56 protein-coding genes, 1 tRNA gene and 1 pseudogene (2 of these 58 cut by a window edge) are annotated in these 55,624 nt (G+C 66.6%); 23 read left to right on the forward strand and 35 right to left on the reverse strand.

Features of this window, described 5'->3' with window-relative positions:
- Together ccoO and ccoN are read right to left on the reverse strand one after the other, a co-directional pair.
- On the reverse strand, window positions 1–69 hold the beginning of the coding sequence (gene ccoO / locus E3C22_RS17290; protein WP_134759094.1) for a cytochrome-c oxidase, cbb3-type subunit II. Its footprint begins 735 nt before the window's first position; only the first 69 of its 804 coding nucleotides appear in the window; its start codon is at window positions 67–69; its stop codon lies off the left edge, out of view.
- 10 nt (window positions 70–79) lie between these two features.
- Window positions 80–1,741 (reverse strand): cytochrome-c oxidase, cbb3-type subunit I, encoded by a 1,662-nt coding sequence (gene ccoN / locus E3C22_RS17295; protein ID WP_134759096.1) that lies wholly within the window; start codon window positions 1,739–1,741, stop codon window positions 80–82.
- 226 nt (window positions 1,742–1,967) lie between these two features.
- Between ccoN and E3C22_RS17300 the strand changes: the two genes are divergently transcribed.
- From E3C22_RS17300 to E3C22_RS17310, 3 genes are all read left to right on the forward strand, one after another.
- A complete protein-coding gene (locus E3C22_RS17300) occupies window positions 1,968–2,627 on the forward strand; it encodes a hemerythrin domain-containing protein (RefSeq protein ID WP_134759098.1) in 660 nt (219 codons plus the stop codon).
- 4 nt (window positions 2,628–2,631) lie between these two features.
- Window positions 2,632–4,008: an oxygen-independent coproporphyrinogen III oxidase gene (hemN, locus tag E3C22_RS17305; protein WP_134759099.1), complete on the forward strand. Its 1,377-nt coding sequence runs from the start codon at window positions 2,632–2,634 to the stop codon at window positions 4,006–4,008.
- Window positions 4,009–4,212: 204 nt separating this feature from the next.
- Window positions 4,213–6,081 (forward strand): DEAD/DEAH box helicase, encoded by a 1,869-nt coding sequence (locus tag E3C22_RS17310; RefSeq protein WP_134759101.1) that lies wholly within the window; start codon window positions 4,213–4,215, stop codon window positions 6,079–6,081.
- A gap of 3 nt (window positions 6,082–6,084) precedes the next feature.
- On the opposite strand, the gene E3C22_RS17315 is transcribed toward E3C22_RS17310, so the two are convergent.
- The 9 genes and pseudogenes from E3C22_RS17315 to E3C22_RS17350 all read right to left on the reverse strand — a co-directional run bounded on the left by E3C22_RS17315 (window position 6,085) and on the right by E3C22_RS17350 (window position 13,822).
- Complete coding sequence (locus E3C22_RS17315; protein WP_134759103.1) at window positions 6,085–7,341, reverse strand: arsenic transporter; 1,257 nt, start codon at window positions 7,339–7,341, stop codon at window positions 6,085–6,087.
- Window positions 7,342–7,348: 7 nt separating this feature from the next.
- A complete protein-coding gene (locus tag E3C22_RS17320; RefSeq protein ID WP_134759106.1) occupies window positions 7,349–7,936 on the reverse strand; it encodes a protein-S-isoprenylcysteine O-methyltransferase in 588 nt (195 codons plus the stop codon).
- Window positions 7,933–9,183 carry a hypothetical protein gene (locus E3C22_RS17325; RefSeq protein ID WP_134759107.1) on the reverse strand — a complete coding sequence of 417 codons (1,251 nt, stop codon included), beginning with the start codon at window positions 9,181–9,183 and terminating at the stop codon, window positions 7,933–7,935. Before E3C22_RS17325 ends, E3C22_RS17320 begins: the two co-directional genes overlap by 4 nt.
- A 134-nt stretch (window positions 9,184–9,317) precedes the next feature.
- On the reverse strand, window positions 9,318–10,325 hold the full coding sequence (locus E3C22_RS17330; RefSeq protein WP_134759109.1) for an LLM class flavin-dependent oxidoreductase: 1,008 nt from the start codon (window positions 10,323–10,325) through the stop codon (window positions 9,318–9,320).
- A 147-nt stretch (window positions 10,326–10,472) separates the two neighbouring features.
- Complete coding sequence (locus E3C22_RS17335) at window positions 10,473–11,513, reverse strand: magnesium transporter CorA family protein (protein WP_134759111.1); 1,041 nt, start codon at window positions 11,511–11,513, stop codon at window positions 10,473–10,475.
- Window positions 11,510–11,698: pseudogene (locus E3C22_RS24970) on the reverse strand (type II toxin-antitoxin system death-on-curing family toxin); the annotation flags it as partial. The gene E3C22_RS17335 and the pseudogene E3C22_RS24970, both read right to left, overlap by 4 nt.
- 3 nt (window positions 11,699–11,701) lie before the next feature.
- Window positions 11,702–11,896: a Fic family protein gene (locus tag E3C22_RS24975; protein ID WP_425364944.1), complete on the reverse strand. Its 195-nt coding sequence runs from the start codon at window positions 11,894–11,896 to the stop codon at window positions 11,702–11,704.
- A complete protein-coding gene (locus E3C22_RS17345; RefSeq protein ID WP_134759113.1) occupies window positions 11,893–12,114 on the reverse strand; it encodes an AbrB/MazE/SpoVT family DNA-binding domain-containing protein in 222 nt (73 codons plus the stop codon). The genes E3C22_RS24975 and E3C22_RS17345 overlap by 4 nt, the downstream gene beginning before the upstream one ends.
- Before the next feature lie 13 nt (window positions 12,115–12,127).
- Window positions 12,128–13,822, reverse strand: coding sequence for a sensor histidine kinase (locus E3C22_RS17350; protein WP_167591574.1), 1,695 nt, complete (start codon window positions 13,820–13,822; stop codon window positions 12,128–12,130).
- 385 nt (window positions 13,823–14,207) lie between these two features.
- Here E3C22_RS17350 and E3C22_RS17355 point away from each other — a divergent pair, with 385 nt between their 5' ends.
- From E3C22_RS17355 to E3C22_RS17380, 6 genes are all read left to right on the forward strand, one after another.
- Window positions 14,208–15,953 carry a helicase HerA-like domain-containing protein gene (locus E3C22_RS17355; protein WP_134759117.1) on the forward strand — a complete coding sequence of 582 codons (1,746 nt, stop codon included), beginning with the start codon at window positions 14,208–14,210 and terminating at the stop codon, window positions 15,951–15,953.
- 203 nt (window positions 15,954–16,156) lie between these two features.
- Window positions 16,157–16,501, forward strand: a complete 345-nt coding sequence (locus E3C22_RS17360; protein WP_134759119.1) for a cupredoxin domain-containing protein — start codon at window positions 16,157–16,159, stop codon at window positions 16,499–16,501.
- Window positions 16,502–16,505: 4 nt separating this feature from the next.
- Entirely contained in the window at window positions 16,506–17,336 is an 831-nt protein-coding gene (locus tag E3C22_RS17365) for an FTR1 family iron permease (RefSeq protein WP_134759121.1), read from the forward strand.
- Between the two features lie 201 nt (window positions 17,337–17,537).
- A tRNA-Trp gene (locus E3C22_RS17370) sits at window positions 17,538–17,613 on the forward strand.
- Window positions 17,614–17,694: 81 nt separating this feature from the next.
- Window positions 17,695–18,402: a MerR family transcriptional regulator gene (locus E3C22_RS17375; protein WP_134759123.1), complete on the forward strand. Its 708-nt coding sequence runs from the start codon at window positions 17,695–17,697 to the stop codon at window positions 18,400–18,402.
- A gap of 2 nt (window positions 18,403–18,404) precedes the next feature.
- Window positions 18,405–18,797, forward strand: coding sequence for a PIN-like domain-containing protein (locus tag E3C22_RS17380; RefSeq protein ID WP_342635608.1), 393 nt, complete (start codon window positions 18,405–18,407; stop codon window positions 18,795–18,797).
- A gap of 18 nt (window positions 18,798–18,815) precedes the next feature.
- Here E3C22_RS17380 and E3C22_RS17385 read toward each other — a convergent pair whose 3' ends face one another.
- From E3C22_RS17385 to E3C22_RS17425, 9 genes are all read right to left on the reverse strand, one after another.
- Window positions 18,816–19,244, reverse strand: coding sequence for an ACT domain-containing protein (locus E3C22_RS17385; RefSeq protein WP_342635609.1), 429 nt, complete (start codon window positions 19,242–19,244; stop codon window positions 18,816–18,818).
- Entirely contained in the window at window positions 19,241–20,047 is an 807-nt protein-coding gene (locus tag E3C22_RS17390) for a hypothetical protein (protein ID WP_134759127.1), read from the reverse strand. The genes E3C22_RS17385 and E3C22_RS17390 overlap by 4 nt, the downstream gene beginning before the upstream one ends.
- Before the next feature lie 40 nt (window positions 20,048–20,087).
- Complete coding sequence (locus E3C22_RS17395; protein ID WP_134759129.1) at window positions 20,088–20,933, reverse strand: ABC transporter permease; 846 nt, start codon at window positions 20,931–20,933, stop codon at window positions 20,088–20,090.
- Window positions 20,933–21,730 (reverse strand): ABC transporter ATP-binding protein, encoded by a 798-nt coding sequence (locus E3C22_RS17400; RefSeq protein WP_134759131.1) that lies wholly within the window; start codon window positions 21,728–21,730, stop codon window positions 20,933–20,935. The genes E3C22_RS17395 and E3C22_RS17400 overlap by 1 nt, the downstream gene beginning before the upstream one ends.
- A gap of 112 nt (window positions 21,731–21,842) precedes the next feature.
- Window positions 21,843–22,475: a cupredoxin domain-containing protein gene (locus E3C22_RS17405; RefSeq protein ID WP_134759132.1), complete on the reverse strand. Its 633-nt coding sequence runs from the start codon at window positions 22,473–22,475 to the stop codon at window positions 21,843–21,845.
- A gap of 42 nt (window positions 22,476–22,517) precedes the next feature.
- Entirely contained in the window at window positions 22,518–23,498 is a 981-nt protein-coding gene (locus tag E3C22_RS17410; protein ID WP_134759134.1) for a PQQ-dependent catabolism-associated beta-propeller protein, read from the reverse strand.
- 320 nt (window positions 23,499–23,818) lie between these two features.
- Complete coding sequence (locus E3C22_RS17415; RefSeq protein WP_134759136.1) at window positions 23,819–24,454, reverse strand: response regulator transcription factor; 636 nt, start codon at window positions 24,452–24,454, stop codon at window positions 23,819–23,821.
- Window positions 24,451–25,866 (reverse strand): sensor histidine kinase, encoded by a 1,416-nt coding sequence (locus E3C22_RS17420; RefSeq protein WP_134759139.1) that lies wholly within the window; start codon window positions 25,864–25,866, stop codon window positions 24,451–24,453. Before E3C22_RS17420 ends, E3C22_RS17415 begins: the two co-directional genes overlap by 4 nt.
- Window positions 25,867–26,116: 250 nt before the next feature.
- The gene (locus E3C22_RS17425) at window positions 26,117–27,373 is read right to left on the reverse strand and encodes an ABC transporter substrate-binding protein (RefSeq protein WP_134759141.1); all 1,257 of its coding nucleotides are present in this window, start codon (window positions 27,371–27,373) and stop codon (window positions 26,117–26,119) included.
- A gap of 26 nt (window positions 27,374–27,399) precedes the next feature.
- On the opposite strand from E3C22_RS17425, the gene E3C22_RS17430 reads away from it, so the two are divergent.
- From E3C22_RS17430 to E3C22_RS17450, 5 genes are all read left to right on the forward strand, one after another.
- A complete protein-coding gene (locus E3C22_RS17430) occupies window positions 27,400–28,032 on the forward strand; it encodes a DUF3280 domain-containing protein (protein WP_245514687.1) in 633 nt (210 codons plus the stop codon).
- Window positions 28,029–29,102: a (5-formylfuran-3-yl)methyl phosphate synthase gene (locus E3C22_RS17435; RefSeq protein WP_134759143.1), complete on the forward strand. Its 1,074-nt coding sequence runs from the start codon at window positions 28,029–28,031 to the stop codon at window positions 29,100–29,102. The genes E3C22_RS17430 and E3C22_RS17435 overlap by 4 nt, the downstream gene beginning before the upstream one ends.
- A 331-nt stretch (window positions 29,103–29,433) precedes the next feature.
- A complete protein-coding gene (locus tag E3C22_RS17440; protein WP_134759145.1) occupies window positions 29,434–30,084 on the forward strand; it encodes an amino acid kinase family protein in 651 nt (216 codons plus the stop codon).
- 73 nt (window positions 30,085–30,157) lie between these two features.
- A complete protein-coding gene (locus E3C22_RS17445; RefSeq protein WP_134759147.1) occupies window positions 30,158–31,585 on the forward strand; it encodes a DUF6513 domain-containing protein in 1,428 nt (475 codons plus the stop codon).
- Between the two features lie 4 nt (window positions 31,586–31,589).
- Complete coding sequence (locus E3C22_RS17450) at window positions 31,590–32,165, forward strand: DUF447 domain-containing protein (protein WP_134759149.1); 576 nt, start codon at window positions 31,590–31,592, stop codon at window positions 32,163–32,165.
- 85 nt (window positions 32,166–32,250) lie between these two features.
- On the opposite strand, the gene E3C22_RS17455 is transcribed toward E3C22_RS17450, so the two are convergent.
- On the reverse strand, window positions 32,251–32,904 hold the full coding sequence (locus E3C22_RS17455) for a hydrolase (RefSeq protein ID WP_134759151.1): 654 nt from the start codon (window positions 32,902–32,904) through the stop codon (window positions 32,251–32,253).
- A gap of 150 nt (window positions 32,905–33,054) precedes the next feature.
- On the opposite strand from E3C22_RS17455, the gene E3C22_RS17460 reads away from it, so the two are divergent.
- The 4 genes from E3C22_RS17460 (at window position 33,055) to E3C22_RS17475 (ending at window position 37,963) form a co-directional block, all read left to right on the forward strand.
- Window positions 33,055–33,984: a LysR family transcriptional regulator gene (locus tag E3C22_RS17460; protein ID WP_134759153.1), complete on the forward strand. Its 930-nt coding sequence runs from the start codon at window positions 33,055–33,057 to the stop codon at window positions 33,982–33,984.
- Between the two features lie 238 nt (window positions 33,985–34,222).
- The gene (locus tag E3C22_RS17465) at window positions 34,223–34,762 is read left to right on the forward strand and encodes a 2Fe-2S iron-sulfur cluster-binding protein (RefSeq protein ID WP_167591575.1); all 540 of its coding nucleotides are present in this window, start codon (window positions 34,223–34,225) and stop codon (window positions 34,760–34,762) included.
- Entirely contained in the window at window positions 34,759–35,730 is a 972-nt protein-coding gene (locus tag E3C22_RS17470; RefSeq protein ID WP_134759157.1) for an FAD binding domain-containing protein, read from the forward strand. Before E3C22_RS17465 ends, E3C22_RS17470 begins: the two co-directional genes overlap by 4 nt.
- A gap of 4 nt (window positions 35,731–35,734) precedes the next feature.
- Window positions 35,735–37,963, forward strand: a complete 2,229-nt coding sequence (locus E3C22_RS17475) for a xanthine dehydrogenase family protein molybdopterin-binding subunit (RefSeq protein WP_134759159.1) — start codon at window positions 35,735–35,737, stop codon at window positions 37,961–37,963.
- Window positions 37,964–38,292: 329 nt separating this feature from the next.
- Here the strand turns inward: E3C22_RS17475 and E3C22_RS17480 are convergent, their stop codons facing one another.
- Both E3C22_RS17480 and odc2 read right to left on the reverse strand, forming a co-directional pair.
- A complete protein-coding gene (locus E3C22_RS17480) occupies window positions 38,293–38,880 on the reverse strand; it encodes a GNAT family N-acetyltransferase (RefSeq protein ID WP_245514688.1) in 588 nt (195 codons plus the stop codon).
- Window positions 38,881–39,062: 182 nt separating this feature from the next.
- Window positions 39,063–40,196 (reverse strand): ornithine/lysine decarboxylase, encoded by a 1,134-nt coding sequence (odc2, locus tag E3C22_RS17485; RefSeq protein WP_134759163.1) that lies wholly within the window; start codon window positions 40,194–40,196, stop codon window positions 39,063–39,065.
- A gap of 527 nt (window positions 40,197–40,723) precedes the next feature.
- On the opposite strand from odc2, the gene E3C22_RS17490 reads away from it, so the two are divergent.
- The 5 genes from E3C22_RS17490 to E3C22_RS17510 all read left to right on the forward strand — a co-directional run bounded on the left by E3C22_RS17490 (window position 40,724) and on the right by E3C22_RS17510 (window position 45,051).
- Window positions 40,724–41,689, forward strand: a complete 966-nt coding sequence (locus E3C22_RS17490; RefSeq protein ID WP_134759165.1) for a LysR family transcriptional regulator — start codon at window positions 40,724–40,726, stop codon at window positions 41,687–41,689.
- 223 nt (window positions 41,690–41,912) lie between these two features.
- Complete coding sequence (locus E3C22_RS17495) at window positions 41,913–42,320, forward strand: DM13 domain-containing protein (protein ID WP_167591576.1); 408 nt, start codon at window positions 41,913–41,915, stop codon at window positions 42,318–42,320.
- Window positions 42,321–42,483: 163 nt separating this feature from the next.
- Window positions 42,484–42,999 (forward strand): L,D-transpeptidase, encoded by a 516-nt coding sequence (locus E3C22_RS17500; protein ID WP_134759169.1) that lies wholly within the window; start codon window positions 42,484–42,486, stop codon window positions 42,997–42,999.
- A gap of 196 nt (window positions 43,000–43,195) precedes the next feature.
- A complete protein-coding gene (locus tag E3C22_RS17505) occupies window positions 43,196–43,870 on the forward strand; it encodes a DUF1007 family protein (RefSeq protein ID WP_245514689.1) in 675 nt (224 codons plus the stop codon).
- Between the two features lie 104 nt (window positions 43,871–43,974).
- Complete coding sequence (locus tag E3C22_RS17510; RefSeq protein WP_167591577.1) at window positions 43,975–45,051, forward strand: nickel/cobalt transporter; 1,077 nt, start codon at window positions 43,975–43,977, stop codon at window positions 45,049–45,051.
- A gap of 47 nt (window positions 45,052–45,098) precedes the next feature.
- Here E3C22_RS17510 and E3C22_RS17515 read toward each other — a convergent pair whose 3' ends face one another.
- From E3C22_RS17515 to purC, 12 genes are all read right to left on the reverse strand, one after another.
- Entirely contained in the window at window positions 45,099–46,379 is a 1,281-nt protein-coding gene (locus E3C22_RS17515) for a multidrug effflux MFS transporter (RefSeq protein WP_245514690.1), read from the reverse strand.
- Window positions 46,380–46,688: 309 nt separating this feature from the next.
- Window positions 46,689–47,036 (reverse strand): Grx4 family monothiol glutaredoxin, encoded by a 348-nt coding sequence (gene grxD, locus E3C22_RS17520; RefSeq protein ID WP_134759176.1) that lies wholly within the window; start codon window positions 47,034–47,036, stop codon window positions 46,689–46,691.
- A 223-nt stretch (window positions 47,037–47,259) separates the two neighbouring features.
- Entirely contained in the window at window positions 47,260–49,353 is a 2,094-nt protein-coding gene (locus E3C22_RS17525; protein WP_134759178.1) for an acyltransferase family protein, read from the reverse strand.
- A 60-nt stretch (window positions 49,354–49,413) separates the two neighbouring features.
- On the reverse strand, window positions 49,414–49,647 hold the full coding sequence (locus E3C22_RS17530; protein WP_134759180.1) for a BolA/IbaG family iron-sulfur metabolism protein: 234 nt from the start codon (window positions 49,645–49,647) through the stop codon (window positions 49,414–49,416).
- A gap of 108 nt (window positions 49,648–49,755) precedes the next feature.
- A complete protein-coding gene (purL, locus tag E3C22_RS17535; RefSeq protein WP_134759182.1) occupies window positions 49,756–51,981 on the reverse strand; it encodes a phosphoribosylformylglycinamidine synthase subunit PurL in 2,226 nt (741 codons plus the stop codon).
- 100 nt (window positions 51,982–52,081) lie between these two features.
- A complete protein-coding gene (locus E3C22_RS17540; protein ID WP_134759184.1) occupies window positions 52,082–52,582 on the reverse strand; it encodes a hypothetical protein in 501 nt (166 codons plus the stop codon).
- Between the two features lie 5 nt (window positions 52,583–52,587).
- Entirely contained in the window at window positions 52,588–52,989 is a 402-nt protein-coding gene (locus E3C22_RS17545) for a hypothetical protein (protein WP_134759186.1), read from the reverse strand.
- Window positions 52,990–52,999: 10 nt separating this feature from the next.
- Window positions 53,000–53,680, reverse strand: coding sequence for a phosphoribosylformylglycinamidine synthase subunit PurQ (gene purQ, locus E3C22_RS17550; RefSeq protein WP_134759188.1), 681 nt, complete (start codon window positions 53,678–53,680; stop codon window positions 53,000–53,002).
- The gene (locus tag E3C22_RS17555; RefSeq protein WP_134759190.1) at window positions 53,677–54,321 is read right to left on the reverse strand and encodes a hypothetical protein; all 645 of its coding nucleotides are present in this window, start codon (window positions 54,319–54,321) and stop codon (window positions 53,677–53,679) included. The genes purQ and E3C22_RS17555 overlap by 4 nt, the downstream gene beginning before the upstream one ends.
- Complete coding sequence (locus tag E3C22_RS17560; protein ID WP_134759192.1) at window positions 54,318–54,572, reverse strand: hypothetical protein; 255 nt, start codon at window positions 54,570–54,572, stop codon at window positions 54,318–54,320. The genes E3C22_RS17555 and E3C22_RS17560 overlap by 4 nt, the downstream gene beginning before the upstream one ends.
- 14 nt (window positions 54,573–54,586) lie before the next feature.
- Window positions 54,587–54,835, reverse strand: a complete 249-nt coding sequence (gene purS / locus E3C22_RS17565; RefSeq protein ID WP_134759194.1) for a phosphoribosylformylglycinamidine synthase subunit PurS — start codon at window positions 54,833–54,835, stop codon at window positions 54,587–54,589.
- Between the two features lie 97 nt (window positions 54,836–54,932).
- A protein-coding gene (gene purC, locus E3C22_RS17570) for a phosphoribosylaminoimidazolesuccinocarboxamide synthase (RefSeq protein WP_134760837.1) crosses the window boundary here: on the reverse strand, window positions 54,933–55,624 show its 3' portion. It continues 73 nt past the right edge of the window; only the last 692 of its 765 coding nucleotides appear in the window; the start codon falls outside the window, past its right edge — the gene reads right to left on this strand; the stop codon is at window positions 54,933–54,935.

Here is a 55,624-nt window from a genome sequence, read left to right on the forward strand (position 1 = left end):
GACGGGGTCGGCCTTCAATTCGGGCCGCGCGCCGTCGAGGGCGGGATTGGAGTTGCTGGATTGGGTCATCGGTCGATCCTCACTCCGCCGGCTGCAGGGCGCTGCCCATCGGCACCTCCCGGCGGATTTCGCCGCGGATGGTCTTGTAGACGTTGAAGGCCATGATCAGAGCGCCCGCGAGGTACATCACCCCGCCCAGCATGCGCATCACATAGTAGGGATGCATGGCCGCGACGGTCTCGGCGAAGGAGTAGACGAGGTAGCCGTCCTCCCCGTATTCCCGCCACATCAGGCCCTGCATGATGCCCGACACCCACATGACCGCGGCGTAGACGACGATGCCGAGCGTCGCGAGCCAGAAGTGCCAGTTGACGAGGCGCAGCGAGTAGAGCCGCTCGCGCTGCCAGAGCTTCGGCGTCAGGTGGTAGACCGCCCCGAAGGAGATCATGCCGACCCAGCCGAGCGCGCCGGAATGGACGTGGCCGATGGTCCAGTCGGTGTAGTGGCTGAGCGAATTCACCGACTTGATCGACATCATCGGACCCTCGAAGGTCGACATGCCGTAGAAGGCGACCGACATCACCATCATCCGCAGCACCGGATCGGTCCTGAGCTTGTCCCAGGCGCCGGAGAGCGTCATCAGGCCGTTGATCATGCCGCCCCAGGAGGGCATCCACAGCATGATCGAGAACACCATGCCGAGGGTCTGCGCCCAGTCGGGCAGGGCGGTGTAGTGGAGGTGGTGCGGGCCGGCCCAGATGTAGAGGAAGATCAGCGCCCAGAAGTGGATGATCGACAGCCGGTAGGAATAGACCGGCCGGTTCGCCTGCTTCGGGATGAAGTAGTACATCATGCCGAGGAAGCCGGCGGTCAGGAAGAAGCCGACGGCGTTATGGCCGTACCACCACTGGGTCAGCGCATCCTGGACACCGGAGAAGGCCGAGTAGCTCTTGGCGCCGAGAAACGACACCGGCATCGACAGGTTGTTGACCACGTGCAGCATCGCGATGGTCACGATGAAGCTCAGATAGAACCAGTTGGCGACGTAGATGTGCGGTTCGCGGCGCTTCACCAGCGTACCGAGGAAGACCGCCAGATAGGCGACCCAGACGACGGTCAGCCACAGGTCGACATACCATTCCGGCTCGGCATATTCCCGCCCCTCGGTGATGCCGAGGAGATAGCCGGTCGCCGCCATGACGATGAACAGCTGGTAGCCCCAGAAGACGAACCAGGCGAGGTTGCCGCCCCACAGCCGCGCCCGGCAGGTGCGCTGCACGACATGGAAGGAGGTGGCGAGAAGGGCGTTGCCGCCGAAGGCGAAGATCACCGCCGAGGTGTGCAGCGGCCGCAGCCGGCCGAAATTGAACCAGGGCTGGATGTTGAGGTCCGGCCAGGCGAGCTGCGAGGCGATGACGACGCCAACGAGCAGGCCGACGACGGCCCAGAACACCGTGGCGACGACGCCGTAGCGCACCACCTCGTCCAGATAGGCGACGGTGGTGCCCTCGCTCGCCGCGGTGGCACCGGCAGCGGCCTTGCCGCTGCCGTCGGCCCTCAGCGGGATCATCTTGTCGCCGGAAAAGTCGATCCGGCGCATCAGGACGATCGTCGCCAGCGCCAGCACGATGAACAGCACATAGGCGTGCTGGCGGAATGGCTCGTCGGCGGCAAAGCCGGCGCCAAGAAGCGCCAGAAACGCGGCCAGACCGACGAGCATCGTCTCGGTCGTATATTTCATGGATTTGCCACCCTCCGTCGGTCGGGCCCCGGCGCCCCGCGGCTGTGCCGGACGCGCCCTGGACGAGGGTTCAACTGCCAGTTCGTCGGGCGAGGCGCTTTGACATAGGTCAAGGCGTCCGGTCGCCGGCGTGGCGACAAATGACGGTACGCATCCTCGCTATCGGAGCCGTTCCGCGATGTTTGAGCCGAGATTCCCGTCGCCGCGTTCTTCCCGACGTCGAGCCATGGACGACAAAGGCGAACACGTCGTCGTCATGCTGCCTCTGCCCGTGGCGGTGGAGCGCGGCGCGTCGGCTGCGGTGGAGCGCGCCGAGCGCCTCGGCGCGGCTCTCGGCCGTATCAAAGCCGTCATGCAGCCGGCAGTCCTGGCCGAGCTTCGCCGGGAGCTCGCCGTCCAGCGCCGGCTCTGCGATTCGCTCGAGGCAATTGCCGACGCCCTGCCGGACAATCTCGACCACCAGCATACGCTGCATGTCGCCCGCTCGATCGGATCGATCGTGCGGCGTGCCCACGCCTTCGAGGAGACGACGATCTTTCCGCTGCTCGACCGCAGCTTCAGGAACCGGCCGCAGCTCGCGGCGACGCTCGAACGGCTGCATTTCGAGCACTGGGAGGACGAGAGCTTCGCCGAGGAGCTGGCCGAAAAGCTCATCGACTACGTCAAGGCCGCCGCCGCAAGGCCCGGGCCGCTGGCGCCCCGCTGCGCGGCCTCGGTGCCGCGGGTCGGAGTCTTCGGAACGATCGTGAGCGGCCCGCTGTCGATCTCGGCCGATCCGGTCGCCGAGGCCCTCGGCTACATGCTGCGCGGTTTCTTCGAGGGGCTGCGCCGGCACATCGCCTTCGAGGAGGAGCATCTCCTTCCGCTTCTCGGAGAGATCGGGTGAGACCATGACCGCCATCAACGCCGCGACGATCGACCACGACGCCGTCCTCGCGCGATACGGGGCGGAGGTGCCCCGTTATACGAGCTACCCGACGGCGCCGCATTTTGCCGCTGACAGCGCCGGGTCGCTCGCCGCCGAACTTCAAGGCGGCCTCGATCCGCAGATGCCGGCTTCGGTCTATCTGCACATTCCGTTCTGCGACCGGCTCTGCTGGTTCTGCGGCTGCCACACCAAGCAGACCCGCCGCTACGACCCCGTCGCCGCCTATGTCGGTTCGCTGGTTCTTGAGATCGCCGCCTTCCGCCGCAGCCTGGGCTTTGCGCCGCGGCTCGGCGCGCTGCATCTCGGCGGCGGTTCGCCAAGCTTCCTGACGGGGGAGGATCTGGCGCGGATTTCCGAGGCGCTGCACGAGGCGTTCGACTTTGTGTCCGGCGCCGAGATCAGCGTCGAGATCGACCCGTCCGACGTCACCGCCGAGACCCTGGCCGGCCTCAGGCAACTCGAAATGACCAGAGCCTCGATCGGCGTCCAGGACTTCGATCCCGCCGTGCAGGCGGCGATCAACCGGCCGCAGAGCTTCGAGCAGACCCGCGACGTCATCGCCGAGCTGCGCTCGTCCGGGCTCGTCTCCGTCAATGTCGACGTGCTCTACGGCCTGCCGCTGCAGACGCCGGAACGGCTGGACGCGACGGTCGATCAGGTGATCGCGCTGCAGCCGGAGCGCGTGGCGCTGTTCGGCTATGCCCATGTGCCGCACGCCAGGAAGCACCAGACGATGATCCGCGAGGAGGACCTGCCGTGCCGCAAGGCGCGGCTGGCCGATGCCGAGCGCGCGTCGAGCAGCTTCCGTCTCGCGGGATACGAGGCGATCGGCATCGACCATTTCGCCCGGCACGGCGATCCCCTCGCCAAGGCAGCCCGCTCCGGCGGGCTGCACCGGAATTTTCAGGGCTATACCGCCGATCCGCACGAAACGCTGATCGGCTTCGGCGCCTCGGCGATATCGAGTTTTCCCGGCGGCTATATCCAGAACACCGTGCCGACCGGGCTCTACCGCGACCAGGTCGATCGCGGCGAGGTGCCGGCCGCCCGCGGCTATCGGCTGACCCTCGACGACCGCATCCGCGGCGCGATGATCGAGCGGCTGATGTGCGACTTTGCGATCGGCTTCGACGATCTCACGGCGCGTTTCGGCCTTGCCGCCGCGCCCTATGTCCGCGATGCGCAGCGACTGGCCGCGAGCGATACGCACGGCATGACCCGCATTTCCGGTCGCCGCTTCGTCATCAAGCCGGAGGCGCGCTCGCTCACACGCGTCGTCGCCTCCTGGTTCGACGCTCATCTCTTCAGCGCCGAGGCGCGCTATTCGAAGGCTGTTTGAGCCATCGTCCTGCGGCCGCAGGACGCATTTCTTTTCGGCAGGGCGCCATCGGGGCGAGAGGGCGCCGCCGGCCGTACCGTGGCCGGCTGCTGCCGTGATGCGATGCAATTTGAAGCTGGCGCCCCGCTGTGGCATAGGAGCGGCGGGCGGGCATCCCGATGAGAGGGTAGCCGCACTGGCTCGCCGCCCTTTCCGAGGATATTCATGCCGTTTCGCACGACCATCGCCCCGCTCGTCCGGGCTCTCTTAGAGCGTGGCTACGAGGAGCCGACGCCTGTTCAGGACGCGGTCCTGGAGGAAGGCACGGAGAGCCGCGACCTGCTGGTTTCGGCCCAGACCGGCTCGGGCAAGACCATCGCCTACGGGCTCGCGATCGCGACGACGCTGCTCGGTGAAAGCGAAAGGTTTGCGCCTGAGGCCATGCCGGCGGCGCTGATCGTCGCGCCGACCCGCGAACTGGCGATCCAGGTGACGAGCGAGCTTTCCTGGCTCTACGCCCAGACCGGGGCCGAGATCGTCACCTGTGTCGGCGGGATGGACCCCCGCGCCGAGCGCCGCAGGCTCGACCGCGGCGCCCACATCGTCGTCGGAACGCCGGGACGGCTGCGCGATCACCTGGAGCGCGGGGCGCTGAAGATCGGCGCGCTGAAGGCGCTGGTTCTCGACGAGGCCGACGAGATGCTCAATCTCGGTTTCCGCGAGGATCTGGAGTTCCTGCTCGAGGCGACGCCGGCGGAACGGCGTACGCTGCTGTTCTCCGCCACATTGCCGAAGACCATCATGGCGATGGCGCGCCAGTATCAGCGCGGCGCCCTGCGCATCGAGGTCGCCAAGGGCACGGCCGGCCATGCCGACATCGAATACCGGGCGATCCGCATCGCGCCGAACGAGGTCGAGCACGCCATCGTCAACGTCCTGCGCGAGGCCGAGTCGCCGAGCGCCATCGTCTTCTGCAACACCCGCGAGTCGGTCCGCCATCTCTCCTCCGGCCTGATCGAGCGGGGCTTTGCCGCCGTGACGCTGTCCGGCGAGCTCGGCCAGGCGGAACGGAACCAGGCGATGCAGGCGCTGCGCGACGGCCGGGCGCGGGTGTGCGTCGCGACCGACGTCGCGGCGCGGGGCATCGACCTGCCGAGCCTCGGCCTCGTCATCCATGCGGAACTGCCGAGCGACGCCGAAACCCTGCAGCACCGGTCGGGCCGCACCGGCCGGGCGGGCAGGAAGGGCGTCTCGGCGCTGCTGGTGCCAATCTCCCGGCGCCGCAAGGCCGAGCGTCTGCTTGCCGAAGCCAATCTTCGCGCCGTCTGGTCCGGAGCGCCGTCGGCCGAGACGATCCGCCGGCTCGACGAGGATCGGCTCCTGTCGGATCCGCTTCTCACCGAGCCGGCCGGAGACGAGGATCTCGCCGTGGCGCGGCGACTTCTGGAAAACCGCAGCGCCGAGGATCTCGCGGCGGCGCTGGCGCGGCTTTACCGCGCCCGGCTGCCGGCGCCCGAGGACGTCTTCGACCCGGGCTTCGGGCCGGACCCGAAGGCCGGCAAGGACTTCGCCGGCAAGGGCCGGAAGGGCGGCGAGGGCGAGCGGGCGGCGAGGGAGCATGTGCGCGGCGGCCCGGTGGTCTGGTTCCACATGGATGTCGGCCGGCGCAACAATGCCGATCCGAAGTGGCTGCTGCCGCTGATCTGCCGGCGCGGCAAGATCACCCGCCAGGAGATCGGGGCGATCAAGATCTACGATCGCGAGACGAAGTTCGAAATCGCCGAGAGCGTTGCGAAGAAGTTCGCGAGCACTGCCGAGGTCAGCGACGGCGACGACATCACCATCAGCCTTGCCGACGGGCCGGCCGGCGACGCGCCGCCGCGTGGCAAGTTCGGCAAGGGAAAGCCGGGGGGGAAACCGGGCGGAAAGGGCGGCAAGCCGTTTGCGGGCGGCGGCAGGCCGGAGAATTTCGACCAGCCGCGCGGCAAGAAGCCGGCACACCGCAAGGGTGCCAAGCCAGGAAGCGCCGGGACCTCGTCACCGGCCGGAGCGCCACAGGGCAAACCGCGCAAGGAGCGCCGGCCGAAGGGCTGAGCCTCACAGCATCGTCGCGAGCAAGGCCAGCGCCAGCGCCGGCAGCGTGACAATGATGCCGACCTTGAGAAACGGCAGCGCGCCGTAGGCGATGCCCTCGCGCCGCAGGGCGATGAGCCACAGGATCGTCGCCAGCGAGCCGGTGACCGAAATGTTCGGGCCGAGGTCGATGCCGATCAGGATCGCGTCGGTCACATGCGGCGGCGCATCGGCCGCCGCCACGACGCCGCCGGAAACGAGGCCGAGCGGCAGGTTGTTGGTAAGGTTGGTCAGCACCGCGACGACACCTCCGACGACCGGCGCGGCGAGCGCCCCCGTCTCCTGAACGGTGGCCTGCAGAGCCGCAACGAGCGCGGCTTCGAGTCCGATCCCATCGAGTGCCCGGACGATGACGAAAAGCCCTGCGACGAGGACGAGGGTCGACCAGGAGACGCCCGAAAGCGCGGGAAACGGGCTGCGCCTTTCGGCGAGCGTCACGAAGGCGAGCGTAGCGGCGCCCGCCATCGCCGTCGGCAGGCCGAGTTCGGTGCCGAGCGCCGAGGCGGTCAGTAGCGCAGCGACCGCCAGGATCAGCCCGATCGCGGCGATCCGCCCGCCGCGCGAAAGCCGCGGCGTTGCGGCCGGCTGCACGATCGCAGTGCCGAGAGATTTCCGCGTGATCAGGAACAGCGCGCCATAGGTGGCGAGGATCGCCGCGAGCGAGGGCAGGGCGAAACGGGCGAGCCACGCGCCGAGCGGCGGGATCGCCTCGCCGAAGACGACGATGTTCGCAGGATTGGAGATCGGCAGGACGAAGGAGGCGGCGTTGGCGACGAAGGCGCAGGCGAGGAGATAGGGGATCGGATCCTTCACCTTGGCAGCGCGGGCAACAGCGATGACCGCGGGCGTCAGGACGACCGCCGTCGCGTCGTTGGAGAGGAACACCGTCACCGCCGTTCCGACCAGATAGACCAGCGCGAAGAGCCTCTGCGGCGAGCCTTTTGCCGCTCCTGCCGCGCGGGCGGCGAGATAGTCGAACAGGCCCTCGCGCCGGGCGATTTCGGCCAGCAGCATCATCCCGGCGAGAAAGAGGTAGACGTCTGTGCCGGCCGCGATGCCTTGCAGGGCGTCTGCCGGCGAAAGCAGCTGCAGCGCCACAAGGAGCGCCGCACCGGCAGTCGCGAAGACCCATTCCGACCAGCCGAAGGGCCGCAGGATGACGCCGCCGACGGCAAGGGTGGAAATGACGCCCGTTGCGGCGACGGCGACGGGTGGGCTCAAGGCTGCCTCAGTAGATGCCGGGGATCAGCCGCGCCGTGCGGCTGCGGTAGTCGCGCCAGGCTTCGCCGAAGGTCTCTTCCATCATCGCCTCTTCCGGCCCGATGCGCAGGAAGAACAGCGTGCCGAAGCCGACGAGCCCGGCCAGCCCGGCGACGAGATTGGGCAGAAGCAGCGCCTGTGCGAGAGCCATCGTCCAGAACGCGGAGTACATCGGGTGGCGGACGTGCCGGTAGATGCCACTGGTGACGAGTTCGTGCTTCTCGCGGATGTCGAGAGAGACCGACCACATCCTGCCGAGCGCCTTGTGGGTGAGGCGGAAGAGGACGAGCGCGACGATCAGGGCGATCATGCCGAGGCCGGTCTGGAAAGGCGAGGGGACGTAGCTCGCAAAGCGCGGCAAGCCGGTCGCGACGAAGATGCCGGGAATGATGCCGAGGCCTGAGAGCGAGATCAGCATGCGCACCGTCTCGGCCCGGCCGCGCCGTGTCGCCGCGACGCGGCGGCGTTTTGCGCGACGCTCGAACGGGTAGCGGATGACGTACCAGCCGACGATCAACAGCACCCAGCAGATCTTGCCGACGAGGACCGTGCTCATGCCGGGCTTCCCTCTGCCGGCGCGGTGACTGAGATATCCTTCGGCGGTTCGGGAAGCGCCTTCAGCGGCGGCCGGTCGATGCTCGCCTCATAGGCGAGGTCGCCAATCGGATGCGGTCCCGTCAGAAGCATGTGGAAGGAATAGGGCGCCCGTCTCTCGACCGGCAGGACGAACTGCCTGTGCAGGCGGAAGAAGTCGCGCTTGATGCGCTTGTAGGTCTCGGGCTTCACCAGCTTGCGGAAATGCACCCGGACGACACGGGGCGTCCGGCCCGTCTCGATGCCGAGGGAGGTGGCGGGGTTCGACTTGTAGAAGTTGATCGGGTCGGAAAGGCCCTGGCAGTCCGTCCAGGGCACGAGCCTCTCGGTGACAAGCCGCCGCACGGCTCTCCGTTCGTCGCTCGCGGCCGGATGCAGTGCTGTCTTCATCAAGCTGGAGCCGACGGTGAGGACATGCGGCTGCAGTCCGGCGAGGGCGGGGCGCTGCAGCGCCTCGTCGAGGGCGAGGACGGCCATGACCGCACCAAGGCTGTGGGCGGCGACGACGAGTTCGGTGCCCTTGTCCGATGCCCCTTCGCCGAGGTGCGCGGCCAGTTGTTCGGCCTGCAGCAGGATGCGGCTGCGGATCGCCGGGTTGCGGTCACGGCAGATGTCCCGCGCCATTGCCCAGTCGTCGAGGGCGGTAAAGATGTGCAGACGGCGAGCGGCGAGGAAGATCAGTCCGGCAAAGACCGCAAGGCCCGCGGTAAGGCCAACGAGCGTCGCGGCGAGGCTGCCGAGCCCTCCTGCGAGACCGGCCAGCAAGACCCCGGCGAACGATCCGAACAGCAGGGCGGCGACGAGAATGGCGATCGGGAAGAGGTAGAAGAGGCCATAGCGCCAGCTGACACGGAAATAGCGGAACACCGTGCCGGAAAAGAGAAAGTCGGCAAGGGCGAGATAGCCGGTAAGAAAGCGCCGGTAGAACGGCCGCGCCGCATAGGCGAGGATCAGGTCGCCCCAGTCGAAGAAGACGATCTCGGTGTCGGTGCGCCAGGGCCGGTTGCCCGCCGCTGCCCCGCCGAGCCGCAGTTTCAGGCGCGGAAACAGCCCGTCCGGCCCGCTGCTGCTGTCCGGCTCCTCGACCGCGATGGCGAGGTCCCAAAGCGCCGCCGCGCTTTCCGCGCCCCGGCGAAAGCGCCGGATATGGGCGTCGGCGCGCATCGGCTCGAAACCGGGAAAGAGGCAGACGAGCCGGCGCGTGATCATGCTTCCTCCCTTTCAAGCGCATTCATGCTTCGGGGAGGAGGCTGTAGCGCAGTCGGGCGGCGAGCAAAAGCCATCGGCCGGCGATCGCCTGCGGCATCCGCGTGATTTTTCCGGCGTTTGGCGGCGATGCCGCGTCAGGCGGCCTGCCGCGCCTCGTTGACCCGTCGCATCGCTTCGGCGGCGATGGCGAAGGACTTCAGCCGCGCGGCGTGGTCGTGGATCTGCCCGGTGAGGATCATCTCGTCCGGCTGATAGTGCTCGACGAGGGCCTGCAACTCCCGCCGGACCTTTTCCGGCGAACCGACGGCTGACACCGCCAGCGCCTGGTCGAGCATCGACCGCCCGGCCGGATCGAGGTTCTCGAGATAGCCCTCGACGGGCCGGGGCAGCTTGCCGGGCTGGCCGGTGCGCAGCTTGACGAAGGCCTGTTCCATCGAGCTCTTGAGATAGGCGCCTTCGGCGTCCGTATCCGCGGCAAAGACATTGGCCGCCAGGACGAAATAGGGGTGCGGATGGCGCTCCGACGGTCGGTAGGTCTCGCGATAGACCTCGACCGCCTGGTCGAGCGCGGCCGGCGCGAAATGCGAGGCAAAGGCATAGGGAAGCCCGAGATGGGCGGCGAGCTGCGCGCCGTAGAGGCTCGATCCAAGGATGAACACCGGAACGCGGGTGCCTTCGCCGGGGATCGCCCGAAGCTTCTGGCCGTCTTCCGCCGGCTCGAAATAGACCATCAGTTCGAGGACATCCTGAGGGAAGCTGTCGCTGGATTCGAGGCTGCGCCGCAGCGCTCTTGTGGTCATCATGTCGGTTCCCGGCGCCCGGCCGAGGCCGAGATCGATCCGATCCGGATAGAGCGTCGCCAGCGTGCCGAACTGCTCGGCGATGACCAGTGGCGCATGGTTCGGCAGCATCACGCCACCGGCGCCGACGCGGATCGTCCTCGTCAGGCCCGCGACATAGGCGAGGGCCACCGCCGTCGCGGCACTGGCGATGCCGGGCATGTTGTGGTGCTCGGCCATCCAGAACCGCTTGTAGCCGAGTTCCTCGGCATGGCGGGCGAGCTCGCCGGAGTTCTTCAGGGCGTCGGCTGCGGTAAAGCCGTCCGGGACGGGCGACAGGTCGAGGACGGAAAAGGCGGGCATTGTGTGGCTCCGGTGTCCGATGAACGGTCAGGCTTTCTGACATGGTCCCGGTCGGGGTCGGTGAAAAGCCCCGTCAGCGAGGCTGACCGCTGCGTTCACGAAGACGAATGCCTCGCCACCCCGCCGGGCGAGGCCGGCCAAAGGCGTTCAGAGCCAGTTCTTGTAGCGGAAATAGACCAGGGGAACGACGGCCGAGATCACCATCAGCGCCAGCGCGTAAGGATAGCCGAAGGACCAGCCGAGCTCCGGCATGTTCTGGAAGTTCATGCCGTAGACGGAGGCGACCAGCGTCGGCGGTAGGAAGGCGACGGCGGCGACCGAGAAGATCTTGATGATGGCGTTCTGCTCGATCGAGATCATGCCGACCGTCGTGTCGAGCAGGAAGGTGGTCTTGTTGGAGAGAAACGAGACGAAATCGTTGAGCGAATGGATGTCGCGGGCCATCACCTTCACCCGCGCCTTGCCGTCCTTCATGCCGTTGCCCTTCTTGCGGTCGAGGGCCAGTTGCAGGAAGGGAAGGAGCCGGTCGAGCGTCGCGAGACTCTCGCGGACTCGCGAGGTCAGGTCGCCGGCCGCGCCGATCCGCTGCAAGAGCTTCTTGAAGTCCGCCGTGCCGGTCGGCTTCTTCTTCGCCGAGGAGGAGAAGATGTCGTCGCCGATGCGGTCGAGATCGGCGGAGATCAGCTCCAGAAGGTCGGCGACGCGGTCGACCACCGTCTCCAAAAGGCCGACCAAAAGCTGCTCCGCCGTCGGCGGCTTGCCGGCCGCGCGGGCGATCTCGCCCGGCTCGGCGTTCTCCTGATGCGGCGGCAGCACGGCCGGATCGCGGCAGAGTTTCGCGACGAAGATCTTGAAGCTCTTCGGCTCGCTGTAGCGCACGGTGACGAGCCGGCCGCGGGCGAGCATGAAGGTCACCGGGGCGAAGGCCGGCGCGCCGTTCTGGACGCCGTGGACGACGCTCGCGGTCATCACGTCGGCGCCGTCCTCCGAATAGAGCCGGCTCGACACCTCGATTTCGCTCATCTCCTCGCGGGTCGGGATGGCGATGGCGCAGAGTGCCTCGACGGCGGCGACCTCGTCCGGCGTCGGCGATGCGAGATCCACCCAGATCGCATTCGATGGCAGGTCGCCCGGGCCGGCCGTGTCGTGGACGACCTTCGTCCCGTCGAAGCTGTAGGTCTCGATCATCCGCTCACTTTCGAATGCTGTCTCAGCCAGTCGCCGATCGCCGGCTCTTCGATGATGCCTGCAGCCACACCCATCACCAACTCGTATACGCCGGCGTTGCTGGCCACGATTTCGATCCCGTTGATGTCGAGAAACACATAGCAGGCAAGAAACGCGGTCCGCTTGTTGCCGTCATGGAAGGGATGGCTTCAGGCAAGCGCGAACAGTTGGCTTGCGGCAAGCTCGAAAATATCCGCCTCGCCGTAGGCGAACTTGTTTTGTGGGCGGGCAAGCGCGGCTTCGAGGGCGTTTTCGTCTCTCAATCCCGCCAGACCGCCATGCTCGGCGATCTGCTCATCGTGCATTGCCTCAATCGCGGCGCGACTGAGCCACGCAAAGCTCATTTCGAAAGCTCTTTCAGGGCAGCCCGGTATTTGGCCATGGCCTTTCGCGCAGAAGTCATCTGCTCTTCGAAGGATCCATGTTTCGGCACCAGGGTCATGCCGTCGGCGTGACTGATAATCTCGATCTCGTCTCCTGCCTTCAGATGCAGGGCGTCGAGAACGTCCTTCGGGATGATTACGCCCGCTTCGCTGCCGAATTTCCGAATGACGGTTGCCATCGCTGTCGCTCCATCACCTTCCACGCGCGACGCCGTTCGCTTCCGGGCAGCTCCTGACCGATTCCCGCGGCACGGTGAGCGTCCAGACGACACCGGTAGCGGCATAGTCCATCGCCACCGAGCCGCCGAGACCGCGCGCCGTCATCTTCTGGGTGACCAGCGTGCCGAAGCCCGAATGGCGCGGCGGCGTCACCGGCGGGCCGCCGCTTTCGCGCCAGGAGAGCGTGACCGTCTCCTCCGCCGTCCAGGTGATCGTCACATGCCCCTCCGGGCGCGACAGGGCGCCGTATTTCGCCGCATTGGTCGCAAGTTCGTGGAGAGCGAGGCCGATCGTCTGGGCGGCGGTGGCGTTCAGCGGCAGCTCCGGTCCCTCGATGACGATCTGCTCGCTGTTCGATCCGAAGGCCTGCAGCTGGTTCTTCACGAGTTCGGCCATCGAGACGCTCTCCCAGCCGCCGGAGGAGAGGAGGTCGGCCGAGCGGGCGAGCGAGTTCAGGGCCTCGGAGAGCGTTGCCAGAAACTGCGTCGTGTCGGAGCTCTCATTGGCGGCGCGGCGGGCGATGGCAGCGATCAGCGCATACTGGTTCTTGGCGCGGTGGCTCATCTCGCGCATCAGGAAGCGGTTCTGCTCCTCCGCCTCACGGCGCTCGCGCGAAGCCTGGGCGAGCACCCGCGAGACCTGGCCGATCTCGGCGATGTCGGTGGAGATCACCGTCGCCGGCTCGCCGCGCCCGATCTGTTCGGCCTGTCTGGCGAGCTGGGAGATCGGCTCGGCGAGGCGGCGGCCGACGGTGATACCGAGAGCGACGCAGAAGGCGAGCAGTAACGCCCCCGCGGCGACGAGAAGCAGCCAGGAGCGCATCACCGGCCGGCCGATGACGGCGCTGGGGACCGCGACCGTCGTCGTCCAGCCGGACAGCGAAGACACGGTCGAGGCCTCGATCAGGTCGGCCGCCATGCGGGCATTGCCGACGGTCTCGACGATCGACGGATTGTCGTAGGAGATGCTCTGGCGCGGCCGCATCCTCCCGTCGCTGGTCACCGCGGCGAAAACGCGCTTGCCGAGCGCATCCTTGATGATCGCCGACCATTTGGTCGGCAGGTTGCGGTCGGCGATCACCGATTCGAACGAGGTCGTCGCCTTGGTCAGGATCAGCGCGTATTTGACCTTGGCGCCCTGCTTCACCGGGATCGCCACATGATAGACGAACTCTCCCCGCGACTTGCGGAAGCTGACGCCGGAGACCGTCGGCTGGAAGGTGCCGAAGACCCGATCAACGAGGGAGCGTTCGGGAAAGGGCGGGACGACCGGCGGAAATCCGCTCTGGGTGTCGACGAGGACGTTCATGTTGCGGTCGACCAGCTCGGCGGTGGTCGCGGTGCCGGCCAGCGCCGCCGCCGTCCGGTCGTGGAACTGCTGCAGCCGGTCGTTGAGGAGCGTCGGCGAGGCGGCCAGCACCCGTCCCGAGGTCAACAGGCCGTAGATCTCGCGGTCGATGGCGTTGGAGACGATCTCGGCGGTGTCGTTGACCTGCGCCGCCGCGATCTCCTGCTGCTGCTGGGAGAACTGGATGATCAGGAAGGCGCTGAACAGCAGCGCCGGGACGAGGACGATCAGCGCGAAGGTCACCAGATGGACGAACAGCGTCGGCCGGCGCCACAGCCGCGACAGGACGAGCCTGCGCCAGCGCGGCAGCAGCGCCGCCATGGGTGGGCGTCGCGCCCCCCCGGCGGGCTGCCCGTCTGATCGCGTCTGAACGCTCACCGCCGCATTTTCCCGAGCTTGTGCAGCCCCGTCGTCCGGAGCTGGCGCCTCGTCTGGATTCGGATTTTTCCCCACTCGGGGCAACCTTACGCGAGCCAAGGGCAATTTACCACATGGCGAAGGACATCGGAGCGGTCGATTTGCTCGCATCGGCGCGAAAATCGGAACCGATTTCCTGAAGGGCCCGATGCGTCGATTCAATCAGTTAGCTGCGTCCTATATGCGTCCACTCGGACGCACAGCGCTCTGGCAGCGCCATCGTGCCGCGGCTTGTTCGAAGCCGCCGTAAGAATATACTTTCGCAGCGCCGCGCGGGAGGCGGTCGACCATGGCTGAAACAGACCGGATCTACCTCGGCGCAAGCCGCAACGACGACGGCACCGTCGGGCAGGGCGAATATCTCGACCTGAAGCTCGCCAACCGACACGGGCTCGTCACCGGCGCTACCGGCACCGGCAAGACGGTGACGCTGCAGGTTCTGGCCGAAGGGTTTTCCGACGCCGGCGTGCCGGTGTTCTGCGCCGACATCAAGGGCGATCTCTCCGGCCTGTCGCAGCGGGGCGAGGCGAAGGACTTCCTCGTCAAGCGGGCCGCCGAGATCGGCCTCGAACCCTATTACAACGACCTCTATCCGGCGGTGTTCTGGGACATCTTCGGCGAGAAGGGCCATCCGATCCGCGCCACCATCTCCGAGATGGGCCCGCTGCTCCTGTCCCGCCTGATGAGCCTTTCGGAGGCCCAGGAAGGCGTTCTCAACATCGCCTTCAAGATCGCCGACGACGAGGGCCTGCTGCTGCTCGACCTGAAGGACCTGCAGGCGATGCTGGCGCATGTCGCCGAGCAGTCCTCCGAGATCTCCAAGCTCTACGGCAACGTCTCCAAGGCCTCGGTCGGGGCGATCCAGCGCTCGCTGCTCGTGCTCGAGCAGCAGGGGGCGGAGAGCTTCTTCGGCGAGCCGGCGCTGAAGATCGACGATCTGATGCGCACCGACCGGGACGGGCGCGGCTTCGTCAACGTGCTGGCCGCCGACCGGCTGATGATGAATCCGCGGCTCTATGCCACCTTCCTGCTCTGGCTCCTGTCGGAGCTCTTCGAGGAACTGCCGGAGATCGGCGATCCGGAAAAGCCCAAGCTCGTCTTCTTCTTCGACGAGGCGCATCTTTTGTTCGACGGCGCGCCTTCGATCCTCGTCGAGCGCGTCGAGCAGGTGGTGAAGCTGATCCGCTCCAAGGGCGTCGGCGTCTATTTCGTCACCCAGAATCCCCTCGACGTTCCGGAAGGCGTGCTCGCGCAGCTCGGCAACCGCATCCAGCATGCGCTGAGGGCCTATACGCCCCGCGAGCAGAAGGCGGTGAAGACGGCCGCAGAGACGTTCCGGCCGAACCCCGCCTTCAACGCTTTCGAGGCAATCACCACGCTCGGCGTCGGCGAGGCGCTGGTCTCGACCCTCGGCAAGGGCGGGGTTCCCTCAGTCGTCGAGCGCACTCTGATCCGCCCGCCTGCCGCAAGGCTCGGACCGGTCAGCGACGAGGAGCGGGCGGAGACCATGCGCCAGAGCCCGGTCGCAGGGCTCTACGACCATTCGATCGATTCCGAATCCGCCTATGAAATCCTCGTCGAGCGCGCCGGCGCGGAGCTGAAGCGCGAGGAAGAGGAGCGCGAACGCGAGGCGGAAGCCGCCCGCCAGCGGGAAGCGGCCGAGCGGGCGGGGCAGGAGGCGCGGGCAGAAGCCGCCCGGCGCCGCGCCGAGGCGGTGGACGAGAAAGGCGACGACGGGCGCGGCCCATGGGGCGGCGGGTCATCCGTTCCGCGGAGCCGACGCACCCGCACCGGCTTCCAGATTCCCGATTTCGGCCTCGGCGGGGACGGCCGCGACGATGCCGAGGACTACGCCGAATACGCCGACGACCAGCCGCGCCGCAGGGCGCCGCGGCGAAAGGCGACGCGCTCTTCCGGATACCAGCGCCAGACGGTGACCGAGACGATCATGAAGCAGGTCGGCCGCACGGTCGCCTCCACGGTGACGACTGCCATCGTCCGCGGCATCCTCGGGAGCCTGAAGCGCGGCAAGTGAGGCTCTGGCCGAAAGCCGTCCCTCACGCTCCCCGGGCCACACACTCGGAGATTACCGAAATTTAATCTGACGAAAACTGTCTGCTTAGCCGCGTCGGGTGTATCCCTCCGGCATGCAGAAACCTTCGATCGCGCCTCAGGAGACGCATTCCCGGTCCTTGCAGCACTGGCGACGATCCCCGAACATTTTTCTCAGGAAAACCGATGACGATTTCGATCCTTCGTCCCGCGATTCTCGCGGCCGCCTGCATCGCCTGTGCCGCCCTGCCGGCGGCGGCGGCCGACGTCCAGACCATCGAACTGACGCTGAAGGACCACAAGTTCTCGCCAGAGACGATCGAGGTGCCGGCGAATGAGCGGTTCCAGATCAAGCTGACCAATGCCGACGCCACGCCGGACGAGTTCGACTCGACGGATCTCAGGGTCGAGAAGGTGGTCGGCGGCGGCCAGACCGGCATCATCCGAATCCAGCCGCTGGTCCCCGGGCGCTATATGTTCATGGGCGAATATCATGCCGCGACGGCGCGCGGCATCGTGGTCGCGAAGTAGTCCGATGCTCGCTGCCTTCATCATCGTCTTTCGCGAGGTCATCGAGGCCGGTCTCGTCGTCGGCGTCGTGCTGGCGGCGACCCGCGGCCTTGCCGGGCGCGGCACCTATGTCGCCGGGGGCATCTTCGCGGGCTTCCTCGGCGCCTGTCTCGTCGCGGCCTTTGCCGGCGGCATCGCCGATCTCTTCGAGGGCTCGGGGCAGGAGGCGCTGAATGCCGGAGTGCTGATCGTCGCCGTCGCCATGCTCGTCTGGCACAATGCCTGGATGGCGAGCCACGGGCGTGAACTCGCCCGGGAACTGAAGGCTGTCGGCCATGCGGTGAAGGAGGGCAGCCGCTCGCTGATGGCACTTGCCATCGTCTGCGCCGTCGCGGTGTTGCGCGAGGGCTCCGAGGTGGTGCTGTTCCTCTATGGCGTCGCCGCGGCCGGCCAGACCACTGCTCTCGGCATCCTGTCGGGCGGCCTCCTCGGCATTGCCGGCGGCGCGGTTATCTCGGCGCTGCTCTATCTCGGCCTCATCGCCATTCCGCTGCGCCATCTCTTCGGCGTGCTGACGGCGCTGATCACCCTTCTGGCGGCAGGCCTCGCCGCGCAGGCGATGCGCTTCCTTGCCCAGGGCGGGTGGCTGAACGACTGGGTGACGCCGCTCTGGGATACGAGTTCGGTGCTTTCCGAGGCCAGCATTCCCGGCCGCGTCGCGCATGTGTTGTTCGGCTACATGGCCCAGCCATCCGCCAGTGAACTTGCCGCCTACCTCGCCGTCATCGCGGTGATGCTGGTCGTGCGCCGGGTCATCGGCCAGGAGACCGGCGGCCGGATGCAGGCCTCGGCCTGACGGAGACGGTCCCTGGCGGAAAGCGGACCCGGCGAGTCGGACGGAAGGACGCCGGCGGCGATCTGGCTCGGCGGCTTTCGGCCTCTCGCTCGGGGTAGCGTGACGGCGGGGCCGTTTCGCGGGCCGCGCGGCACGACACCTCCGAGGCACAAGATTGCTGTTGCATCCGGCCCGCCGAAGCATTATTCCCAGCGCGGCCGAAGGGGTATAGCTCAGTTGGTAGAGCGGCGGTCTCCAAAACCGCAGGTCACAGGTTCGAGCCCTGTTGCCCCTGCCAGTCTTCTTCTCCTGCCCGTTGTCCGAATTGTCGAAGGCAGGTGAGTTTGCCGGCGGTCCCAATGGGGATACTGTGCCGCTGATGAACCAGATGACCAAGCCACCTGTCGTTCTGTTCGACGTCGGTTCCTACACGGCGCAGGAGGCAGCGCGTCTTCTGCAAACGCCTGCGCGCAATATCCGGCGCTGGATGCGCGGCTACGGTCACAGCGTTGATGGTGAGATCCGACAGGTTCCGCCGCTCTGGGATTCGCAACTCCCATCCGCCGAAAACCACGTCGAAATCGGCTTTCGAGACCTGATCGAGCTTCGCTTCGTCAAAGCGTTCCTCGATGCGGGAATTGGGCTGAAGACTGTGCGTCACTGTCTCGAACACGCGCGAGAATGCGTCGGCGTCGACCACCCATTCTCAACGCGGCGGTTTCAGATGGACGGCCGGACAATTTGCCTTGAGAGCATCGAGCGATCCGGTGACCGAGAGGGTTTCCTCGATCTCAAAACGCGGCAATACGAGCTCAAGAAGGTCATCGAGAAAAGCTTCCGGGACCTCGATCTCGACGACACAGTCGTTGCGAGATGGCGCCCGTTCCAAGGCAAGAGCACGATCGTGATAGATCCGTCGCGATCCTTCGGACAGCCGATTGCAGCAGAGTTTGGTGTGCCGACGGTCGCACTTTCCGATGCCGTCAATGCAGAAGGATCGATCGAAAAGGTTTCCGGTCTGTTCGATATCCCCGCGCTGATCGTGCGCGATGCGGTCAAGTTCGAAGAGAGCCTCGAAGCTGCGTGAGGATGCTGGTCGACGAGAACCTCTCACCGGCTCTCGCTCGTGCCCTACAGGCGCTCTTCCAGGGTGAACACGAGATCGTTCATCTACGGACGAAATTCGGCCCCGGCGTGACTGACGTCGAATGGATCTCCGCCTTGAGCTCCGAGGGACGATGGGTGATCCTGTCGGCTGACCGTCGCATCACGAAAAACGAGCTCGAATACCGGGCCTTCAGGAATTCTCGGCTCGTCGGCTTCTTCCTCTCGAGGGGGCTCTACAAGGCCAAGGTGACGAAGCAGATGGAGCGCATCCTCTCGCTTTGGGACACGATGGAGAAGCAGGCATCGATCGTGGCGGGTGGCGCGATGTTCGAGCTGCCGATGCGAAGTTCGCTGATCGCCCAGCTCAAACGCTGAGCGTGAAACGCTTTCGGCTCATACAGCCGCAACAACGTGCCCGGCGGCGGTGAGCGCTTCGGCCGCGCGGCCGGCATTCTCTGTCTTCACGAACAGATAGTCGGTGTCGAAGGTCGAGACGAGGAAGATCCCGATCCCCACCGCTGCCAGCGGTTCGAGCACGGCAGCCGCGATGCCTGTCTCCTCGAAGGCGAAGGGGCCGACGAACTGGAAGCCGCTCCACCCTGCATCGACGCGGACACCATCAGGCACCCTCCCGGCCTCGCAGAGGATCGAAAGCTCTTCGCCCGTCCGGGAGATCGAGACGAAGCCTTCGCCGTCTGCCCAGTGCGGGATGGCCGCGTCCGGTCCGAGCCGGCTCACGGCATAGGTTTCTGGAAGGACCCGCAGCGTGATGCTGACCGGCGGTCTTCCATCTTCCGGCAAATCTCCGGCCGACACCGTCACAGCGCCTGTTCGGCGGCGCGGCCCAGCGCAAAGGCGCGTTGCTCGATCAGCGTCGGCACCTCGCAGACATAGCTCAGCGACTTGCGGCGCTCGTTGAAGACACGGGTATCCCAGAGCACCCTCTGCCTGGCCTCGTCGAGGGCGGTCGGGTTTTCGGTCGGATTGTTCTGGCGGGTCGAGACGGTTTTCGCCTCCTCGCGCAGTTTCGCCGCAAGCGCCTTCTGCTTGGCGCCATAGCGCTCGATGCCGCGCATGATCTGGCCGCGTTCGGAATTGAAACGCGACAGAAGCACCGCGACGAAGGCGGTGGCCTGCTTTTCGCGCTCTGCCTCTGGCAGACCGCTCAGATAGTCCTTCACCGCGGCTTCCGCCTCGGAGAGCGGCGTGCGCCGCGCCGCCACCTGGTCGACGAGCCGGCGCAGTTCTTCGCCCGGATCGACCTCGGCGGCCTCCGGCAGCGGTGGTCCGGCCCAGATCTGCCCGGCCGAAATCTGCTCGACCCGTCGCTGGATGCAGGGCCAGTCGGTGGTCGCGGGGGCCGGGGCCTTGGCGAAGGCCATCGGGTTCTTCGTACCGCCGGTCTTGCCCTCGGCGGGCGGCGCGCCTGCGGAGGGGGCATTGCCGGTGCCGGCCGGCGCGTTGGTCGGCGCCGGGCCGGGCAGCACGAAGCCCTTCGGGATCGGCTTGGACGTGGCGCCATCCTGGGCGAAAGCGAGGCTTACCGGCGCAAATGCGCTGAGCGCCACGATCACGCCCGCGGTCACCCAGCGGTTCGCCCGTCTGACGACAAATTCTTTCGCCATGAGTTTTCCTCCCGTATTTTCCTGACGCTTTCTCCCGGCGTCACTGCCGCTTGCGGCTGATCAGCCCGCGCGCCGGATCGTAAGCGATGATCGCCCCGCCGAGAAACACCACCGTGCAGCCAAGGACGATCGCCAACGCCTGAAGGTTCAGCTCCCGGTAGAGGGCGAAACGCACGAGCTCCACCGCGTGGGTGAACGGATTGACCTGGCAGATCCGGTAGAGCAGCGGGCTCGACTCCTGCACCCGCCAGAGCGGATAGAGCGCCGAGGAAGCGAAATACATCGGGAAGATCACGAAATTCATCACCCCGGCGAAATTCTCCAGCTGCTGGACGAGCGAGGACAGGAGCATGCCGAGCGCGCCGAGCATCAGCCCGGCCAGCAGGATCGCCGGCAGCGCGTAGAGATAGCCCTGCCAGTCGGGCCGCACTTCCCAGAACCAGGCGATGGCGAGGAAGACATAGACCTGGACGACGCCGACGGCGACACCGGCGCAGAGCTTCGAGACGAGCAGGAACCAGCGCGGCAGCGGCGAGACGAGCAGCGTCTTCATCGTCCCCGTCTCGCGGTCGTAGACCATCGACAGCGACGACTGCATGCCGTTGAAGAGCAGGATCATGCCGATCAACCCGGGCGCGATGTAGACCTCGTAGAGGACATAGGTCTGGTAGGGCGGGATGATCGAGACGCCGAGCACCTGGCGAAAGCCGGCGGCGAAGATGAACAGCCAGAGCAGCGGGCGCACCAGCGCCGAGACGAAGCGTTCGCGCTGATGGATGAAGCGCAGCGCCTCGCGCCAGGCGATGCCGCCGGAACAGACCAGATAGGCCGAGAGCGGAAAGCCGCGGCGCACCGGCGTGGCAGTCTGGATCGTCGCTTCGCTCATCAGGCCACTCCCTCCGGCTGAGCGGCCTTGGCGCGCACGCCCGTCAGCCGGGTGAAGGCGTCGCCGATCGAGCGGGCGCCCTGTGCGGCGACGATGTCGGGCACGAAGCCTTCGGCGAGCACCTCTCCCTGATGCAGCACGACGACCCGGTCGCCGGCGTCGATCTCATCGATCAGATGCGTCGCCCAGAGGACGCTGACGCCCTCCTCATGCACAAGCCGCCTCACTTCGGAAAGGATCGCGGCGCGCGAGCGGACGTCGAGGCCGACGGTCGGCTCGTCAAGCAGGATGAGGCGTGGCCGGTGCATGAAGGCGCGGACGATCTCGATGCTGCGAAGCTGGCCGCCGGACAGGTTGCGGGCCTTCTCTTTCAGCCTCGAACGCAGCTCCGATGTCGCAAGAATCTCGCCGATGCGGGTTTTCGCCGCCGATGCCGGCAGGCCGTGCAGGGCAGCGTGGTAGATGAGGTTCTGGCTGATCGACAGGTCGAGATCGAGGGTTCTAGCCTGGAAGACGACGCCGAGCCGGCGCAGCGCCTCGCCAGGATCTTTGGACAGGTCGAAGCCGAGAATCCGGATGGCGCCGTGCCGGACGTTGAACAGCCGGGTGATCAGCGAGAACAGCGTCGACTTGCCGGCACCGTTCGGCCCGAGGAGGGCGGTGAAGGAGCCCTGCGGCACCGTGAAGGAGACATCGTTCAGCGCCTTGCGCTGGCCATAGGAATGGCTGACCCGCTCGACGGCGAGTGCCGGGAGGTCGTCCGCCGGATGGGGGCCGTTCAGCTTGCCGTCCTGCATTGCCGCTTTCGCTCTTTCAGGCGCCTCTGCCATGGAACAGATAGGGCAGTCGCGCGAAACGGCCGAGGCCGCGGAGACAGCCGCGGCCTCGGCCGGTGTTCGGATATTGTGGTCACTGGACGACGGTGATCGTCCCTTCCATCACGTGATCCTCGTCGAGGCCGCCGACCTTCCATTCGTAGCGGCCGGGGCGCACGGTCTGGAACTGGACGGTGATCGTGCCGTGGGAGTCGTATTCGAGCCAGGCCGGGGCGCCGGCCATGTGCACCTCGAGATCGTCGATGACGATCTGGTTCATCCAGACGTTCCGGAAGAAGTCCGGCGCGTTGAACTTGTACTCGATGTCACCCTCGGACTTGATGTCCCAGCGATAGGCCTGGCCGGCCCTGAGATAGAAGTCCTTGTGGTTGGTCTTGAAGGCGTCGCCGCCGACGCCGAGGATCAGCGGCGTGACGATCTGCGAGGTCAGGCTCTTCTTCGGCAGGCCGAGCATGTCGCCGTTGAGCGCCGCGGCGGGCATCAGCTCCGACCCCGGCGGAACCTTCAGCCCGTCGGCTGCGGGCACCAAGCTGGCACTCTGGCTGGCACCGTCGCTATCGTCGTCGTCATCAGCCTTGGTGGTGGCGGCGCCGGCCGCCGGCTTGTCATCGTCGTCGTCCGCCTGGGCGAAGGCGGGGCCGGCCGGCGCGGCAAGGAGGCCGAGGCCGAAGAGCGCCGCCATCAGTGCGAGCCAGGGTGATTTCATGATGTCAGTCCTCCCGAATTGCCTGCGATTTTCGAATGCCGCTCACTTCGGCGTCACGGCGACGCCCCATGGCTGCTGGCCGACCTGGACCGACTTGATCACCTCGTCGTCCTCGACGTCGATGATCGAGATGTCGTTGGAGAGGCCGTTGGTGGTGAAGAGGTATTTCTGGTCCGGCGAGAAGGCGAGCTGCCAGACCCGCTGGCCGACGAGGAGATAGTCCTCCACCTCGTAGGTCGCGGTATCGACCACCGCGACGCGATTGGCGGGGCCGAGCGCGACATAGGCCTTCTTGCCGTCGTCCGTGATGCGGATGCCCACCGGCTGGATCGCCTCGGAGCGGATGCCGGGGATCTCGAAGCTGATCTTGTGGGTGATTTCCTTGGTCGCCGCGTCGATCACCGAGACCGTGCCGCCAATCTCCGCCGAAACCCAGATTTCCGAACCGTCCTTCTTGTACTGGGCAAAGCGCGGCCGGGAATCGACGAGGACGTTGGCGGTGATCTGCTGGCTGTCGCGATCGATGAAATGCGCCATGTTCGTCGTCTCGGACGTGTTGACGATCGTCTGGCCGTCCGGCGAGACGCCCATGCCTTCCGGTTCCACGCCGACCGGAATCTCGGCAAGGCGCCCGCCGGTCTTCAGGTCGATGACGGTGACGAGGTTGTCGTCCTCGTTGGCGGCATAGAGCTGGTCGCCGTTGGGAGACAGCGTCAGGAGTTCGGGATCGGGGCCGGAGGGAAGCGTCCGTTTGAAGGCGTGGGTCTTCGTGTCGAATTCCTTGATGATGTCGTCGTCGCTGGTGCAGACGTAGAGCGAGGCGCCGTCCGGGCTGACGGCGATGCCGCGTGGCCGCTGACCGACCTTGAAGGTGTCGATGACGGAGAACTCCTTCTCCGAGTCGAGCACGGTGACGTCGTTGCCCTTCTCGTTCGAGACGAAGATCTTGTAGGCGAAGGCCGGGCTCGCGGGCAGCATGAGCGCCGCGGCAAGGGCCGCCAGTGACAGTCGTTTCAATACCATTCCTCCCTGAGCCGGACCCGGCCATCGCCGGCATCGTCCGGCCCCTTCATGCGCCATCGCGCATCGCCCGTCGACCGCGTCGATCCTACGGCGCCGCTCAGCTCGATCCCGGACCGGCCGGTCACGCCCGGCGAACAGGGGCACATGGACCCTGGCGCGCGTGTCGTCGAAGCGAGCCTCCCGTCTCGCCTGGCGGTGCCCGGCGCCCCCCGGGACCTGTCCTTGGGAGCGACAAGCCCCGAGGAGCACCAGCGTCCAAACTGGTAGCTTATGAAATCGCCACCCGGCAACGGGACAACTTCCCGGAAACCGGCGGCCGATCAGTCGCCGCTGTCGAGCATCCTGCCGCCCTTGGTCTCGAGGGCAAAGCGCACGAGATCGGAGGTGCGCTCGACGCCGAGCTTCTCCTTCATCCGGGTCGAGGTGTTGGCGACGGTCTTGTAGGCGACACCGAGCCCGTCGGCGATTTCTGACAGGCTCTTGCCGTCGCCGAGCATGTGGAGGATCTGCAACTCCCGCCGGGTGAGATCGCCGACGCCGGTCTCCCGCGTCGCATGGTCCTTCATCAGCGCCGCGGTTTCGCTGTCGACATAGGGCTCGCCTGCGACAGCTTTCTCGACCGCCACCAGCAGCTCGTCCGACGGCGCGCTCTTGGAGACGTAGCCGAGGGCGCCGTCGCGCCTGGCCGAAACGGCATAGACGACGTCGGAATACATCGAGAAGACGACGATCCGCGCCTTCGGATCGTCGGCCCGCAGCCGGCGCAGCACGTCGAGCCCGCTGCCGTTCTTGAGGTTGATGTCGAGGATGGTGACGTCCGGCCGCATGTTGCGGAATTCGCGCAGCGCATCGGAGGGGCTCTCGGCCTCGCCGATCTCGGTCACCGGGATGGTCTCCACCAGCCGTCTGATGCCATCCCGGACGACCTTGTGGTCGTCGACGATCAACAGTTTCATCGTCCGTCCTTCGCTGCGGCCATGGCGTTCGCCGCCGCCGTTTCGTCGAGTCCCAGTCTATCCTCGCGGCGAGGAGGCTCGGCAAGGCTGCGCCCGCCGAGCGGCACCGCGCCGCTCACCCGGACGCCCCGCGGCGTCTTCGTCTCCTCGACAATCATCGTGCCGCCGGCCGCCTCGATCCGCTCGCCCATGCCGACCAGGCCGAAGCCGCCGTCGCCTCGCGGCCGGGTGAAGCCGCCGCCATCGTCGATGATCGTGAAGTTCAGCCGTCCGGGATGCTCCGCAACCTCGACGGCGATCCTCGACGGATCGCCGTGGCGCAGCGCATTGGTGACGGCCTCCCGGACGGCGCGATGGACCAGCGTCTCGATGGTCGCGCCGAATTCGCCGTCGGCAAGGGTGAGGTCGAATTCGACGTCCGGGTGGCGTGGCTGAAGATCGGCGACCATCTCCTCGATCGCCCCCTTCAGCCCGAGGCCGGACGTCGCGCCGGGCCTGAGATTGCCGAGGATCCGCTTCAGCTCCCGCCGCGCCTCGTGAGCCGCGGCGGCAATCGCCCCGGCACGCTCCGCGATGATCTCCTTGCGGGGCGATCCGTCAGCCGCCGCGCGCCTGATGCTCGAGGCATCGACGTCGATGGCGAAGAGCAGCGGGCCGACATCGTCGTGAAGATCGCGGGCGAGTTCCGCCCGTTCCTCGTCCTCGAGATGGAGAAGCCGGTCGGAAAGCCGCCGGTTGCGGTCCGAGATCGCGGCGAGGCGCTCGGTCATCGCATTGAGGCCGCCGGCGAGCTCCCGCATTTCCGGCGGGCCCTCAGGTGCGACCTTGGCCGAATAGTCGCCGTCGCCGATCCGGGAAAACGATGCATGGATCGCGTCGAGCGGCTTCAGCGCCCGATCCGCCACCACCCAGACCGCCCCGAAGGCGATCAGCAGGAACAGGACGAGAAGGCCGAGAACGATCAGAAGGTCGAGCCAGGCGTCGGCAAGTTCGTTGCGCGGATCGACGATGACCGCGACGGAGGTGATCGGGGCCGAGGCCGCCGTCAGCGGCATGACGACAGTCGAGGGATCGGGAGCGAGAAGCTTCACGAACCATTCCGGCAGCAGGCCGGACTCCTTCGCCATGACCGATTCGTCACGGATGACGCCGACGGAATCGATGAGGATGACCTTCACCCGCCGGTCGCCGTTGAAGGTGCGCACGAAGCCGGCGAGCTTTCCCCGGACGTCGCGCGAGGCCGGAAGCTCGGCGACCATCTGGGCGACGCGGTTGGTGGCGACGCTGCGTGCTGCCTGAAGCTCGGTGGCGATGGTGTCGCGTGCCTGGAAGAAGGTGAGGACCGCGCCGATGACAAGGATCGCGACGAAGGCGATCGTCAGTGTCAGGGCAAGGCGGGCCTTCAGCGACATGGGACTGGCCGCCCGGCGGCAGCGCCACTCGCTGGCCTTCCCTGCCGGGACGCTCGCTGGTGAAGGTTGAGACGCATGGTGGGTCCGCATCCGACTGCAGCCGAAATGTCCGCACATCGTTGCAGGCTTGCGGCTGCGGCCGTCAACGCCTCGCCGTCCTTGGAGCGGTATCCGGGAGCGACGAGGCCGCGAGGCGCTCCGATGTCATGGCTTGCCGGTGAACCGAGCGAAACTGGATCGCGTTCGGGCGTCACTTGTCGAAGTTGCAGGTCGATTCCGGCCGGTCGAAGCCGAGCGTGTCGAGCTCCGAGACCTGATGCAGGAAGCCTTCCTGGGGCGAGGACGAGACGACCGAATCCTCGGTGCCGAGCAGCACCGGCTGGCGCAATTGCCAGTCCCAGTCGCGGAAGGTCAGGCGCTGGCCCTTGAAGGCGGCGACGGTGAAGTCCTTGGAGCGGATGAAGGCGTCGATCTTTTCCGGATCGGTCGACTGGGTCCGCGAGGCGGCCTCGCCGATCACCCGCACCGCGGTCCAGGCCTGCATGTCCTTCGATTCCATCCGCCGGCCGGAGGCGTCCACGAAGCGGTTCTGGATCTGCGCGCCGCCCCACTGCTCGCTCGCCGGATGCCATGAGCCGGGGACGAGCCCGGCGGTGCCGGCGACAGGCCGGGGGATCCAGGTCCGCCAGGGGATGTAGCTGCCGAACACCTCGCTCTCGTCGGCGACGAGCAGCACGTCGTGATCCGGCAGGTCCTGCAGGAACACCGGGATCTGCCGCTGCACGAGCGCCTGGCCGGAATCCGTCGCGCGGGCGCCGCCGGCATCCTTGAAGGTCTTTTCGGCGACGATCTTGCCGCCGAACTTCGTTGCCGAGCGCTTCAGCGCAGCCGCGAAAAGCTGGTCGTTCTCGTGCTCGCCCTCGACGAGCGCCCAGTTCCGCCACTGCTTCCACATCAGATACTGCGCCAGACCGTCGGTCAGCATCGAGCGGGAAGGCGCCGTATGGAAGAGGTTGGACCGGCAGTCGTCATTGCGCAGCCGGTCGTCCTCGGCGCCGGCATTGAGCACGATCGCGCCCTTCTCCTTGGCGAGGTCGGCGGCCTTCAGCGTGTCATCGGCGGATAGATCGGTGACAATGTAGTGGTCGCCGTCGGCGAGCAGCTTTGCGAGCGGGTCGGCGATGTCGTCCCCCGGCTTCAGCGTCACCTCGTCGAGCACGAATTTCTGGCCCATGAAGGAGCCGGTGGTGTCGTTGTCCTTGATCGCGACCCTTGCGCCGGCGAGCCCGATATCCTCGGGCGGAATGTCGAGGACCGAGAGGGCGAGGGTGGGCTCATAGGTCCGCAGATAGCCGATCCGCACCGTCTCCAGCTTCTTCTGTGCCGGGCTGGCCGGCACCTTCGCGTCGGTGCCCTGCGCGCTGGCGGAGAGCGTCAGGGCGAAGGCTGCGAGTGACGCAAGGACGAAGGGCGTCAGCCCCCGCCTGAGGCGATCGAGGTCGAGCATGGTGGTTTCCTCCCTCGCGGCGCCGCTTGAACGTCGCGATCATTGCTCCTGCCGCCGCTTGCGCTATCACTTGGCGTCGGGCACCGCACATCGCAAAACGGAGGAGCCGTATGTTTGCGCCCATGATGTGTCGCGGAGCGAACCGTTTCAGGCAAGCAAGATTTTTTCCCGTTGTTCTCCTCGCACTGGTCGCGGCGGGGCCGGCGGCGGCTGCCGAGCACAAGATCGCGGTGTTCGATTTCCAACTGATCGATTCCAGCCTGCAGGGCTCGATGCAGGGAAAGGACGCGGCGCAGGAGGCCCGGCTCGACCGCATGGCACCGAAGCTGCGTGACGACATCGCCAGCGTCGACGGCTATTCCATCGTCGACGTCGGGCCGGTCGAATCGCAGGCGGACGACGCCAATCTGCAGAGCTGCGGCAACTGCGCGCTGAAATTTGCCGGCGAGGTCGGGGCGGATATCGCCGTCGTCGGCACTGTCCAGAAGGTGTCCAACCTGATCCTCAACATCAACGCCTATGCCTTCGACGTGAAAAGCGGCAAGGCCGTCGCGAGAGGCAGCGCCGACATCCGCTCCAACACCGACGAGAGCTGGGATCGCGGCCTGCGCTACCTGTTCGAAAACACCTTGAAGAAGCAGCTGGAGGCGGCGCATTGACGAAGCTTCTGGCGAGCGTCACCGGTCCGGGCGAAGCCGAAGCCGCGCTGTCCGGCGGCGCCGACATCATCGACCTGAAGGATCCGGCGCAGGGTGCCCTCGGCGCCGTGTCGCCCGAGATCCTCGCCGCGACCATCGAGCGGGTCGCCGGCCGGCGGCCGGTCTCGGCGGTGGCCGGCGATCTGCCGATGCAGCCGGACGCGATTCTCGAGGCGGTTCGGGCGCGGGGCGCGGCGGATTTCGTCAAGATCGGCCTCTTCCCGTCCTCGCGGGACGAGCGGCTGGCGGTGATCTCGGCACTCGGCGACGCCGCCCGAAACGTCCGGCTAGTGGCGGTGTTCTTCGCCGACGGCGATCCGGATTTCACCCTTCTTACGCCGCTCGCCGAGGCGGGCATTCACGGCGCGATGATCGACACGATTGAGAAGGGCAAGGGCGGCCTGCTCACAAGGCTTTCGGTCGGAGCCCTTTCGGGCTTCGTCGGCTCGGCGAAGACGCTCGGGCTGATGACCGGGCTCGCCGGTTCGCTGGAGGCGCCGGACGTGCCGCGTCTGCTCGCCCTCGAGCCGGACTATCTCGGCTTTCGCGGCGCGCTGACGGTCGGGGCCCGCGGCGACGCGATCGACGAAGCGCGGGTGCGCCGCATTGCCGGGCTGGTCGCGGGGAAGTCGGCGGCCGGCGCGATGCCGGGCGCAGCATCGCAGGGTGACGGCCTCGACCGCATCTTCGTCCGCGACTTCGTTCTCGACATGGAGATCGGCGCCTATGGCTATGAGCATGGACGGCGCCAGAAGGTCCGCTTTTCGGTCGAGGCGCTGATTACCCGCATCGACACGCGCAACGACGACATTGCGGAGGTCTATTCCTACGACCTCATCATCGACGCCATCCGCGCGCTGGTCGAAGCAGGCCATACCGCGCTCGTCGAGACCCTCGCCCTCGATCTCGCCGGGACGCTTCTGAAGGACAGCCGTCTCTTCGAGGTGACCGTGCGCGTGGAAAAGCTGGAACTTGGCCCCGGCGCGGTTGGCATCGAGATCCGCCGCAGCCGCGCCGATCCTTCCGGATGAGGCAACCCGGATGAGGCAACGCCTCCGGGGACAGCTTCGGCAGACCCCGGGCGGCTTCGCGCCCCGCTTGCCATGCCGCCGGCGCAATGCTGTCCCGGCATCCATGAGGCAGATGATCTTGCGCCTTGTCGTTTCCTGGCGTTCACTGCGCTTTCACAAAAGCCGCCACCGCGTTCTGCGACCTGGGCGCGATGTCTCGCTCTCTCGACGAAACGCTCGGCGCGTCCATTTGACTCGGCAATCGGCCCGCAGAGGCCGGCCAAAAAGCGGGGCAATTGCGCCGGTTTCGGCGCCTTCGCCCGGGAAACGCCAGAAAACGGGGCAGGGCACCATGGGAAAACGTCAGCAACTTCTTGTCGTCAAGCTCGGCGGCAGTTCGGCTTCGTCGCCGGATCTCTACCGCTGGGTGAAAGCGCTCGAACAGGCGAAGATCCCGATGGTCGTCGTCCCCGGCGGCGGGCCCTTCGCCAACACCGTCCGGCGCTACCAGCCGAAGCTCGGCTTCGACGACCGCGCCGCCCACGAGATGGCGATCCTCGGAATGGAGCAGTTCGGCCTGGCGCTGATCAGCCTGTCGAGCCGGATGGTCCGGGCGCGCGACCGCGAGGACATCGAGACGGCGATCGAGGCCGGGCGCATTCCGGTCTGGCTGCCCCGCGACGTGGCGCTGACCGCCCCCGACATCGCCCAGGACTGGAGCGTCACCTCCGATTCGCTCGCCGCCTGGCTGGCCCGCCGGCTATCGGCCCGGTATCTCTGCCTGATCAAGCAGCTCGACGTTCCGGAAGGTGCCGACGTTGATGCGCTGGTCGGCGCCAAGATCGTCGACGACACCTTCGCCGAGTATCTCGGCCCGCTGTCGACGGTTTATGTCGCCGGACCGGGGGACGTCGCCACGGCCGGCTTGCGGCTCGCCGACGGCAAGGTGCCGGGCCATCCGCTCTCGCGCCAGGGCATCGAACTGGTCGTCGCCGCCGAGTGACGGCCGCGCCGGTGACGCCCTCTTCCCGTGCGGGAGGCTTTTCAACCGCGCGGGAATGACCGACATAGCCGGGATGGCGACACCGCGACTTCTCTTCCTGACAGGGCATCTCGCCCGCCCGCGCCTCGAGCGGATCCTCTCCGGCCTCGAGGCGACGGATTTCGCCTGGGCGATCGCCGACATCGGCGTGAAGGTCGCGGCGCTCGCCACCGGCGACATCATCGAGCGGCGGCTGCAGCGGCCGGTCGAGGCCGACCGCGTCATCCTGCCGGGGCGTTGCCGGGCCGATCTCGACCGGCTCGAGGCCTCCTTCGGCGTGCCCTTCCTTCGCGGCCCTGACGAGCTGGCCGACCTGCCGGCCTTTCTCGGCAGGAAGGGCGGACCGCCGGATCTTTCGCGCCATTCGATGCGGATCTTCGCCGAGATCGTCGATGCGACCGCCCATCCGGTCGAGAGGATCCTGGTCCGGGCGGAAAAGATGCGCGACGAGGGCGCCGACGTCATCGATCTCGGCTGCCTGCCGGACACGCCATTCCCGCATCTTGAAGCGACGATCGCCGCGCTGAAGGCGGCCGGCCACCTGGTCAGCGTCGATTCCGCCGATCCGGATGAGCTCGCCCGGGCGACGCGGGCCGGCGCCGACTATCTCCTCAGCCTGACCGAGGACACTCTGGATATCGCCCGGGAGGGCGACGCCGTGCCCGTCGTCGTGCCGGCGACGCCGCACGACCTCAACTCGCTCGACCGTGCGATCGAGAAGGCTGCTGCGATGGGGATCGACGTCATCGCCGATTCGATTCTCGATCCGATCCATTTCGGCTTTTCGGCCTCGCTGGCGCGCTATCACGAGCTGCGCCGCCGCCATCCGGACATCGCCATCCTGATGGGCACCGGCAATCTCACCGAGCTGACGGACGCCGATACCTCCGGCATCACCGCGACGCTGCTCGGCATCTGCTCGGAACTTGCGATCGACAATCTTCTCGTCGTCCATGTCAGCCCGCATACCCGCCGGACGATCTCCGAGCACGACGCCGCCCGGCGCATGTTCTTTGCGGCGCGGCAGGACAACGCTTTGCCGCGCGGCTATTCGAACACGCTGCTGCAGGCCCATGACGTGAAGCCCTTCGCCGTGACGCCAGACGAACTTGCCGAGATGGCCGCGACGATCCGCGACAGGAACTACCGGATCGAGACGGCCGAGGACGGCATCCACCTCTATAATCGCGACATCCACGAGGTTGCGACCGACGCCTTCGAGCTGTTTCCGCATATCGAGGTGGACGGCGACACCGGCCATGCCTTCTATCTCGGGGCGGAACTCCAGAAGGCCGAGATCGCCTTCAGGCTCGGCAAGCGCTATGCCCAGGACACGGCCCTCGACTTCGGCGTCGCGGCGCCTCGGGACGAGGAGGACCGCACCCGGCTGGAAGAGGCGGGCCATACGCTGAAGGCGAAGAAGAAGGGAACGCCGGCCGGGGACGGCGGCGAGGGGAGGTGAGGCCTTGGCCTATATTCGCGAAACGATCCTGACGACGATCTCCGAGGCGGGGGAGGTGCACATCGCGCCGCTCGGCATCATCCAGGAGAAGGACGGCTGGGTGATCGCGCCGTTCCGGCCGTCGACGACGCTTGCCAATATCGCGGCCAATGGCCTTGCCGTCGTCAATTACACCGACGAGGCGAAGATCTTCGCCGGCTGCCTGACCGACCGAAAGGACTGGCCGCTGGCGCTGATCGAGAACTGTCCGGTGCCCCGGCTCGACGCGGCGCTCGCCCACGATGTCCTGAAGGTCGAGAGCGTCACCGAGGACGAAACCCGCCCGCGCTATTTCTGCAAGGTAATCGGCTCCGGCCAGCACAGGCCCTTCACCGGCATGAACCGCGCCAAGGCCGCGGTGCTCGAGGCGGCGATTCTCGTCAGCCGGCTGAAGATGCTGCCGGCCGAAAAGATCGAGACCGAGATCGCCTATCTGAAGATTGCCATCGACAAGACCGCCGGCCCCGACGAGGAGACCGCCTTCTACTGGCTGCTCGAAAAGGTCATCGAGCATCTGGCGGAGGTCGAGGGGACGTCCTGACGACGGCGGATCCTGCTCGCCGACGAGGCAAGGACGAGGGCCGGCCACCCGCAAGCGAGCGACGCGGCCCCGCCATCCCGTCAGCTCAGCGCTCGCCCTTCGGTGCCGGGGTATTGAGCAGCTGCTGCTCCCAGACATAGGCGATGCCGCTGCCGGCAGCATGCTGCAGGAGCACCTCGGTGAACTTTCCGGCCTGTTCGACACGCGCCCAGTCGCGCTGCCACTCGGCCGCCACCGCCAGCCAGGTCATCATGTTGGCGCCGGCGCGGATCATGCGCTGGATGGCGACCTCGTGGGCTTCCAGCGAGACGCCGCCGGAGGCGTCGGTGACGACGGTGACGTCCCACCCTTCGCCGAGCGCCTGGATCGTCGGCATGGCGACGCAAACCTCGGTCCAGAGACCGGCGATGATCAGCTGCTTGCGGCCCGTTGCCGCGACTGCCTCCACCACCTTCCGGTCTTCCCAGGTGTTGATGAAGGTCCGGTCGATCACCTCCTGGTCCGGGAAGAGATCGGTGATCTGCGGAAAGATGACGCCGCCGCGATCGGCGAGGACGCTCGTCAGGATGGTCGGCACGCCATAGCTTCTGGCGGCCTTGGCGAGAGCGGTGGCATTGTTGACCACCGTCTGGGGGTCGTGGCTGTTCAGGTTGGTGAGCTGGAACGGCTGGTGATCGATCATCACGAGAACCGAATCCTCGGGGCGAAGAAGCGAAGCCAGGCCATTTCGGAAGGTCATTGCGACATCCTTTGCTGCCGCGGTGGCGGCACGGGGTTTCCAGGAGACATGCGTCGGCGACGCCGTTGCCTGGAGGCAAATTGCCGTTCCCCTTTTTGCCGCGATAGTGCCATGATGCGGCAAGCTGCGTCGCGGAATGAGGAACGCCGAATGGACACCGAAGACCTGCACACATTCGTCGCCGTGGCCGATGCCGGGGGCGTCTCGGCCGCGGCGCGCCGTCTCGGCATTTCCAAGTCGATCGTCAGCCGGCGGCTCTTCCGGCTCGAATCCGAACTCGGCGTCCAGCTCCTCGCCCGGACCACCCGCGGCGCCGCTTTGACGGAGGCCGGCGCGACCTTTCGGGACCATGCCGCCCGGGTGGGTGCCGAAATGGATCTGGCGCGGGAAAACATCCTGCCGACCGGCGATCTCCGTGGCCGGCTGCGGGTCGCCGTACCGCTCTCCTTCGGCCCGTCGCATTTCGCCCCGGTGCTGGCGGAAATGGCGAAGGACCATCCGCAGCTTCACATCCACACCTCGTACAGCGACCGCTTCGTCGATCTCATTGCCGAGGGGTTCGATTGCGCGATCCGGGTCGGCTATCTGCCGGACTCCAACATGATCGCGAGACGCGTCGGCCCGGTGTCCGGAAAGCTCGTCGCCAGTCCGGACTATATCGCGGCGCACGGAGCGCCCGAGACGCCGCAGGACCTCGTCACCCATCAGGCGCTGATGCAGGGGACGGAAGCCTGGCAGCTGATGGATGGCGACAGGATCATCACGGTGCAGCCGCAGGGACGCTTCAAGGCCGACAACGGCACGGCCCTCACCGCCGCGGCCGTGGCGGGGCTCGGCATCGGCTATCTTCCCGACTGCCTGACTCACGAGCATGTTTCGTCGGGCAAGCTCGTCCCTGTGATGACGCGCTATCCGCCGCCGCCGGCCGGCACCTATGTCGTCCGCCCGCCAGGCCAGCATCCCGCCCGGAAGATCAGGATCCTGACCGAGACGCTGATCGCCTATTTCGAGCGCAATCCGGAACTCTGGGGCCGCGAGAACCGAGAAGAGAAAGGCCACAGACGAACACGCAACGCGTGACGGGCCGGTTGCCGCTTTGCGCGGGCATGGCTGCAGCAGTCCGCGCTTGGGGCAGGATTACAGTGCCGGGAGACAGCCGCGGCGGATCCACCTCGGTCGCTGGAACGGCGCCGCCGCGACCCGATCACTACAACCTGACTGAACACTTCGTCACCCCCACTCGAAACCATCGCCCGATGCCCTCGTTAAGGGACGGATTTCGAACCGTTCCAATCAGGGTCCCATCTCGGGAGCCTCGATGAAGCGAAACCGAAGGGCGAAACGTTCGATGAAGCTGAAGATCAACGGGGTCGAGCATGAGCTCGACATCGATATGCGCACCTCGCTGCTCGACGCCTGCCGCGACCATCTGGGCCTCACCGGCTCGAAGAAGGGTTGCGACCATGGCCAGTGCGGCGCCTGCACCATGCTGGTGAACGGCCGGCGCATCAATTCCTGCCTCACCCTCGCCGTCATGCACGAAGGCGACGAGATCACCACCATCGAGGGCATCGGCGAGCCGGGCAATCTGCATCCGATGCAGGAGGCCTTCCTCCACCATGACGGATTCCAGTGCGGCTACTGCACGCCGGGCCAGATCGTTTCGGCCGTCGGCATGCTCGGCGAGGTGGCCGACGGCTGGCCGAGCCACGCAAGCGCCGACGTCAAGGCTGGCGCGGCTCTGTCCGGCGACGAGATACGCGAGCGTATGAGCGGCAATCTCTGCCGCTGCTCGGCCTATCCGAACATCGTCGACGCCATCGAAACCGCCAGCGCCAAGATGAAGGAGAACGCATGAGACCGTTCGACTACGCCCGGGCGGGCAACGTCGCCGAGGCAGGCCAGATGGCCGGGCGCTTCATTGCCGGCGGCACCAATCTGCTCGACCTGATGAAGCTCGAAGTGGAGACGCCGGACAAGCTCGTCGACATCACCCGTCTGCCGCTGCGGGGTATCGAGGAGACCGATGATGGCGGGCTGCGTATCGGCGCTCTCGTCAGCAATGCCGACCTCGCCGCCGATCCGCGCATCCGCCGCGACTACGAAGTGCTCTCGCGGGCGCTGCTCGCCGGCGCATCGGGCCAGTTGCGCAACAAGGCGACGACCGGCGGCAACCTCCTGCAGCGCACCCGCTGCAGCTATTTCTACGAGCCATCCCAGCCCTGCAACAAGCGCGAGCCGGGCTCCGGCTGCGGAGCGATCGGCGGCTTTAATCGCATCCATGCGGTCCTCGGCACCTCGGACAAGTGTATCGCGACGCATCCCTCTGACATGGCCGTGGCGATGCGGGCGCTCGACGCCGTCGTCGAGACGCAGAAGGTCGACGGATCGACCCGGGCGATTGCGCTCGGCGAGTTCTACCGGCTGCCGGGCGATACGCCCGAGATCGAAAACGTCCTCGAACAGGGCGAGCTCATCACCGCCGTGCGTCTGCCGAAACCCTTTGCCGGCCAGCATCGCTACCGCAAGGTCCGCGATCGCGCGTCCTACGCCTTCGCGCTGGTCTCGGTCGCCGCGGTGGTGCGGATGGACGGCGGCAAAATCGCCGAGGCCCGGCTTGCCTTTGGCGGGCTCGCGCACATGCCATGGCGCGACGAGACCGTGGAAAAGGCGCTGATCGGACAGGAGCCGGCAATGGCGAATTTCGACAAGGCCGCCGACATCCTCCTCGCCGAGGCCAAGGGCCAGGGCGAGAACGACTTCAAGATCCCGCTCGCGCGGCGCACGCTGAAAGCCGTGCTCGCCGACGCCACCAAGGGAGCCTAACGCCATGAACAAGCACGTGATGAACGAAGCGATCGGCGAGACCCGCCTCGATCGCGGCACGCAAGGGGTGATCGGCCAGGGCGTCGATCGCTATGAGGGAAAGCTCAAGGTCTCGGGCAAGGCGCCCTATGCCTATGAGCATCTGATCGGCGAAAAGGTCGCCTATGGCTTCGTCGTGCCGGGCCCCATCGGTAGGGCCAGGGTGAAGTCGATCGACACCGCGAAGGCCAGGGCGATGCCCGGCGTTCTCGCCGTCGTCACCGGCGACGCGATCATGCACTCCTCGGCGCAGCCGATGGGGCCCGACGTGCCGGCAATGAAGGGCGAGATCTTCCACTACAACCAGCCGGTGGCTCTCGTCGTCGCCGAGACGTTTGAGACGGCGCGCCATGCCTCGCATCTCGTCGAGGTCGACTACGAGCCGCTCGAGGGCCACTACGAAATGGAGGGCCGGCGGGAGACCGGCCGGGCCAGCGACGGCGGGCCGATGGCGGCGGACACCAAGCGGGGCGATTTCGAAAAGGCCTTCGCCGCGTCCGAGGTGCAGTTCGACCGCACCTACACGACGCCCTCCTATCACGCGGCGGCAATGGAACCGCACGCCTCCGTCGCCAAATGGGATGGCGACCAGCTGACGGTCTGGTCGTCCTGCCAACTGCTTGACCTCAACGTCAAGCAGATCGCCAACGGCGTCGGCGTCGACGCCTCGAAGGTGCGGCTGCTCAGCCCCTATATCGGCGGCGGCTTCGGCTCCAAGCTCGGCATCGGTCCGGATGCGGTCCTCGCGGCGCTCGGCGCCCGTGAGGTGGGCCGGCCGGTGAAACTGGCCTTGACCCGGCAGAACGTCTTCCAGGCGACCTCGCGCCGCGGCGAGACGATCCAGCGGGTCCGCATCGGCGCGACGAAGGACGGCCGGATCACCTGCTTTGCCCATGAGACCGATACGCCGAATGCCGAAGGCGAGGGGTTCTTCGAGCCGTCCGGCATCTCGACGGTGTTCCTCTATCCGGGCGACGACCGGCTGGTCACCCACCGCGTCGTCACCACCGATGTCCTGACGACCTCGGCGGTGCGAGCGCCCGGCGAGGCGACGGGCATGCTCGCCACCGAAAGCGCGCTCGACGAGCTGGCCGAGCAGTTCGGCATCGATCCGATTGCCTTCCGCAAGCTGAACGAGCCTGAGAAGGATCCGCAGGAGGACGTGCCGTTCTCCTCCCGCCGGCTGCTCGAATGCATCGACGAGGGCGCCAGGCGCTTCGGCTGGGCGGACCGTCCTTCGAAGCCGGCGACGCGTCGTGAGGGCGAATGGCTGGTCGGCTACGGCATGGCTTCGGCAAGCCGCGCCAATTCGCTGATGGCGTCTTCCGCCGAGATCGAGATGAGTGCTGACGGACGGGCGACGGTGAAGACGTCGATGACCGACATCGGCACCGGCACCTACACCATCCTGCAGCAGATCGCCGCCGAGATGCTCGGCCTGCCGCTGGACCGGGTGGACGTTCTTCTCGGTGACACCTCGCTGCCGGCATCGTCGGGTTCCGGTGGATCCTGGGGCGCCAACTCGGCCGGTTCCTCCGTCTTCGTCGCGGCCGAAGCGATCGTCGAGGAATTTGCCAGGCGTCTCGATGTCGACGCCAGCACCCTGACCTTGAAGGACGGTCACGCGATCGCCGGTAACCGCCAGATCCCGTTCTCGGAGATCCTCAAACGCGAGACGCTGACGGTCACCGGCAAGATCGAACCGGGCGACACGTCGGACAACACCAACCAGGCGAGCTATGGCGCGCATTTCGCCGAGGTCGCGGTCAACGTCACCACCGGCGAGACCCGCGTCCGGCGGCTGCTGACCGTCGGCACGGCCGGGCGCATCCTCAACATGAAGACAGCAACGTCCCAGTGCTATGGCGGTCAGATCTGGGGCATCGGCTACGCGCTCGAAGAGGAACTGGTGGTTGACCCACGCAGCGGGCTGATCGTCAATCACGATCTCGCCGAATATCACGTGCCGGTGCATGCCGACGTGCCGAAGCTCGACGTGGTGCTTCTCGAGGATCGCGACCCCTATGCCAGCCCGCTCGCCGGCAAGGGGATCGGCGAACTCGCCATCGCCGGTGTCGGCGCGGCGATCAACAATGCGGTCTACAATGCCACCGGGATCAGGGTCTACGACTACCCGATCACCATGGACAAGCTCTTGCCGCGTCTGCCGGAGGAGGTCGGCGCAGCGGCGTAAACGCCGGCAAGGTATAGTCGCACGAAAATTGAGCGGAACGGCCGGCCAACGATAACCGGCCGTTCTCATTTTTCTAAAGAACGCAGACCGGCCTTGATCTGAATACCGGAAGGGCAGGGTCAGATGCCCGACTACCTCAGGCCAACTCGACAAATGGCTCAATGGTCAGGGCAAGTTGCTCTCTTGCATCCTTGGCGAGGGGCAGTATGGGTCGGGGCGGTTCTGCTCTACCGAGACCGAGCATCTCGAAAAGCGCGTACATCGCCCGGAGACTTGCTTCAGGATCATGCATCGAGGATGCGTTGGTTTCGACCCTGTCGGTGACGGCGTCAGGCGGCTAGGCCGAGCGGCTCCTCCATCGCGAACCGACCCGTCGGCGCGACGACGCCCTTAGCGCCGTCCAGGGCGCCCTCGACCAGTTCCAGCGCCAGGAGCCGCCGCTGCTCGAACGGGCCGGGCATGGCGAGCCTTGCGGTCCGAGCCGCGGTGAACCCGAAGCGGGCATAATATTCCGGATCGCCGACGAGGATGATGGCGCCATGGCCGAGCCTTGCGGCTTCGGCGATCGCCTGGCGCATCAGAAGGCCGCCGAGCCCGGTGCCCTGGCTTTCCGGCGAAACCGCGAGGGGGCCGAGGAGGAGGGCAGGGACGTCGCGTCCGTTTCGGGTACCGGCCGAAATGTTCCACAGCCGGACGGTGCCGGCGAGCGAGCCGTCCGGGCGCACGGCGGAGAAGGCGAGGCCTTCGGCCGGCAGCCGGCCGGCGCGGATCGCCTCAGAGGACTTGCGGGTGCGGCCGGGCCCCATCGCGGCGTCGAGCAGAGCCTCGCGGGCCGAGACATGGGTTGCGGCTTCTTCGACGATGGCGATGAAGGGAACGGCGTTTGCAAAGGCGGATGCGGAGACGAATGCGGTCACGAAAACCTCCCGAACCATGAAAAAGGAGGTTGAAGACTTGCGTGCCGGTCGGCGCGCGGGCGGATCACCCGGCGCCTCGCCCCCGATCAACTGTCAGATCGGGGGCGTGTTCTGCCGGGTCTAGACGGGCCTTCGTCGCCCGTCCCTTCGTCGTTGGGATATGCTTCGCGTCACAGCCATCCTCAGATCACGTAGGACCTGAGCGGCTCGAAGCCGTTGAAGGCCACCGAGGCGTAGGTCGTGGTGTAGGCGCCGGTGCCGTCGATCAGCAGCTCGTCGCCGACGGTCAAGGAGACGGGCAGCGGGTAGGGCGTCTTCTCGTACATCACGTCGGCCGAGTCGCAGGTCGGGCCGGCGAGCACGCAGGGCTCCGTCGCCTCGCCGTCGCGGTGGCTGAGGATCGGATAGCGGATCGCCTCGTCCATCGTCTCGGCGAGACCGCCGAACTTGCCGATGTCGAGGAACACCCAGCGGTTCTCGTCCGCCTTCGACTTCTTCGAGACGAGGACGACCTCGGTCTTGATGACGCCGGCGTCGCCGACCATGCCGCGGCCGGGCTCGATGATCGTCTCCGGCAGCTGGTTGCCGAAATGCTTGGTGAGGCTCTGGAAGATCGCCTGACCGTAGGCAGAAGCCGCCGGCACGTCCTTCAGGTAGCGGGTCGGGAAGCCGCCGCCCATGTTGACGAGGGTCAGCACGATGCCCTTTTCGGCCAGCGCGTCGAAGACGAACTTGGCATCCGCGATCGCCGAGTCCCAGGCTTCCGTATTGGTCTGCTGCGAGCCGACATGGAAGGAGACGCCGGTCGCCTTCAGGCCGAGGCGGGCGGCCTCGGTGAGGACGTCGACGGCCATCGCAGGCACGCAGCCGAACTTGCGCGACAGCGGCCATTCGGCGCCCTCGCCATTGGTCAGGACGCGGCAGAACACGCGGGCGCCGGGCGCCGAGCGGGCGATCTTCTCGACCTCTTCGGTGCAGTCGACGGCAAAGAGCGAGACGCCGAGCTCGTGGGCACGGGCGACGTCGCGCTCCTTCTTGATGGTGTTGCCATAGGAGATGCGCGAGGGCGTCACGCCGGCATCGAGCGCCATCTCGATCTCGGCGACCGAGGCGCAGTCGAAGTTCGAGCCGAGCGAGGCGAGGAGCTTCAGGATCTCGGGCGCCGGATTGGCCTTGACGGCGTAGAAGATCGCCGAGTCCGGCAGCGCCCGGCGGAAGGCACGGAAATTGTCCTCGACGATGTCGAGATCGACGACGAGGCAGGGGCCGTCGGGACGTCGGGTGGCGAGGAAATCGATGATGCGCTGCGTGACCATGGGAGCCTCCGAGGGACCAGGAATGGGTCGACAGGGAGCGTGCGCAACCGCGCGCCCGAACGGCGACAACGCCGACCGGGAGAGACAGTTTCGCGACGCGACTTCATCGGAAACCCGCGCAAGACAACGCGAGCATTCCGGCTTCGTCTGCCATGGTTTGGAGGGCTTGAACCCGCCGCACTTCAGGCAAGGATGGTGTGCCTCTTCAGTATTCCCGGCTGTGGAGACCGGGAGAGACCAGAAAGGCCCGGACCGTCGTTGCTTCAAGGCGTCCTCGATATCGCGCGGCTCGCGAAATCGACTGGGTGTGTTACGTCCAGGTACCGTCACGGCTACCCTCGCATCTGAGGACCGTGGGACGCCCACAGGCACGTGCGACATGGGGCAAGTCGCGATCTATGCCGAGTTGCCGTCATACGCAAGACCCAATGTCCCCCACGGTTGATTTTTCATCCAAGCCGTTGAAGGAAGGGGAAAGGCTGCGGCAGCGCAGCCACAACGGGTCAGGTTGGAGCAAGCTCGAAGCCATGGATACACTGACCAGGATGCGCGCCTTTCTCGCCGTCATTGAGAGCGAGGGCTTTTCCGCCGCGGCTCGCAAGACCGGGCGTTCGAAGGCGCTGCTGTCGAAATATGTCCGCGAGCTGGAGGACGAGCTCGGCGTCCTTCTGATCAACCGCACCACCCGGCAGATCGCCCTGACGGCCGCCGGCGAGGTCTATGTGCGCCGCGCCGGGACGATTCTCTCCGATCTCGAAAGTTTGAACGAGGAGGCGCGCGAGGCGACCGGCGAGGCGAAGGGCCGCATTCGCGTCTCCGCCGCGCGTACCTTCGGCGACGCCGAACTCGGCCACTGCCTGGTCGATTTCGCCAAGGCCTATCCGGACATCAGCCTCGACATCCATCTCGACGACAATTTCGTCAATCTGGTCGAAGAGGGCTTCGACGTCGCAATCCGCATGACGCGGCTCAACGATTCGGCGATGATCGCCCGCCGGCTCGCCTCCCTCGACTTCGTCATCGTCGCCAGCCCGGAATTCCTCGAGCGCACCGGCCGGCCGACGCATCCGGGCGAGATCGTCAACTATCCCGCCGTCATCGATTCCAATTCGCGGCTGTTTTCCAACTGGATGTTCCGCGATCCGGAAACCCAGGAGCAGATTTCCGTCGCGGTCTCCGGCCAGTTCACCGCCAACAGCCCGGTGACGGTGCGCGCGGCGGCGCTCGCGGGCCTCGGCTTCGCGCTGTCGCCGTCCTTCGTCGTCCGCGACGATCTGGAGAGCGGCCGGCTGATCACGGTCCTCGACGAATACATGTCGAGCGAGGCTGGGATCTATGCGGTGTTTCCGCATCGTCGCCACTTGCCGGCGAGGGTTCGCGTCTTCGTCGACTTTCTCGCCGAATGGTTCAAGAAGTGCGGCCGGCAGAAATCCCTCGAAGCGGTGCACAGGCCCGGCAATTCCGGCACGGCGCAGGCCGACCGGGTGGCCTGAGCGCCCGCCGGGTCCCGATCGGGCGAGGTGGGCAGGAGGTGACAAACTTGCCCGGCCGGCCCGGCCGGTCAGCCCCTGTGGCGCGCCCCGTCTGGCGTGAGACGGCGATGCGCGACCTGCGACCGGCCTGATGGCGACTGCAAAAATCTTCGTGACGCCGGTTTCAATTCGGGCGGAACATGCGAAGCTTACCCTGGGGCATGAAAGCTCGAGGAGTGAGATCGTGACCGTCTCCACCCCATCCGCCGCCGCGCGAGGCGCCGCGATGCTTTTCGCCGTGATCCTTTGCGGTGCAGCGCCGGCGGGATCTGCCGCCGCGAAGACGCTGAAATCCGGCGACTTCACCGGTGCCAGCGGTCACGACGTCTCGGGCAGCGTCCGCATCGAGGAGACCGGCGGCAAGGCCGTCTTGCAGTTCAGTTCCGACTTCGCGTTCGACGGGGCGCCGGATCCCAAGGTCGCCTTCGGCAGGGGCGGCTACGATCCGAAATCGCTGCTCGGGCCGCTGAAGTCGGATGCCGGCGCGCAGAATTACGCGATCCCGGCGGGCCTCGACGTTTCCGGCTACAACGAGGTCTGGATCTGGTGCGAGGAGTTCGCGGTACCGCTGGGCATGGCGAGGATCAAATAGCATGCGGCCGTCCTTGGTGATCCGTCACCCGCCCGCATCACCGGTTCGTCAAAAGCGCTCCTGCTACCGGCAGGCGATTGATTGCCTTGCGCAATCATGGCCCAATCCCGGCAGAGACACGCCCTTAACGGGGCATTCAGACATCCCGTGCCACGGTCCTGCCATGCGTCGCTTTCTCGCCTTTGCCGTTCTCGCCGCCGCTCTTTCGACGGCAGCCGCCGCGCCCGCGCTCGCCAGAGGCGCCGGGCCGCAGGACACCGTCTTCGAGGCTGCGGGGGATCCCGGGACGATCGTCATCCGCACCTCCGAGCGCAAGCTCTATCTTCTCACCGGAAACGGCCGGGCCCTGCAATACGACATCGCCGTCGGCAAGCCGAGTGAGCAGTGGTTCGGCAAGAGCTGGGTGTCGATGAAGCGCCCGCATCCGACCTGGACGCCGACTCCGGACATGCGCGCCAAGAAGCCGAGCCTGCCGCGCTCGGTCGGCCCCGGCCCGAAGAACCCGCTCGGCGAGCGGGCGATGAATCTCGGCTGGACGTCCTACCGTATCCACGGCACCAACTCGCCGCGCTCCATCGGCTCAGCCGCCTCGTCGGGCTGCTTCCGGATGCGCAATGCCGACGTCAAGGACCTTTACGAACGCGTCCATGTCGGCGCGCAGGTCTTCGTCGAGCGATAGAGGCCGAGCGTCGGAGGCAGCGCTCGTCCGAAGCGGCGCGCGTCTCCGTCTCGCCACCGAATCCCCCGTCCTCCCGGGCCGACGACGCAAGCTTGCGAAAATGCAGCGGCGCGATTGTCATGCTCGCGCGGCCGATTCAAACTTCGGCCACTCTTCTCGGCTTTTGCAGGGCCTTGAAGCGGTAGGGGGAGTGGCGGTGGGGTCTCGTGTCCTCGGATGTCTGGTCGGCTTTGGCAGCCTGCTCGGTCTGCCAGCGGCGGCTTTCGCCCATCCGCATGTCTTCGTCGAGCCGCATGTCGAAATCGTCGGCAATGCTGCGGGCGAGTTCACCGCCCTGCGCAATGTCTGGCGGATGGACGAACTCTTCTCCTCCTCGGTGGTCGTCGATTTCGACAAGAACGCCAATGGCTCCCTCGATCCGGACGAGCTCGACGCCGTCGGCGAGACGGTGCGCCAGTCGATCGCCGAATGGGGCTTCTATACATTTGCGGAGGTGGACGGCCGCGACGTCAAGCTGACGCCGCCGGACAAGATCCATACGCTGTTCGAGGACGGCCAGCTGATCTTCTTCTTCGAGATGCCGGTGAAGGAGCCAGTGGATCTCACCCGCAGCCCGGTCAAGGTATCGAATTTCGACGACAGCTTCTTCGTCGCCTTCGATTTCAAGAGCGCCGACGATTTCCAGCTGATCGACCTTCCCGCCACCTGCCGCAAGAGCCTGCACGTGCCGGACGAGGACGAGGCGGCGAAGAACTGGATGAACATGATCGCCGGGATCGGCGCGGACGAAGAGGTGCCGCAGGACCAGGCCAATGTCTATGCCGACGTGCTGGCCACCCGGCTGGAGGTCTCATGCGCGCGGCCGAGCTGATCGCGGGCGCCCTCCGGCGCTCTCTGGCACGGCCTAACGGCGGCGTTCCGCGTCCGCCGAAGCGGGCCATTGTCCGCCAGGGCGTGGTGCTTCGCGCAGCGAATATGGCCTTTGCGCTCGTGGCGGTGGCCGCTTTGTTCTGGCTGGAGACGTCGCCGGCGCTCGCCCGATCGTCGATCGGCATCGGCACCTCCGATGCCGTCACGGCGCCCGGCAACGGCCTCTTCTCGGCACTCTTCATCGAGATCGCCGCAAGACAGCGGGAGTTCTTCTCGGCGCTGCGCGAGGCGCTCGTCGGGCTGAAGCGCGGCGACGGGGCGCTGTTCTTTCTAGCAGGGCTGTCCTTTGCCTACGGGATCTTCCACGCCGCGGGCCCCGGCCACGGCAAGGCGGTGATCTCGTCCTATCTCCTGGCCAGCCGGGCCCAGCTGCGGCGCGGCGTGGCGCTCGCCTTCGCCTCGTCGCTGATGCAGGCGGCGACGGCGATCCTGGTGGTCGGCGCCGGCTGGTATCTCCTGCGCGGCACCGGCATCTCGATGACCGACGCGACGGACTGGCTGGAGATCGCTTCCTACGTCCTCGTCACCGTATTCGGCCTGGTGCTGCTCGCACGCGCCTTGACGAAGCTCTGGCGGCGATTTCGGCCGGTCGCCGGTTTCGGCGGGCCGCTGGCCCGCTTCTCGAGATCCGGGGGTGCCGGTGCGATGGGCGGCCTGGCCTTTGCCGCGCCGTCCCAAGCGACCGCCCGGTCGATGCCGGCGGCTGAGGCGCTCTCCGCAGGCAGGGTCTGCGCAGAGGCGGACGAGGATTGCGGCTGCGGACGGTCGCATATCGCCGATCCGGCGCGGCTGCGCCAGCCGCTGACCTTGCGCACGGCCGTTGCCGTCGTCGCGGCGATCGGCCTTCGCCCCTGCGCGGGAGCAATCGTCGTCCTGACCTTCGCGCTGCTCAACGAGCTCTATCTCGGCGGTCTCGTCTCCGTCTTCGCCATGGCGATCGGCACGGCGGTGACCGTCTCAGCGCTGGCGTGCCTGGCGGTGCTAGGCCGGGGCGCTGTCGAGCGGGCCGGCCGGCATGCCCACCGCGCCGCCGCTGCCGTGATGCTGCTGGAGATTGCCGGCGCGGCCCTTCTGACGCTGGTCGGGATCGGCCTTCTCGGCGGTGCGATCACGACCCTTTGAAGCGTCATGCGTCCGACTGGACGCACGACCACGGCTTCGGCGAAACCCTATTCCGCGGCGCTTGGCTTGGCTTCCTCGGGATGCGGCGTGGTGACGGCGTCGTATTTGGCGTCGAACAGCCGGCCCTCGGCGAGATAGACGCAGAGGATCGACAGGATCGACAGGACGATGAAGCCGCAGAGCAGCGGGATCAGCGTGCCGTCGTAGAAATAGCCGATGACCGCGCCGATGATGCCGCCGCCGAAGGTCTGCATGAAGCCGAGCACCGCCGAGGCGGTGCCGGCGACATGACCGAGCGGGTCCATGGCAAGGGCGTTGAAATTGGTGCCGATGAAGCCGAACAGGCAGAAATTGAACGTCATCACCGGGATGAAGAACCACAGCGGTGCCTGCCCGCCGCAGAAATAGGCGACGGCGAGATGCAGCGCCGCCGTGGCCATGAAGCCGATCAGGGCGCCGTGGGACAGCCGCCGCATGCCAAAGGTTTCGACGAGGCGGGAATTCAGGAACGAGGCCACAGCCATGAAGATCGCCGTCGCCGAGAATGCCAGCGTGAAATAGGGGCCGAGACCGTAGGACTGGGTGTAGATCTGCTCCGCCTGGTTGATGAAGCCGAACAGCACGCCGAAGATCGTCGCCGTGGAGATCGTGTAGCCGAAGGCGATGCGGTTGGTGAGCACGATGCGGAACGCCTCCGCCACCCGCTTGCCGGTGAGCTCACGGCGATTCTCCGGTGCCAGCGTCTCGGGAAGCCTGAGCGCCGCCCAGATGCCGACGCCGGCGCCGAACACCGCGACGAGGATGAAGATCTCCCGCCAGCTGCCGAACAGCATGATTCCCTGGCCGATATTCGGCGCCACCACCGGGATCGCCATGAACACCATCATCACCAGCGACATCACGCTCGCCATCCGGCGGCCGCCGAAACAGTCGCGCACCACCGAGATGGCGATCACCCGGGTCGCCGAAGCGCCGAAGCCCTGGATCGCCCGCAGCGCCAGGAGCATGGTGAAGGAGGTCGAGAAGGTGCCGAAGCCGGCGGCGATGACATAGATGGCGATGCCGACGAGCAGCACACGCCGCCGTCCGAAACGGTCGCTGACCGGGCCGTAGAGGATCTGGCCGGCGCCGAAGCCGAGCAGATAGGCGGTGATGACGAACTGGCGGCGGTTCGAATCGGAGACTTCGAGCGCCGTGCCGATGTCCTGCAGGGCGGGAATGAAGATGTCGATCGCCGCGGCGTTCATCGCCATCATGCAGGCAACGAGCAGCACGAGCTCCCAATAGGGCATTCCGTGCGTGTCCATCTTCTGTGCTGGCACTGCCATGTGGACCTCAATCAACGACTGCGAAGCGCCGAACGCCACGCCCGGCCCGGTGTCGGGCTGCGGCAGTGGTCGGGCGCTTTGTGAATGGATGTTTCCTGAAGAAACGAAATGAAGGCAGCCGAACCCTTATCAGGTCGGCCGGCCGATACAAAAGTCTAATTTCGCACTGCAGCAATACGCAGTGTTCAACGCTTGGCGGCCGGCGATTGCCGGCTGCCTCATCGGTAAGGGGCCTGCAAGGCCCTGGGAATGCTGGCTGCGACCTCGGCCGACGGCGTGTCGGCCGTCAGCCGCGAGGACCTGCCGGAATCAGCCGTTCGCCGCCGCCGGCTCACCGGTCTTGATGCCGTTCTCCTCGAAGAAACCCTTCAACTCGCCGGCCTGGAACATCTCGCGCAGGATGTCGCAGCCGCCGACGAACTCGCCCTTGACGTAGAGCTGCGGGATCGTCGGCCACTCGGAATATTCCTTGATCCCCTGACGGAGGTCGTCGGAGGTCAGGACGTTGATGCCCTTATAGTCGACGCCGAGGTAGTCGAGGATCTGAACGACCTGGCCGGAGAACCCGCATTGCGGGAAGGGCGGCGTGCCCTTCATGAAGAGGATCACGTCGTTGGACTTCACCTCGTTGTCGATCCACTCGTTGATGCCGCTCATGCTATCGTCCTTTTCGTGTTTCCTGCTGCAGGCAGGGCCCGGTTCGAAACTCCCGTAACCGGCTGTCTGGCCGAATGCCTGCGCTGTGATCCGTCAGCCTCGCTTGCAAGCGAAGCAAGGACGGCTGTTCCCGTCGATAGATAGCATCCGTGCTGCCGGAATTGAAGGATGGCGGTAATCGCCTGCGCGGGATCACCCGGTGCGACCGAATTTGTCAGTGACTTCACTGCCCCTTCGATGAGGCGGAGAAGCCGTCGCCCCCAGCGGTCCATGGTCCCGCCTCTTTCGCACTCATCAACTGCCTGACGAACTTTTGGAAACGCGGACTGCGGGCAATGATACCTTCGCCGCAACGGCTGAGATGATCGCCATCCATGTAAATGAAACAGTTCCCTTCGATGGGATCTTGCGGGATCGCGAAGACACTGGAGAACGGGACATACTGAATTCCCGGATAGCTGGAGGCAATCTGCCGGACCATTCGCTCGATCTCGAAGAAGATGCGGGGCGAGGCAGGATTGATCGTCAGCGGCTCACCGAGGAAGGCGACGGCAAGTGGCCGGCGACGGAACTCTGGGAAGGGACCGACCCAGACAAGGCGCTGATTGTGCTCTGCAGAGAGTTGCTCGAGATAAGCAGCGGCCGTACGGACGAGATCGGGACGCAAGGTGTATCGGCCGCCTTCGAACGCCGCCTCTGGCGACAGCTTACCCGCGTTGTCGGCGACGAAATAAGAGCCTGACTGATGAAACAGGACCGTGCCCAGCCGCGAATCGTAGCGATCGAGAAACCGCTCAAAAGCTGCAAGGTCACAGCGTGAGCCGCGCGGCGGGCGGCATCCGGGCAACACTGCGCCGATGACGAAGGGGGCGATGTCGCTGCGGGCGACGGCGTTGTAGATATTCATTGCGTGGCTGTCGCCGAACACGACTATCGGCGGTGGATTGTGCCCGAAACAATCCCGAACCCGTTTGCCCAGAAGTTCGGCCATCTGTTGAATCCAGATCCGGCAGGCGCCATCGTCGAACATTGTGCCAATGAAGTCGGGTGCAACGCTTTTCGAGACGATCTCGTATCGGTCTGTGGCCTCGGGGGGCAGCCGATATCGCGCGAGGACGTCACGATAGCCGCCATTCGCCATTCCGGTCGCGCCGAGGGCGATGAAGACCGTGGCGGCCGTCGCCGCGAGGCGGAAGATCGCCGATCGACCGATGAGGTTTCTGCTGCGAAACGGTTGCTCGATGAACCGCCAGCTGAGGACCGCGAGTGCGAGGCTGGCGACGGCGAGAAGCGCCATCACCCGTTGCGCAGGCTCTCCATTCGCGGCGATCCGGGCGAAAGCAAAGAGCGGCTGGTGCCAGAGATAGGCGCTGTAGGAGATCAGCCCGATGCCGACCAGCGGCCGCGCCGAAAGCAGGCGGTGGACGATCGTGCCCGGCGTCGCAGCCAGGATGACGAAGCCTGCGCCAAGTGTCGGAAAGAGCGCAGCGAGGCCGGGAAACGGCGTCTCGGCGTCGTAGAGGAAGATCGCCAGAACGATCAGGGCAACACCGGAAAGGCTGACGGCATTGCGGGTGCGCAGCGACGCCGGGAATTGCCGGCGCTTGAGGTAGAGAGCCGCGAAGACGCCGATGCCGAGTTCGAACGCTCTTGCCGGAAGCCAGTAGAAGCCGAAGGCCGGATCGAAATGGGCGGCCCATTCGGAGATCGCCAGGCTGACGACGAAGCAGGCGATCAGCACGGGCAGGAGGAACCGGCGGCCGAAGCGCCAGACAAGCGCCAGAAACGGCGGAAAGAGGATGTAGTACTGTTCCTCGACGGCGAGGCTCCACGTGTGGAGCAGCGGCTTCAGCTCGCCGGCCGTGTCGAAATAGCCGCTTTCCTGCCAGAAGCGGATGTTCGACCAGAAGGTCGCGACGGAGAGAACGCTCTTCGAATAGCGCTCGATTTCCCCCGGGTCCATCGTCAGCGCCGCCGCGACGCTCGAGACGGCCAGCACCGCGAACAGCGCCGGCAGGATGCGTCGAGCCCGCCGTTCCCAGAAGCCGACCAGGCTGAAGCGCCCGGCTTCCATCTCGTCGAGCAGGATGCCGGTGATCAGGTAGCCGCTGATGACGAAGAAGACGTCGACCCCGACGAAGCCGCCGGAAAAGCCGGCGAAGCCCGCATGGAACAGAATGACCGGCAGAACCGCGACGGCGCGAAGGCCGTCGATCTCGGGGCGGTAGTGCATGGTGCGCGCCGGGCGTAGCGACGCCGCCGAGTGGGGTCGGCACGGCCGCAGTGTTCGCTCAGGCTCGGCCGGGCCGGAATGCATTCACAGGATCTCGCTGGTTGCGAAGCGGTCGCCGTCAGTGGATCGGCGGCCGCGGCGCCGTCATTTGGGCGCGCTGGTCTGCAGCGCGAGGGCGTGCAACTCGCCGCCCATATTGCCGCGCAGGGCCTTGTAGACCATCTGGTGCTGCTGCACGCGCGACTTGCCGCGGAAGCTCTCGGAAACGATCTCGGCGGCGTAGTGATCGCCGTCGCCGGCGAGATCGCGGATGCTGACCACGGCGTCCGGAATCTCCTGCTTGATCATTTTCTCGATGTCCTGGGCGTTCATCGGCATCATGGTACTCCGGCTCGGATCGGTCGGTATCGGATGATAGGCGCCGCATCGGCCGGCCGCAATGCGCGGCGGGCGGCGCCTCGTCGAGGGCAGGGGGAACGAGACCGTTCAGGCCGCCGCGGGCGGCTCGATCACCGTCCCCGACATGTAGCTCGGGAACCAGCTCTCATGGGCGACGGTCATTGCCCGGATGGTGAGATCGAGCCGGCCGGCGACCTTCAGCCGGTCGCCGCCGGCGGTTCCGAGCCGGCGGAGCGGCACGCCGGCATCTGCCGCGGCAGCGGCAAAACTCTCGGCATCGGCCGGGGAGAGTGCGACCGCATAGCGCGCCTGGTCCTCGCCGAAGAGGATCGCGTGATCCGGCCCGTCGCCCGCCTCGATCGCGGCGCCGATCCGCGAGGCCATGCAGAGCTCCGCCAGCGCCACGGCGAGACCGCCGTCGGAAAGGTCGTGACAGGTGCGGATCCTGCCGGCCCGGATGAAGCTGCGGACGAAATCGCCGTTGCGCTTCTCCTCGGCGAGATCGACCGGCGGCGGCGCGCCGTCCTCGCGCTCCTCGATCGTCGAAAGATAGGCCGAGGCGCCGAGATGGCTGCCGTCGTGGCCGACGAGAAAGAGGACGTCGCCTTCCTTCAGCGCGTCGACGCGGGCGGTGTTGCTGCGGTCCTCGATCAGCCCGACTCCGCCGATGGTCGGCGTCGGCAGGATCGCCGTCCCCTGCGTCTCATTGTAGAGCGAGACGTTGCCGGAGACGATCGGGAATGCAAGAGCGCTGCAGGCGGCGCCGATGCCTTCCACCGCCTTGACGAACTGGCCCATCAGCTCGGGCTTTTCCGGATTGCCAAAGTTGAGGTTGTCGGTCGCTGCCAGCGGCTCTGCGCCGACCGCGGTCAGGTTGCGCCAGCATTCGGCGACGGCCTGGGCACCGCCGCGATAGGGGTCGGCCTCGCAGTAGCGGGGCGTCACGTCGGACGAGAAGGCGAGCGCCTTGGTCGGGTGGCCGTCGACCCGCACGACGCCGGAATCACCGCCCGGGCGCTGCAGCGAATTGCCCTGGATCAGCGTGTCATACTGCTCGAACACCCAGCGCCGCGAGCAGAGGTCCGGCGAGCCGAGCAACGACAGCAGAGCCGCGCCGCAGTTCTTCGGGACCGCTACGTCCCCCGGAGCGACGTCTTGCCTCGGCTGCGGCTCGACCCAGGGTCGGTCGTATTCCGGCGCCTCGTCGCCGAGTTCCTTGATCGGCAGATTGGCGACCTCCTTGCCCTCGAACAGCACGCGGAAGCGCAGATCGTCCGTGGTCTTGCCGACGACGGCAAAGTCGAGACCCCATTTGACGAAGATCGCCTCGGCCACCTCGCGCTTTTCCGGATCGAGGACCATGAGCATGCGCTCCTGGCTTTCCGACAGCATCATCTCGTAGGGGCTCATCCGGTCTTCGCGCACCGGCACGGCGTTGAGGTCGAGCTCGATGCCGAGACCACCCTTGGCGCCCATCTCGACGGCCGAGCAGGTCAGCCCCGCTGCGCCCATGTCCTGGATGGCGATGACGGCGCCGGTCTGCATCAGCTCGAGGCAGGCCTCCAGCAGGCACTTTTCGGTGAAGGGATCGCCGACCTGCACCGTCGGGCGCTTCTCCTCGATCGATTCGTCGAATTCGGCCGAGGCCATGGTGGCGCCGCCGACGCCGTCACGGCCGGTCTTGGCGCCGAGATACACCACTGGCAGCCCGACGCCCTTCGCTTCCGAATAAAAGATCGCGTCGGTCTTCGCGAGGCCGGCGGCAAAGGCGTTGACCAGGCAGTTGCCGTTGTAGCGGGCGTGGAAATTCACCTCGCCGCCGACGGTCGGCACGCCGAAGGAATTGCCGTAGCCGCCCACGCCGGCGACGACACCGGCCACCAGATGGCGGGTCTTCGGATGGTCCGGCGCGCCGAAGCGCAGAGCGTTCATCGCGGCGATCGGCCGTGCGCCCATGGTGAAGACGTCGCGCAGGATGCCGCCGACGCCGGTCGCCGCGCCCTGATAGGGCTCGATATAGGAGGGGTGGTTGTGGCTCTCCATCTTGAAGACGACGCAGAGCCCGTCGCCGATATCGACGACGCCGGCATTCTCGCCCGGGCCCTGGATCACCCGCTCTCCCTTGGTCGGCAAGGTGCGCAGCCATTTCTTCGAGGATTTGTAGGAACAGTGCTCGTTCCACATGGCCGAGAAGATGCCGAGTTCGGTCAGCGTCGGCTCGCGGCCGATCAGGGCAAGCACGCGCTCGTACTCGTCTGCCTTCAGGCCGTGGGCGGCCACGAGCTCGGGGGTGATGGCGGGTTCGTCGGTCATGGCGGCGGCGTCCGGGAGTGGAATTTCGTTTGGTGAGCCTGTTAGCACTGCGATGGCTCGCGAAAAAGGCCGCAGGGACCGTGCCGGTGCGTCGACAGGTTCAGCCGACGCCGACCCAGTCCAACCGGGCCGTGCGGCAGGGCGCCGAGTCGCCGGGCCGCCGCATCACCAGCGTGTCGTCGTCGACCTGCGAGATTGCGCTTCCGGCGTTGCGGCGAACCTGCAGAACCAGCACATAGTCATAGCCAGCCCCCTTGCGGGCGGGCGAGCGAAGGCACAGCCCGTAGCCGTCGACGGTGCCCGCCGGCAGGAAGCTCGTCGCGCGCTCCGCCTTGCGGCGGCGGAAGACACCGGCGGCGGTGGCTTCGGCATAGGCGATCTCGGCCTTGGATGGCGTGCCGCCTCCCAGAACTGCGCCGGTTTCGCCGGGATCGGTCGGCGCGCTATCGTCTGCAGCCGCAATCGCCCCGACGGGATTGGCCGGCGAAGTCTGGCTTGCCGGCATCGGCGCCGGTAAGGGCGCCAGGGCGATCGGATCGGACGCGGCGCATCCGGTCAGCAGCGCCACAAGGGCGATCGCAAGGGGAAGGCGAGCCGCCATGCCGGTCAGGCCGAGCAGCCGTTATTGCCGGCGGCCCAGCGGTTGACGTCGGCGCCGATCCGCCCGCCGAGACTGTCGCTCATCAGCGGGCCATAGGTCGAGATCCTGGCCGAGCCGCTCTCACCCTCGACGACGACCAGCGGCCGGGCCTCGGGCTTGCCTTTCGGCACCAGCAGGAACCGCGGCCTGCCGGAAAAGGAGGAGAGCTCCGGCGCCAGCGAATAGGCGGCGAAGGCCGGATCCTTCGACTTGAACCAGCAGCGATTGGCGTTGAGGGCCAGCCGCTCCATCCGGTCGAGGCCGGTATCCGACGATTGTGGGCCCACACTGGGCCCGGTCGAACACGCGCCGAGGGCCAGCAGGACGGAGAGGAGCGCGGTCGTCGCGAGCGGGGCTCTGGTCTGCACGGGGGCTGCCTCAGGCGGCCAGACCTGTCGAGGCGCCGAGGGCGCTCTCGAAGATGCCGCGCCCGTCGGTGCCGCCATGCTCCGGCTCGATGAGGTTCTCCGGATGCGGCATCATCCCGAGCACGTTGCCGCCTGCATTGACGATGCCGGCGATGTCGCGCACCGCGCCGTTGGGATTGGTGCCCTCGGCATAGCGGAAGACGATCTGTCCGTTGTCCTCGAGCGCCTTCAGCGTCGCGTCGTCGGCGAAGTAGTTGCCGTCATGATGGGCGACGGGGCAGCGGATCACCTGACCCGCCTGATAGGCCGAGGAGAAGCGGGTGCCGGCATTGACGACTTCGAGCTTCACCTCGCGGCAGACGAAGCGCAGCGCAGCATTGCGCATCAGGGCGCCGGGGAGGAGCCCTGCCTCGCAGAGGATCTGGAAGCCGTTGCAGACGCCGAGAACCGGCACGCCCTTGCCTGCCGCATCGGCGACGGCGCGCATCACCGGCGAGCGGGCGGCGATGGCGCCGGCTCTCAGATAATCGCCGAAGGAAAATCCGCCCGGCACCACCACCAGATCGACGTCGGGGAGGGCCGTCTCGGTCTGCCAGACCGTCTGCGGCGCCCTGCCGGTGATGCTGGTCAGTGCCGCGATCATGTCGCGGTCGCGGTTGAGGCCGGGAAGAAGGACGACGGCGGTTTTCATGGCTTCACTCTGACGGAGGCGAGAAACTGGCGGGCGAAGTCGAAACGATCGTCGGAGCGGTCGCAGGTCTGGCATCTGACCCGGATGAAGCGCTGGCCGATGACGGCGGTGGCGTGGAACAGCGACTTCCAGCCGTAGGGCGCTAGGCTTTCGGCCGTGTACCAGGACTGGTCGCCGATCCACTCGGTGCCGGGGTCCTTTGTCACGGTCGCGCCCTCGTGCGAGCCCTTGAGCACGGAGTTGCGGATTTTTCCGGCGCCGATCGTCAGCGACACCATCCAGCCCGACGGCAGATAGCCGGAGAGGCCGATGGGCTTGTTGGTGACGATCAACTTGCAGACCTCCTGCGTTGCGCTCTCGCACGCCGCCGTGTGGCAGACATAGGTGGTCATCTGGGTGTCGGCGGGCGAATACTCGCTCGTCCATTGCGGCGGCGTTTCGGCGGATACGCCGTGCATCGGCTTGTCCCAGCCGGACGGGATCTGCGCGTGGGCGGCGGGGGCGGACAGCAGGGTAGCCAGCAGAATGACGGGAAAAACCCTCATTCCGTTGCTCCGCGGCAGGGACCGCAGAACCGCGCTCGCCGCGTCCTGACGAGGCAGTGGATCGATGGCAGGGCGCTCGATGATCTCGTTGCTCATTCGGGCCTGAATGGTGCCGCCGGCTCGGCCAGTTCACGAATCTCGAGCCGGCGCTCGATGCGTTCCAGCCGTTCGTCGTGACGGTCGAGTTTGTCGTAGATGTTGTGGATGTCGTTCTGCATGGACAGCATGTGACCTCGGATCGAGATCAGCTCCTGTTTGACTTCCCGCAGTCCGACGTCGAGGTTCCCCATACGAGATTGAAGCTGTTTGAGAGCCTCATAGATCAGCTCGTTCGTCACCTCGGGCATGACACCGGCTCCTGCTACCCGTGGTCGATCTCCACAGCATAATTCTCGATGACGGTGTTGGCGAGAAGCTGCTCGCACATGGCGTCGAGCCTGGTCTTGGCCCCGGCGGCATCGTCGCCGTCGAGGGTCACGTCGAAGACTTTACCCTGCCGCACGGAGCCGACACCGTCGATACCGAGATTGCCGAGGGCGGCCTCGATCGCCTTGCCCTGCGGGTCGAGGACGCCGGTCTTCAGCGTGACGATAATGCGGGCCTTGATCATTGATCCTCTGCGCGGGGATGAGCCCGCTTCTGCGAGATGTCGCTGGAATAGACGAGTCGGAGCGCCGGTGCCGGCTGTTTCACGGGCCTTCGCCGCTTCACTTGACCAGCACCGGCCCGGAAGGGCGGGGCGGCTCGTTCTCGTTCATGATGCCAAGGCGGCGAGCGACTTCCTGATAGGCCTCGACAAGGCCGCCCATGTCGCGGCGGAACCGGTCCTTGTCCAGCTTGTCGTTGGTCTGGACGTCCCACAGCCGGCAGGAATCGGGCGAGATCTCGTCGGCGACGACGATGCGCATCATGTCGCCCTCGAACAGCCGGCCGGTCTCGATCTTGAAGTCGACGAGCTGGATGCCGACACCGAGGAAGAGGCCGGAGAGGAAGTCGTTGACCCTGATCGCCAGGGCCATGATGTCGTCGATCTCCTGCGGCGAAGCCCAGCCGAAGGCGGTGATGTGCTCCTCGGAGACCAGCGGATCGTCGAGCGCGTCGGCCTTGTAGTAGAACTCGATGATCGAGCGCGGCAGCACCGTGCCTTCCTCGATGCCGAGGCGCTTGGCCAGCGAGCCGGCGGCGATGTTGCGCACCACCACCTCGAGCGGAATGATCTCGACTTCCTTGATCAGCTGCTCGCGCATGTTGAGCCGGCGGATAAAGTGCGTCGGGATCCCCATCTTGTTCAGATGCGAGAAGATGTATTCCGAGATCCGGTTGTTGAGGACGCCCTTGCCGTCGACGATCTCGTGCTTCTTCTTGTTGAAGGCGGTGGCGTCGTCCTTGAAGAACTGGA

This window comes from Jiella endophytica, assembly GCF_004519335.1.
Lineage (GTDB): Bacteria > Pseudomonadota > Alphaproteobacteria > Rhizobiales > Rhizobiaceae > Jiella > Jiella endophytica.

What these genes read in the sequence shown, in the direction of transcription:
- E3C22_RS17540 (WP_134759184.1), bottom strand. Translation starts at nt 52,582, where the DNA reads ATGGCGGCTCGCCTTCCCCTTGCGATCGCCCTTGTGGCGCTGCTGACC.
- E3C22_RS17555 (WP_134759190.1), bottom strand. Translation starts at nt 54,321, where the DNA reads ATGAGCAACGAGATCATCGAGCGCCCTGCCATCGATCCACTGCCTCGT.
- E3C22_RS17420 (WP_134759139.1), bottom strand. Translation starts at nt 25,866, where the DNA reads ATGTCGCTGAAGGCCCGCCTTGCCCTGACACTGACGATCGCCTTCGTC.
- odc2 (WP_134759163.1), bottom strand. Translation starts at nt 40,196, where the DNA reads ATGGTCACGCAGCGCATCATCGATTTCCTCGCCACCCGACGTCCCGAC.
- E3C22_RS17395 (WP_134759129.1), bottom strand. Translation starts at nt 20,933, where the DNA reads ATGAGCGAAGCGACGATCCAGACTGCCACGCCGGTGCGCCGCGGCTTT.
- ccoN (WP_134759096.1), bottom strand. Translation starts at nt 1,741, where the DNA reads ATGAAATATACGACCGAGACGATGCTCGTCGGTCTGGCCGCGTTTCTG.
- E3C22_RS17350 (WP_167591574.1), bottom strand. Translation starts at nt 13,822, where the DNA reads ATGGCGGCGCTGCTGCCGCGCTGGCGCAGGCTCGTCCTGTCGCGGCTG.
- E3C22_RS17320 (WP_134759106.1), bottom strand. Translation starts at nt 7,936, where the DNA reads ATGAGCACGGTCCTCGTCGGCAAGATCTGCTGGGTGCTGTTGATCGTC.
- E3C22_RS17425 (WP_134759141.1), bottom strand. Translation starts at nt 27,373, where the DNA reads ATGCTCGACCTCGATCGCCTCAGGCGGGGGCTGACGCCCTTCGTCCTT.
- E3C22_RS17400 (WP_134759131.1), bottom strand. Translation starts at nt 21,730, where the DNA reads ATGCAGGACGGCAAGCTGAACGGCCCCCATCCGGCGGACGACCTCCCG.
- E3C22_RS17380 (WP_342635608.1), top strand. Translation starts at nt 18,405, where the DNA reads ATGCTGGTCGACGAGAACCTCTCACCGGCTCTCGCTCGTGCCCTACAG.
- E3C22_RS17530 (WP_134759180.1), bottom strand. Translation starts at nt 49,647, where the DNA reads ATGCCGATGAACGCCCAGGACATCGAGAAAATGATCAAGCAGGAGATT.
- purQ (WP_134759188.1), bottom strand. Translation starts at nt 53,680, where the DNA reads ATGAAAACCGCCGTCGTCCTTCTTCCCGGCCTCAACCGCGACCGCGAC.
- E3C22_RS17460 (WP_134759153.1), top strand. Translation starts at nt 33,055, where the DNA reads ATGGACACCGAAGACCTGCACACATTCGTCGCCGTGGCCGATGCCGGG.
- E3C22_RS17560 (WP_134759192.1), bottom strand. Translation starts at nt 54,572, where the DNA reads ATGCCCGAGGTGACGAACGAGCTGATCTATGAGGCTCTCAAACAGCTT.
- E3C22_RS17445 (WP_134759147.1), top strand. Translation starts at nt 30,158, where the DNA reads ATGGCGACACCGCGACTTCTCTTCCTGACAGGGCATCTCGCCCGCCCG.
- E3C22_RS17465 (WP_167591575.1), top strand. Translation starts at nt 34,223, where the DNA reads ATGAAGCGAAACCGAAGGGCGAAACGTTCGATGAAGCTGAAGATCAAC.
- E3C22_RS17345 (WP_134759113.1), bottom strand. Translation starts at nt 12,114, where the DNA reads ATGGCAACCGTCATTCGGAAATTCGGCAGCGAAGCGGGCGTAATCATC.
- E3C22_RS17310 (WP_134759101.1), top strand. Translation starts at nt 4,213, where the DNA reads ATGCCGTTTCGCACGACCATCGCCCCGCTCGTCCGGGCTCTCTTAGAG.
- E3C22_RS17490 (WP_134759165.1), top strand. Translation starts at nt 40,724, where the DNA reads ATGGATACACTGACCAGGATGCGCGCCTTTCTCGCCGTCATTGAGAGC.
- E3C22_RS17500 (WP_134759169.1), top strand. Translation starts at nt 42,484, where the DNA reads ATGCGTCGCTTTCTCGCCTTTGCCGTTCTCGCCGCCGCTCTTTCGACG.
- E3C22_RS17515 (WP_245514690.1), bottom strand. Translation starts at nt 46,379, where the DNA reads ATGGCAGTGCCAGCACAGAAGATGGACACGCACGGAATGCCCTATTGG.
- E3C22_RS17330 (WP_134759109.1), bottom strand. Translation starts at nt 10,325, where the DNA reads ATGCCCGCCTTTTCCGTCCTCGACCTGTCGCCCGTCCCGGACGGCTTT.
- hemN (WP_134759099.1), top strand. Translation starts at nt 2,632, where the DNA reads ATGACCGCCATCAACGCCGCGACGATCGACCACGACGCCGTCCTCGCG.
- E3C22_RS24975 (WP_425364944.1), bottom strand. Translation starts at nt 11,896, where the DNA reads ATGAGCTTTGCGTGGCTCAGTCGCGCCGCGATTGAGGCAATGCACGAT.
- E3C22_RS17440 (WP_134759145.1), top strand. Translation starts at nt 29,434, where the DNA reads ATGGGAAAACGTCAGCAACTTCTTGTCGTCAAGCTCGGCGGCAGTTCG.
- E3C22_RS17325 (WP_134759107.1), bottom strand. Translation starts at nt 9,183, where the DNA reads ATGATCACGCGCCGGCTCGTCTGCCTCTTTCCCGGTTTCGAGCCGATG.
- E3C22_RS17360 (WP_134759119.1), top strand. Translation starts at nt 16,157, where the DNA reads ATGACGATTTCGATCCTTCGTCCCGCGATTCTCGCGGCCGCCTGCATC.
- E3C22_RS17335 (WP_134759111.1), bottom strand. Translation starts at nt 11,513, where the DNA reads ATGATCGAGACCTACAGCTTCGACGGGACGAAGGTCGTCCACGACACG.
- E3C22_RS17365 (WP_134759121.1), top strand. Translation starts at nt 16,506, where the DNA reads ATGCTCGCTGCCTTCATCATCGTCTTTCGCGAGGTCATCGAGGCCGGT.
- E3C22_RS17470 (WP_134759157.1), top strand. Translation starts at nt 34,759, where the DNA reads ATGAGACCGTTCGACTACGCCCGGGCGGGCAACGTCGCCGAGGCAGGC.
- E3C22_RS17525 (WP_134759178.1), bottom strand. Translation starts at nt 49,353, where the DNA reads ATGCATTCCGGCCCGGCCGAGCCTGAGCGAACACTGCGGCCGTGCCGA.
- E3C22_RS17475 (WP_134759159.1), top strand. Translation starts at nt 35,735, where the DNA reads ATGAACAAGCACGTGATGAACGAAGCGATCGGCGAGACCCGCCTCGAT.
- E3C22_RS17390 (WP_134759127.1), bottom strand. Translation starts at nt 20,047, where the DNA reads ATGGCGAAAGAATTTGTCGTCAGACGGGCGAACCGCTGGGTGACCGCG.
- grxD (WP_134759176.1), bottom strand. Translation starts at nt 47,036, where the DNA reads ATGAGCGGCATCAACGAGTGGATCGACAACGAGGTGAAGTCCAACGAC.
- E3C22_RS17300 (WP_134759098.1), top strand. Translation starts at nt 1,968, where the DNA reads ATGGACGACAAAGGCGAACACGTCGTCGTCATGCTGCCTCTGCCCGTG.
- E3C22_RS17375 (WP_134759123.1), top strand. Translation starts at nt 17,695, where the DNA reads ATGAACCAGATGACCAAGCCACCTGTCGTTCTGTTCGACGTCGGTTCC.
- E3C22_RS17410 (WP_134759134.1), bottom strand. Translation starts at nt 23,498, where the DNA reads ATGGTATTGAAACGACTGTCACTGGCGGCCCTTGCCGCGGCGCTCATG.
- purL (WP_134759182.1), bottom strand. Translation starts at nt 51,981, where the DNA reads ATGACCGACGAACCCGCCATCACCCCCGAGCTCGTGGCCGCCCACGGC.
- E3C22_RS17510 (WP_167591577.1), top strand. Translation starts at nt 43,975, where the DNA reads ATGGCCTTTGCGCTCGTGGCGGTGGCCGCTTTGTTCTGGCTGGAGACG.
- E3C22_RS17455 (WP_134759151.1), bottom strand. Translation starts at nt 32,904, where the DNA reads ATGACCTTCCGAAATGGCCTGGCTTCGCTTCTTCGCCCCGAGGATTCG.
- E3C22_RS17405 (WP_134759132.1), bottom strand. Translation starts at nt 22,475, where the DNA reads ATGAAATCACCCTGGCTCGCACTGATGGCGGCGCTCTTCGGCCTCGGC.
- purS (WP_134759194.1), bottom strand. Translation starts at nt 54,835, where the DNA reads ATGATCAAGGCCCGCATTATCGTCACGCTGAAGACCGGCGTCCTCGAC.
- E3C22_RS17415 (WP_134759136.1), bottom strand. Translation starts at nt 24,454, where the DNA reads ATGAAACTGTTGATCGTCGACGACCACAAGGTCGTCCGGGATGGCATC.
- E3C22_RS17355 (WP_134759117.1), top strand. Translation starts at nt 14,208, where the DNA reads ATGGCTGAAACAGACCGGATCTACCTCGGCGCAAGCCGCAACGACGAC.